This window comes from Lelliottia sp. CFBP8978 (genome assembly GCF_034046055.2).
In the GTDB taxonomy this organism is placed as follows: domain Bacteria; phylum Pseudomonadota; class Gammaproteobacteria; order Enterobacterales; family Enterobacteriaceae; genus Enterobacter.
In genome coordinates this window covers 1,150,110-1,207,780 of record NZ_CM188253.1, presented here as the reverse complement: position 1 = coordinate 1,207,780, position 57,671 = coordinate 1,150,110, and the positions used below count along the sequence as shown (strand labels likewise).

Here is a 57,671-nt window from a genome sequence, read left to right as displayed (position 1 = left end):
GCATCACGCTGGCGGGTAGCGTCCAGCTTTCGTACTGCGCGACGAGGAATAACCACGCCATCACCACCGCCGCCAGGACAATCCACATCGCCTGATTGCCGGTCTGCTGCTCCTGATAGGACATCCCACTCCACGCGTAGTCATAGCCTGCGGGCAGATGGTCACTCAACAGTTGCCCCATCACCGCCATCGCCGTGCTGCTGCTGACTCCCGGAGCCGCAGAGCCGCTGACTGAAACCGACGGGAACTGGTTGTACTGCTGTAAAAACGGCGCACCGACGCCAGGCGTTATCGTCACCAGATTGCTCAAGCGCACGCGCTCGCCGTTATTGCTGCGCACGTACAGCTCACCGATCTGCTCCGCGCGCTCGCGCCACTGCATCTCGTTTTGCATCACCACGTGGTAGACGCGGTTGTTGACGCTAAAATCGCCCGCGCGCGTGCCGCCGAACGCCGTTTGCAGGCCGCTGAAAATGCGCGAAACCGGCACATCCAACCGCGCCGCCCGCTCGCGGTCGACGTTGAGCGTCAGCTGTGGGACGTTGCTGCTCCAGGTGGTAAACACGCGGTCGAGCTGCGGGTGCTGGTTGGCTTTTGCCAGGATTTCACGGGTGACACGCTCAAGATCTGCCGCGCTTTGCCCCGCCTGGGCCTGAATACGCAGGTCGAACCCCGAGGCGTTCCCCAGCCCCCTTAGCGTCGGCGGCGCAAAGGTCATAATGGTCGCCTCTGGCAGCGCGAATAACTGCCTCTGCAATTCCCCCATCACCTCATCCAGCGGCGGACGCTCGCTCCAGTCTTTCAGCATCACCGAGATAAACCCGCCATTGGAGGCACTGGTTCCGCTGAGAATATTAAATCCGGACACCTGGATCACATCTTCTACCGCCGGGTTCGCCGCAATCAGCGCCCGGGCGGTGTTCAGCACCGCTTCGGTTCGCTCCAGGGAGGCCGCTTCCGGTAACTGCACGCTGGCGAAGAAATAGCCCTGGTCCTCCTGAGGCAGAAAACCTTTCGGCATAGCGGTAAAGCTGAACGCCACCACCGCAGCCGCGCACACCGTCGCCAGCAGCGCCAGCAAAGGACGCTGGTTGAACAGAGTAACCAGGCGGGTATAGCCGTGACGCGTGGCATCCAGCCCACGGTTGAAACCACGGAACAGCGCCGCCGGACGCCCCACGCGCGGGCGCAACAGCATGGCACACAGCGCTGGCGTTAACGTCAGGGCGACCAGGCTTGAGAGCGTGACCGCGGTAGAGAGTGTCACCGCAAACTGGCGATACAGCTCGCCGACAATCCCCGGCAGCAGCGCCACGGGCACAAACACCGCCAGCAGCACCAGCGTGGTGGCGATGACCGGTCCGGCGATCTGGCGCAGCGCATTGGCGGTCGCCTGGGTGCGGCTTTGCCCTTCCGCCATCAGCGTTTCGACGTTCTCAACCACCACAATGGCGTCATCCACCACCATGGTGAGCGCGAGGATAATGGCAAACAGGCTCAGCGTGTTGGCCGAATACCCCAGCGTGTAGAGCACCGCGAATGTGCCAATCAGAGAGACCGGGATCGCCAGCGCCACAATCAGCGTCGCCCGCCAGCTTTGCAAAAACAGCGAGACCACCACCACGACAGCGAGCATCGTCAGGGCCAGCGATACACCAATTTCTTTGATGGTCGCCGCCACAAACTCGGTGGTGTCGAATTTCACTTCCCAGGTCAGATCCGCCGGGAAACGGGCGGAGAGACGTTCCAGCTCGCCGCGCACCGCGTCTGCCACGCGCAGGGCGTTGGCGGACGGCGTCGGATAAATGCCGAGATAGGCGGAGTCATGGCCGTTGAGCTGTGCGCCCGAGCTGTAGCTGCGCGACCCCAGTTCGATGGTGGCAACGTCTTTCAAATGTACCAACTGCCCCTGCTCTCCGGCGCGGATAATGATATCGGCAAACGCGGCAGCCTCATTAAGCCGCCCCAGTCCGTTGATGGTCAGCGTCTGCTGCTGGCCGTTAAATACCGGCGGCGTCCCCACCTGTCCCGCCGCGCCCTGCACGTTTTGCTCACGTAACGCCTGGGCGATATCGTCTGTCGTCACATTCAGGGCGTTCATGCGATCCGGACGCAGCCAGATGCGCATGCTGTAGTCGCGCGCACCAAACATTTGTACCTGGCCCACGCCGGGCAGGCGGGCCAGAGCTTCAAGCACCTGGGTGCTGGCGTAGTTGCTCACAAACAGCATCGAATGGGTTTTATTCGGTGAGTAAAGACTTACCCCCATCATCAGATTGGTGGCGCGTTTGCGCACCTGCACACCATTTTGCTGCGCCTCGGCGGGCAACTGAGCCACCGCCTGCGCCACACGGTTTTGCACGTCGATGGCGGCTAAATCAGCATCCGTGCCTGCGGCAAAGGTGATATTCAGGCTGTACGCCCCCTCATCGGAACTGGTTGATTCCATATACAGCATATGGTCCACGCCGTTGATCTGGGTTTCCAGCGGCGTGGCGATCGCTTCCGCGACATCCGCCGAGCTGGCTCCCGGCCAGCTGGCACTCACGTTCACTACCGGCGGGGTAATCTGTGGATACTGCTCCACGGGGATCAGCTTCAGGGCGATCGCGCCCAGCAGAGCGATCACCAGCGCAATCACCATGGCGAAACGCGGGCGTTTGATAAAAAACGTCAGCATAGCGACTCCTTAGTTGAGAACCTGAACGGCTACGCCTGGCTGCACGCGTTGCGCGCCGTCAGTAATCACTCGCTCACTTTGCTTCACACCCGATGTCACCTGGAATTGCTGGCCCATCTGTCCGGCCAGCGTCAGGGTCCGCTTTTCGGCTTTGCCTTCGGCACTGACGACCCAGGCATAAAAACCGTCACCGTTTTGCTGAACTGCCGCTGCGGGTAAAACCAACACCTCTTGTTCGCTCTGCGGGCGCAGCCAGACATTCACATTGCCGCCGGGCAGCAGGCGGTGCTGCGGATTAGCAAACTCGGCGCGCAGCATCACGCTGGCTGTGCGCGGATCAATACGGTTATCCACCGAGGTCAGCGTGCCGTTTTCACGTTTGTCGCCGCTGATAATCTGCGCCAGCCACGCCTTTTTCATGGCGGTGATATCGGTGTGCTGTCCGGCTTTTGCAGCGAATGCGCCCTCTTCCAGCGCAAAGGCGATACGAATGGGGTCGAGCTGGACCACTTCAACCAACACACCGCTTGCCGGATTAACCAGGCTGCCTTCGTGGAAGCGGCTGTGCCCCATCCGGCCACTTATCGGAGAGGTGATTCGGGTAAAACCGAGCGTGACGTTGCGCGCTTCGAGGCGGGCGTTCGCCTGCTCCAGCGCGGCACGGGCAACATCGCGCTGCATCAGCGCGTTATCCACGTCGTTGCGGCTGATCGCGTTGCCGGTCTTCAGGCTTTGAAAACGCGTCAACTGCTGTTGCGCCTGACGCAGCGTGGCTTCAGCGCTTTTGACTTCCGCCTGTGCCAGACGTAGCGCAGCACGCGGTTCGGCGTCGTCGAGTTCGAACAGAATGTCGCCCTGTTTGACATACTGACCGTCACGGAAATGGATTTTTGCAATCGTCCCTTCCGTGCGTGCGCGTAGCTCAACCGTGTGGATGGCCTCGATACGGCCCGGGATCTGGCGTTCAGCGGCATGCGGTGTTTTTTCTACACTGGCGACACGGACCGGGATCGCGGCGGCCAACGCAGAGGGCAGAGTGCAGGAAAAGAGCGCGACGACCAGTGCGGCGCGCAGGAAGGTGGAATTCATGGGTAAGTCCTCAGATAGTTGTGCCCCTCACCCCGCCCCTCTCCCCAGAGGGGAGAGGGAGAAACCCGTCCTCTCGCCCTCTGGAAGAGTGAGAAACCCCGTTCCTCTTCTCCCTAAGGAGAAGCAGAAAATCCGTCTCCTCGCCCTCTGGAAGAGTGAGAAAACCCGTTCCTCTTCTTCCTAAAGACGGGCAGAAAACCAGTCTTCTCGCCTTCTGGCAAAGAGAGAAAACCCGTTCCTCTTCTTCCTAAAGACGGGCAGAAAACCAGTCCCCTCTCCCTTTGGGAGAGGGTTAGGGTGAGGGCAAAAGTTATGCAGTCTTACGGAACCTGCGGGTCAGTCGCTTCTCGATTTCGACCACGAAGAACATCACGGCGGCAATCACGAGAGTAACCCCCCAGTAGCGCAGTGGCAGCGCTTCCGTTCCGAACAGCATCTGCATAAACGGCAGGTAGATAATCGCCAGCTGCAGCAGCAACAGCACGCCCGTCACCAGCCAGATACCTTTGTTGGCCAGCAGCCCGCGGTTCAGGGAGAACCCTTCGGTGTTGCGGCAGTTGATCATATAGACCCACTGGGCGCTCACCAGCATCTGCAGCAGCACGGTGCGGATAAACTCGGCGCTGTGGCCGCGCGGCGCAAGCCAGGCTTCCAGCGCAAAGGCTGCAATCGCAATCATGGTGCCGACGAAGGCGACGCGCCAGACGGCGAAGGCATCCATCACATGCTGACCGGTCTGACGCGGCGGACGCTTCATGATATTGCGCTCGGCGGCTTCAAAGGCCAGGCCGAAGGAGAGCGTCGCGGAGGTCGCCATGTTCATCCACAAAATCAGGACTGGCGTCAGCGGAATGATGTTCCCCGCCAGCAGCGCAATCACAATTAACAGACCCTGCGCCAGGTTAGTGGGCATGATGAACAGAATCGTTTTCTTCAGGTTATCGTAGACCCGACGCCCCTCTTTCACCGAGCTGGCGATGGTGGCGAAGTTGTCATCCGTCAGCACCATATCCGCGGCCTCTTTGGTCACTTCCGTACCCTTAATGCCCATGGCGATCCCGACGTCAGCCTGACGCAGCGCGGGAGCATCGTTCACTCCGTCACCGGTCATCCCGACGATCTCGCCCTTGTCCTGCAACGCTTTCACCAGGCGCAGCTTATGCTCCGGGCTGGTCCGCGCAAAGATGTCGTACTCGACGGCGGCGTTGGCCAGCTCCGCATCGTCCATATGCTCAAGCTGATATCCGGTCACCGCCTGCGCGCTGTTGGTGATACCCAGCATCTGCCCGATACTCATCGCCGTCTGCGGGTGATCGCCGGTGATCATTTTCACGCGGATCCCGGCCTGCTGACAGGCGTGGATGGCGTCAATGGCCTCCGGGCGTGGCGGATCCATCATCCCGGCAATCCCGAGGAAGATCAGCCCTTGCTGTAAATCGTCGTGGCTCAGGCTCTGCTGTTCAGCTCCTGCTGGTTTGAACGCCGCGGCGACCATACGCAGACCCTGACGCGCATAGCGCTCCATCTCGGCTTCCCAGTACGAGTGGTTGAACGCCTCCACTCCCTGACGGGTTTGCTGCTGCTCGCACAGCGCGAAAATCACATCCGGCGCACCGGTAATGAGGATTTGCTCCCCGGTCCCCACCTGATAGTGGGTACTCATGTACTTGTACTGCGAATCAAACGGGATTTTATTCAGCAGCGTGGTGGGCAACGGTGCGAGGTTGGCTTTCGCCGCCAGCACTTTCAGCGCCCCTTCGGTTGGCCCACCGGTGATCCCCCACAGGCCGCGCTCATCCTGAATCATCTGGCTGTCGTTGCACAGGTCGATGGTGCGCAGATACTGCTCCAGTACCGTCCCCTGCTGAATGTGTACCGGCTCGTCGCTGCCTTCGAGGAAGATATCCCCCACTGGCTCGTAGCTGTTGCCTTCCACGCGGTAGCAGCAGTCGGCGGTGATGATCGCCTTGACGGTCATCTCGTTCATGGTCAGGGTGCCGGTTTTATCCGAGCACACCACGGTCATCGCCCCCAGGGTTTCGACGGTCGGCAGCTTACGAATAATCGCCTGCTTGCGCGCCATCGCCTGAACACCGAGCGACAGGATAATCGAGATAATCGCCGGCAGACCTTCCGGAACAGAGGCCACCGCCAGGCTAATCAGCGAGAGCAGCAGCTCCCCCAGCGGAATATCGCGGAACACCAGACTGAAGATAAACAGCGCGGCCATCATCGCCAGAATAATGGCGAAAATCGCTTTCCCGAGCTTATCCATCTGCACCAGCAGTGGGGTGCGGTGTTTTTCAATGCCCGCCATCATCTGATTGATGTGGCCCAGTTCGGTATCCTTGCCGGTGGCGATGACAACACCCACGCCGCCTCCCGCGCTCACCGTCGTGCCGGAGAACACCATATTGGTGCGATCGCCCAGCGATAATTCGCCCTGCAAGGGTTGGGTATGTTTATCCACAACCGTCGATTCACCTGTCAGAATCGCTTCTTCTACACGTAAATTATGCGCTTCAATCAGACGCATATCGGCTGGAATACGATCCCCGGCGCGCAAAACAATAATATCGCCAGGCACGATTTCAGTGGTTGAAATCGTTTCATGGCTACCATTACGAATAACGCGCGCATCGCTGGAGAGCATATTGCGAATACTTTGCAGTGATTTTTCCGCATTGCTTTCCTGAATATGGCCAATTAATGCGTTAATCACTGCCACGCCCAGAATCACCAGCGTATCGACCCAATGGCCCATAACGGCAGTCAGCACGGCGGCGGCTAAAAGAACATAAATCAGCACATCATTAAAATGGGCAAGAAAACGTAACCAGGCCGGTTTGCCTTTTTTCTGCGGCAGGGCATTCGGGCCAAACTGCTGCAAACGAGCCTGCGCTTCAGCGCGATCTAAGCCATTGGGCTGACTTTTGTTTTTCGCCAGAACCTGCTCTGTCGTCTGCTGATACGCCAGATTTCCAGTGTTTACTTTTTTGGTCATTGAGGCAATTCCTTCAATATCCGGTGGACGGAAGCCTGAGGTCCTTTCTGGCTTTAATAAATAAATTTTTACTGCTTTAATTCTTGCGATGTGAATTATTCTACCGCAATATAATTACTACCAGGTTATTTAAAAATAACGTTAACAGTTTCGATGAGATGATTTTTACAAAATATTTCTAAACGTAATCTAAACGAGGGGGTAGCATGTTTGGGATTTATCGCGGACGCCGTCTGGCTTTGTACATAGTTGTTGCCATTGTTATTGCAACGTTAATTGGATATAGCACATATTCATTTGTAAAATTATTCACCTGACCTGACGTTAATTTACGTAACGAGGGAGTAATTTATATTCCGCACGCAAAATTAAATTATTCCAGGATATAATCATCGCAATATTTATTGTTTTTTATCAGAGGGTGCTATTTTCGGTGGATATTGCTTTACGTAGTCAGATGCCGGACAATAACTTTTTTAACTGACAATTAACATTAATATGAAACACCCGTTAGAGTCGCTGTTAACGGCAGGAGGCATTTTACTGATGGCACTGCTCTCCTGCCTGCTCCTTCCTGCACCTTCGCTTGGACTGGTCGTGGCGCAAAAGCTGGTTACCGTATTTCATCTGATGGATCTGAACCAGCTCTATACCATCGTATTTTGTCTGTGGTTCTTACTGCTCGGCGCCATTGAATTCTTTCTCCTGCGATTCATCTGGCGCCGCTGGTTTTCACTGGCTGCGTAAGCCGGTGAAATCCCGCATGCCGTGGATAAGCGCTTCACACCACGCGGCATAATCATGACCGCTGGACCAGGGATGGAAGCTCACGCGGTAGCCCTTCTCCCGCAATACCTGTTCGAACGTTTCGGTATTGCGATAGATGCCGCCGCCAGGCCCGGTCGTTTCAAATCGTCCGGCCTGTAGCCAGAAGCGGATTGGATACTGCGGCGACTGTTGATACTGCCGCGTCAGCCAGCCGGGCGCTTCATCTTTGGGCGCCCACCAGTACGATCCCGACAGACTTAGCACGTTGCCAAACAGGCGCGGATAGCGCAACGCAACCCACGACGAGGCAATCCCACCGTAGCTTGATCCCGCCAGCACCGTTTTTTGCCGCTGCAGAGCAATGCCCTGTCCGCGCAGCCAGGGCAGCAATTCGTGCGCCATAAAGTCAGCGTAGTCCGGGTTCGGCGGAAGCTCTTTGCCGCGACGGGCATGATCGAGACTGTCGATAAACACCACGTTCACAGGCGGGAGATGGTGGCGCGCGATCAGGCCGTCAAGCACGTTGGCAAAGTGGTATTCATCCTGGTAAATCTGTCCGTCGAACAGCACCAGCGTCCAGCGAGCCGGCTGCGCGCCGCGCGGTTTGTAGATCATGACTTCCCGCGAATTCCCGAGGATCGTGCTGGCAAAATCATGGCGCGTAAGCGTGCCGTGGTTCAGCGGTCGCGCGGCAGCCTGAACAGAACAGTAGCGCGCAGGGCTGAGATCGAGCAGCGAATAACGGTTCCAGCGATCGGCCCCCGGATCGCCAAAAATGTGGGCGTTCAGCGGATCGGCCTGCGCGCTGATCAGAATGGCGCGCCGCTGATCGCGCGAGCTGCCTTCCACGCGTGGAACATCCGGCGCCAGTTTGTATTGCATTATCGTATCCGCGGGCACGACGTAACTGCGGAACCAGACATCCGTTTGCCCCAGACGGAACAGCGGGTCGTGATCGCCAGCGGGCGAGCCGAGAATAAAGACATTATCGCGCGCGCCGCGCCATAAAAAAGTCACCCGTTTGTGGCTGGCATCCACCGGCTCCACCATCGGCGTTCCCTGCCGAATCTGCGTCTGCCAGAACGCATCAGTATCTCCACCGGCAGCAACTTTTTTAGCCAGTTTTTGTAGCGTTGGGCTTTCGGGTTCAATGATTTGCGTGCGGGCTAAGGGCGCGGTTTCTCTCATCTGCCATGCAAAACGCCACGGCTTGCCCTCCTCGCCGTGCAGCACCAGCGAAGTGCTTTGCTGTACCGGCAGCGCGAACAGCAGCGAGTGTTCGCCATCGACGGGACCCTTTTCAATCAGCGTGCGAATGCGGCGGTTTTGGCCGTCGAGCAATCGGGCATCGGTAACCCCGTTTAGCGTGGCGGAAACGTAGTTTTCGCCGAGCGCAGGCAGAACAAAACAGACCTCGCCGCTGGCATCAAATTTCCCGTGTTGCTCGCCCTGAATGGAGGGATGTTCACATGTCGCCGCCAGCGCTGGCAGCGTACTTATCCCTAATAACAAACCACTCCACGCCCTTTTCATGCCCGTTTAGTTCCCCTGCAAAATTTGTTAACAACGCTAATGCAAATGGTAATAATTTGCAATATCATCTACGCCGTTACAGGTGTTTTGTCTGCTTTTTAGCCACTAAAAATCAGGTATTTTATGGCGATAGCAACCAAGGATGTTAAATAAAAATGTTTAAAAAGAATAAGATAATGCAGGTCTGGCTCCTGAGTCTCGCAGCCGTCAGCGCGGCTGCGCAGGCAGAATCAAAAGAAGAAACGCTTCTGGTGACCCAGGGCGTCAGCGAAGAACCCACCGCCCCGGTGAAAGGGATTGTGGCGACAAAAACGCTGTCTGCGACCAAAACCAGCGCGGATATCGTGAAAACGCCGCAGTCCGTTTCCGTGATCACTCGCGATCAAATGCAGCAGCTGGATGTCACTTCGGTATCACAAGCGCTGCGCTATTCCGCCGGGGTGTTTACCGAATACCGTGGCTCGTCCAACCGTAATGACGAAGTGTTCGTGCGGGGGTTTAGCTATGTACCAAAATTCCTCGACGGACTGAGCTACGGCGCGACGGCCTCTTCGCAAACCGGCACTGTCGATCCGTGGCTGCTTGAGCGCGTGGAACTGGTGCGCGGACCGGCGTCCGTCCTGTTCGGCCAGGTAAACCCTGGCGGGCTTATCAGCATGACCAGCAAACGCCCGACCAGTGAACCGATCCGCAACGTGCAGTTCCGCACCGGAAATCACAATCTGGCTGAAGGTGCGTTTGATTTTGGCGGCGCGCTGAGTGATGACGGCCGCGTGCTGTATCGCGTGAATGGGATCGCCCGCACGCAGCACAACCAGGTGGAAGATTATAAAGAGACGCGTATGGCGATCGCCCCGGCGATCACCTGGTATCCTAACGATCAAACGCGCTTTACATTGCTGACCAGCTATCAGAAAGATCCCGACGCGGGCTATCGTAACTTCCTGCCGGCTTACGGCACTGTGACCAGCGCGAACGAAAAATACATTCCGCGCGACTTTAACGTCAGCGATCCAGATTACAACCAGTCATGGCGCGAACAGACGATGATCGGCTATGAGCTGGAACATCAGTTTGCCGATAACCTCACCTTCCGCCAGAACGCCCGCTACGCCTCCATCAAGCAGAAATATCGCTATCTGGTGTACGCCAACAGCGCCGCAGACAGTACGGTGCTGACCCGTCGCGCCCAGCACGAGGAGCGCACCACCAACGAGTTTGGTCTCGATAACCAGCTTGAATCGCTGTTTAACACCGGTGAAGTGGGCCATACGCTGCTCGGCGGTCTGGATTATAAGACCAGTAAAGATAAGCAACTGCTGGAAAGAGGGATGGGATCGCAGTACGACCTGGACTGGACGAAGCCGGTGTACGGCATCAACGTGGATGAAAGCACTTTCAGCACGGCTACCGACGAGCAGCAAAATCTCGACCAGATGGGCGTTTATCTGCAGGATCAGATGAGCTGGAACAACTGGGAGTGGCTGGTTTCAGGACGCTATGACTGGACCGAAGTGCGTACTACCGATTTCACCGGCGGCGCACCGACCCAGCAGAATGACAACAAATTCACCTGGCGTACCGGCCTGCTGTATGCGTTCGACTTTGGTTTATCCCCGTATATCAGCTACAGCACCTCCTTCGAGCCGAGTCTGCAAACCAACCGCGCGCCGGGTGTGGCACCGTTTAAACCGACAACCGGTAAGCAGACGGAAATCGGTCTGAAGTATCAGCCAGTTGACTCTACGCTGATGACGCTGGCGCTGTATGACCTGACGCAAAGCAACGTCGCGACCTATAACAGTGCGCAGGGCTGGTTTGAAAACGCGGGCGAAGTTCGCTCCAAAGGCGTCGAGGCGGAGATCCACTCAACGCTGCTGGATAGCATCAACCTGATCGGGTCGTATACCTATACCGATGCCGAAACCCAGAGCACCACAGTCGCGGGCACCGAAGGCAAGACACCGGCGCGTATTCCGGCGCACATGGCTTCTGCCTTTGCCAGCTACACCGTCCCGGGCGGCGCGCTGAAAAGCCTGACAGCAGGCGTGGGGATGCGCTACATCGGCACCAGCTACGGCGATGCGAAAAACACCTTCAAGGTGGCATCAGTCGATCTGTATGACGCCATGGTGAGCTACGAGCTGGGCGAACTGAACAGCAGCCTGAAAGGAGCCAGCGTACAGTTCAACGTCAACAACGTGGCGGATACCAAATATGTGGCGTCCTGCGCCAGCGATACGGCGTGTTTCTACGGGATTGGTCGTACCCTGACTGCCACGGTGAATTACCGCTGGTAACACGGGGATTGGGGTTTTGGCCCCTCACCCTAACCCTCTCCCCAAAGGGGAGAGGGGACTGTTTAGTGCGGTTTTTTTCTCCCTCACCTGTTTGGCAGAGGGAACGGTTTAGTGCGGTTTTTTTCTCCCTCACCTGTTTGGCAGAGGGAACGGTTTAGTGCGGTTTTTTTCTCCCTCACCTGTTTGGCAGAAAGAACTGTTCTGTGCGGATTTTCCCCTCGCATGTTTGGCAGAGGGTCAGGGTTTTTAATGCGTCCGACTATGATTTTCCTTGCGGTACGCACCCGGCGGCTGATGGAACGTGCGGGTAAAGATGCGGGTAAACGTCTGTTGAGAATCAAACCCGTAGCGCAAGCAGATGTCATACACCCTCTCATCGGACTCGCGCAGATCCCGCGCTGCCAGCAACAGTTTGCGCTCGCGGATATAGCGCCCCAGGCTCTCCCCTTTGTACTGCATAAATAACCGCTGTAAATGCCATTTCGAATACCCCGCGTGACGGGCAATGTCGTCAATGCGCAGCGGCTGGTGAAGATTGTCGTCGATCCATTCGACGATCGTGTCAATGACCTGAGCGGAAATCGTCATACTGCTCTCCCCCTCTGCTGCTTGTCGATTCATCATTATTTCCACCACTCGCGAAAGGGTTGCGTAGCGTCATTCACGCGCACCGGCTCGCCCAGTTCAGGCGTCAGCAAGCGATACGGTTTATCCTGGCTGGCGCGCGTCAGCTGGATCAGCGGATCGTTCCAGCTGTGTTTGGCCAGCACAAAGCGTCCGTTATGCCCGGGAACCACCGCTTTGGCATTGAGATCCACCGAGGCCTGTGCCGTCTCTTCAGGCAGCATATGAATGTATTTCCAGTCCTGGTCGTACTGACCGTTTTCCATAATCGCGAAATCAATTTCGCCAAACTGTTCGCCAATGGCTTTGAAATGCGGCCCATAGCCGGAATCGCCGCTGTAGTAGACCTTCTGCCCTGGCGTAACGAACATAAAACTGCCCCAGAGCGTTTGATTACGTTTTAGCCCGCGGCCAGAGAAATGACGCGCCGGAAGCACATGCACCGTCAGCTCTTCGCTGATGCGCACGGTCTGATTCCAGTCACGCTCCTCGATAATCGACGGATCCATTCCCCAGTAGCGCAGATGCGAACCCACGCCAAGCGGCGTCACCACGCGCTTCACCTTTGGCATCAGCGCTTTGATGGTGGCGTAATCAAGATGGTCGTAATGATCGTGAGAGATGATCAGCAGATCGATCTCCGGCAGAGTTTCCGCGCGCCACGGATATTCCCCGGCAAAGGCTTTATTGAGGAACGAAAACGGTGCCGCGTAGTTGCTGAACACCGGATCGATCAGAATGCGTTTGCCCGCCAGCTGCAGATACCAGGACGAATGCCCGAGCCAGACCAGCGTCTCTTGCTCCAGCGGCATCGCCGCCAGATCGGTTTTCACCATCGGCAAGGGCTGAGCGGGACGGGCGTTTTCCGTTTTGCTGACCAGAAATTCCCACATCGCCACCAGCATATTTTTGTCGCCGTTATAACCCGGCGTCGGAAGCGTATTGTGGAACTGCCCGTCCCGGTAATGGGGCGAGGCTTCGACTTCGCTGAGCTGCTCACCCTGCGGCGGCTGGCCAAATCCGGCATTGAGTACAAAAGGTAAACTCGCCGCTGACGCTATAATCATGACAAACACCACGCTGAGAAAAAGAGGCTTCTTCATATCCTGACCCGAATACGCGCCCCCTTCCGATGGTTTGCGCGGGTTAAACTTGATTATGAGTGAGTAAGCACTCATTATAGATATGATGATAAAGTCGTCAAGACGTTTTAGATCTTTGACATTCCGCGTTGCAGCGTGGCAAAGAGCATGTTTCAATCAGGGTTTTACACATTGACAGGAGGGGAATTTTAGTGGCACGTCCGAAGAGTGAAGATAAAAAACAGGCATTACTGGAAGCCGCAACGGTGGCATTTGCGCAGTCGGGCATTGCCGCATCGACGGCGCTGATCGCCCGTAACGCGGGCGTCGCTGAAGGGACCCTGTTTCGCTATTTCGCTACCAAAGACGATCTGCTGAACGCCCTGTATCTGCATCTGAAACAAGATCTTTGCCAGACCATGCTGGCCAATCTGGATCGCGCGCTGAACACACCCAAAGAACATACCCGCAATATCTGGAACAGCTACGTTGACTGGGGTATCCGCAATCCGGTCGCCCACGGAGCTATTCGCCAGCTGGGCGTGAGCGAGAAAATCAACGCCGAAACCGAGCAAGCGGTGCATGAGATGTTCCCGGAACTTCACGAACTGTGCCGCCGCTCGGTGCGCCAGGTGTTTATGTCGGATGAGTTCCGCACCTTTGGCGATGCCATTTTCTTATCGCTGGCGGAGACAACCATGGAATTCGCCACTCGCGATCCTTCCCGGGCGGGCGATTTTAAATCCCTCGGTTTTGAATCCATGTGGCGCGCGCTCGCCATCGAGGATGCCAATGGACAGTAACGCGCTGCAAACCTGCGCGCATCGCGTGGCGCTGGAATTGCCTTTCACCGAACACTGCTGGCCGTTTGGCCCGGAATTCGATGTCTTCAAAGTCGGCGGCAAGATTTTTATGATTACCGCCGTCGCGCGCGGGCGTCGTCATGTCAGTCTGAAATCCGATCCCGAAAAATCGCTTTTAAATCAGCAGATCTATCGCGGCATTGAGCCCGGTTATCACCTGAATAAAAAACACTGGATCTCCCTGTATGCCGCCGAAGATATGACCCCCGAGCTGGTGGCCGATCTGGTGATCGATTCCTGGAATCTGGTGGTGGATAAACTGCCGAAAAAAGATCAGAAACGGATCCGCCCCGCCTGATTGTTCGTTTCAGATGAAGGTTATAAGCGCATTTATAGCACTTATCTTTTCCGGTTCGTCCTTGTAATCTGCTTTCTTTTCTCGCCCGCAGACGGCGAATTTATTGACCAGGAGTAGTTATGGATATCATTTCTGTGGCCCTGAAGCGTCACTCGACCAAGGCATTCGATCCCACTCAAAAGCTGACCGCCGAACAGGCAGAGAAAATCAAAACCCTGCTGCAGTTCAGCCCGTCCAGCACCAACTCACAGCCGTGGCATTTCATCGTCGCCAGCACCGAAGAGGGCAAAGCGCGGGTGGCAAAATCGGCGGCAGGCACTTACGTGTTCAACGAGCGTAAAATGCTGGATGCGTCCCACGTCATCGTGTTCTGTGCGAAAACCGCGATGGACGATGCGTGGCTGGAACGCGTGGTGGATCAGGAAGAAGCCGACGGCCGTTTTGCGACGCCAGAAGCAAAAGCCGCCAACCACAAAGGCCGCTGCTACTTTGCTGACATGCATCGCGTCGATTTAAAAGATGACGATCAGTGGATGGCAAAGCAGGTTTATCTCAACGTCGGTAACTTCCTGCTGGGCGTAGGCGCACTGGGTCTGGATGCCGTACCGATTGAGGGTTTCAACGCCGAAATCCTCGACGAAGAATTTGGCCTGAAAGAATCAGGCTATACCAGTCTGGTGGTCGTTCCGGTGGGTCATCACAGCGTAGAAGATTTCAACGCAACTCTGCCGAAATCCCGTCTGCCGCAAAGCACGATTATGACTGAGTGCTAATCGGGAGCGAGCCGCAGACTAAAGGCGGCTCGCTAATTACAACGGGGGGCGGTTTTCTTTTGAGGCAATATTTATCTTACTGATAATTAACCGACGATGCGGGTGGATATCCCGATCATAACCCCATGCAAATGCGATCCATTGCTCTTCAAGATCCGAATAAGAATCAACGGGCGTCAGTTCCCAGTCTTCACCAAGAGTGCCATCTGCAACACTAATCTGATATTGCATGGTGTAAGCCCAGTCAATCATGCGTAGCCAAAAACGCTGCCCATCACCGGTTTGCTCGCTGTCAGAAACGATAATGTCGTACTTGCTTAAGATCCACTGGAAAAAGTACTGCGGAAAGCCGGAAACCACTCGCTGGTGGATTGTTCTTGGGGTCCGCCAGACCATAACCTGCGTAGCTGCGCCATGCGGATAGGTGATTTCATGGTGGAATTGCAGCTTAACGGCATAGGCAGTATAGAGCTTACCATCATCTGTCGTCACAATTCGGTATTCATTTCCCTGAAGGGACTTCAGCAAACGATATCCTGTCGGCAATACAAAACCCGGCAGTTGAAAATCAGCCGTGCCGCGAGCAAGAAAGGTTTCAGTATGCTCTGCGTTGCGGGACATAAGACCCAATTTCTGGCTGAAGTCTGCGGAGTCAATCATCAAAGGTGACATCGGTACGTTTCTCATCACTTAACTGTAGTTCACTTTATCACCCTTCGAAAGGTCGAGCAATTTGGCCACAGACTGTGAAAATTATTGTTTTTTAACATTATATTCATTTCCACTTCCAGCTTGCCAAATCTTCTCCGCATAACGCCCAATCACGGCCAGCGACGCTGCCAGAATCAAAAAAATCACCTTATTCATCCCGTCCCGGACGTATTCGACATCACGGGTATGGGACTTTTTTCCTGATTGAGTGAACGTTAATTGAGTATAACCGCCTGTTCCGCCAGCCATGTGAGGGCGTGCTCCCCCGCCTCATCAACGGGCAAATAGACCAGTAGCCGCGAGCCGTTGCGCGGGGCGGCATAACGTCCCGGGTTGCATAATAAAAGCGCAGCCTTCATGATAAAAAGGACGATATTCAGGAGATGTTATGCAGGAATTAATTGCTCAGGTTGAAGAGCTTGGTATTGAAATGAATCACACCACGTCGCTGGTGTTAATCTTTGGCATTATTTTACTTACCGCCGTTATTGTTCACCTTATTTTGCACAAAGTGGTTCTGCGCCTGTTTGAAAAACGGGCGCGGGCCAGTTCGCATTTATGGCTGCAAATCATTACGCAGAACAAATTATTCCACCGGCTGGCCTTTACGCTGCAGGGGATAATTGTCAACGTTCAGGCCGCACTGTGGTTACAAAAAGGCAGCCAGGCCGCTGAAATACTCACGACCTGTGCCACGCTGTGGGTGATGGTGTATGCCCTGCTGTCTTTCTTTTCGCTGCTGGACGTCATTTTCAATTTGACGCAAAAACTGGCGACCGCCGCTCATCTTCCGCTGAAGGGTATTTTCCAGGGCGTGAAGCTGGTGAGCGCGATTATCATCGGCATTCTGATGATTTCGCTGCTGATTGGCCAGTCACCGGCCATTCTGATTAGCGGTCTTGGCGCGATGGCCGCCGTGCTGATGTTAGTCTTTAAAGATCCCATTCTCGGGCTGGTCGCCGGGATCCAGCTTTCGGCAAACGATATGCTGAAGCTGGGCGACTGGCTGGAGATGCCGAAATACGGTGCCGATGGCGCAGTGACGGATATCGGGCTGACGACCGTGAAAGTGCGCAACTGGGACAACACGATCAGCACGATCCCCACCTGGGCGCTGGTGTCGGACTCGTTCAAAAACTGGAGCGGCATGTCGGCCTCCGGCGGCCGACGAATTAAGCGCAGCCTGAGTATTGATACCACCAGTATTCATTTTCTCGACGAGAATGAGCAGCAGCGCTTAATCCAGGCCAGGCTGCTCAAGCCTTATATGGCTGCGCGTCATGAGGAAATTCATCTGTGGAATCAGGAAAACGGTGAAGGCGATTCGGTATTAAACCTGCGTAAGATGACCAATATTGGGACTTTCCGCGCGTATCTGAACGAATATTTGCGTAATCATCCGCGGATTCGTAAAGATATGACGCTGATGGTGCGCCAGTTAGCGCCGGATGCCAACGGTTTACCGATCGAGATTTACGCGTTTACCAATACGGTGATTTGGGCAGAATATGAAACCATCCAGGCTGATATTTTCGACCATATTTATGCGGTGGTCGAAGAGTTTGGCCTGCGCATTCATCAGTCGCCCACCGGCAACGATATTCGCTCGCTGGCAGACGCCTTCGCGAAATAGATCTCAGGTGCTGGCGCGCGCCACATAGCGCCAGCCCATCATCACGCGCTCGGTTGCCGCATCCGGATTTTCAATTTTATTCAGCAGTAATCCCACCGCTTTGCGGCCAATATCTCTGGACGGCTGTTCAATGGTGCTGAGCGGCGGCGACACCATCTCCGAGAGTTCAGTGCCATCAAATCCCACCACGGCGATATCCTGTGGCACGCGCAGACCCGCCTGGGCGATAGCGCGCAACGCGCCTGCCGCCAGCGTATCCGACACCGCAAAAACCGCATCCGGCCGATCATTTTCCAGCAGTTTTTTCATCGCCGCCATCCCGGCGGACGAGCTGAGATCGCTGGCGTATTCGACCACCTGATAATCCAGACCGCGCAGATGCACCACGCTCTTGTAGCCACGCTCGCGCAGCCGGGCATATTTATAGCTTAAATCATGGTTAATTAATGCAATGCGTCGGCGTCCGCTGTCTGCCAGCTGGCTGACAACATGCTGGGATGCGTCAACATCGTTGATGCCGACACAAGAAACCGTACCGGCATCGGCGTACTCCGCGCACTGCACCCACGGTGCGTGACCAATCAGCGCCGAGAGTTCCGGGAGTTTCGAGAATGCGTCCATAGTGATAATGCCATCGACGATTTTGCCGGAGAGCAGGCTTAAGCCCGAGCGCGAACGCTCCAGATCGGAGCCGGAATTGCAGAGTAAAATGCGATAGCCGTTTTTCTCCGCCTCTTCTTCGATCCCTTTGACCACTTCGGCGCAGAACGGGTTCGCAATATTGGAGACCATCACGAGGATCATGTAGCTGCGCGCGGTACGTAGCTGGCGCGCCAGCAGATTGGGCTGGTAGTTGCTCTCTTTAATCGCCTGCAAAACGCGCTCGCGGTTCTTCGCTTTAACCGAATCGCTGTTATTGAGCACGCGCGAAACGGTGGCTACCGAGACGCCGGCCAGCTGAGCGATTTTCTGAATTGACATAACGACGACACATCCTGCGGTTAGCGTTTTCATCAGGCTAACATAAATTTGTTGCCCGGCGAACCGGGCAACGCCTCATCGCTCAACACTTACCCAGCGCTGCTGCTGATGGCTTTTTACTATTGCATCAATGATATACATCACATTTGCGCCGTCATGGAAGGTGGCAAAGAGCGGCTGTTCAGGCAGTGCACCTGCCTGCACGGCGCGATAGAACTGCGCCATCATATTTTTAAACGCGTCGGGCCAGCCTTCAATATGCCCGCCGGGGAAGTGGGCGCTGTCTGTGACGTCGGCGTTCAGAAGGCCCGGATCGTCAGTCAGCGTCTGATTGGCCTGCGCACGGTGGCCGATCCACAGCTGTTGCGGCATCTCCTGATCCCACGCCACGGAACGCTCGCTGCCGTTGATCTCAAAGCTGAGGCGGTTTTTACGCCCGGCGCTCACCTGCGAGACGCTGAAGCTGCCTTTGCTGCCGTCGTCAAAGCGGAACAACACCGAGCCAAAATCTTCGGTGGTGACCGCCTTGTCCTCATAATCTGCCGGGACTTCCTGGGTAAATGTCTGGCTGCCCGCGACGTTCGCTTTACGCGTTGGCCAGACGATGGAGAGATCGGCCATCACTTCCACGATCCGCCGCCCGGTAACAAACTGCACCGTATCACACCAGTGAGAACCGATATCGGCCACCGCCCGCGAAGCCCCGCCCATTGCGGCATCAACCCGCCAGTTGTAGTCGGTTTCCAGCAGCATCCAGTCCTGTAAATAGCTGCCGTGCGAGGCAAACAGGCGCCCGATACTGCCCGCGCGCATCATGCTCGCCGCCTGGCGGACCATCGCAAACTGGCGATAAACAAAGCTCACGCCGTGAATAACGCCCGCCGTATCGGCCAGCGCCACCAGCTCACGCGCTTCGTCCGGGGTCATGCACAGCGGTTTCTCGGAAAAAACGTGTTTACCGGCGCGTAAAATCTGGCGGTTGATCTGCGCATGCAAATGGTTGGGCGTGCAGTTATGCACGACGTGGAGATCCGGGTGCGCGAGCAGTTCGTCGACGCTGCCATACGCGTGCGGCACATTCAGCGCCTGCGCTTTTTGCCGGGCCTGAACGAGCGAGCTATCGCACAACGCCACGACCTGAACGTAGCCCAGACGCCGCAGCGCCTCGATGTGCGCCGGGCCGATAAAGCCGCTGCCAATGATGCCGACGTTAATCATTCGCACCTCCGGCGGCAAAGTCGTCAAACGCACGCCCCGAAACCGGAATAATATGGCGGCGAATAAATTCGCTGCCTTCGCTCGCCCCCACGTCACCATCTTTCATGCAGCACTCCCACTCCAGCACTGCCCAGCCGTCATAATCGTACTGCGTGAGCTTGCTGAAAATGCCGTTGAAATCGATCTGTCCATCGCCCAGCGAGCGAAAGCGCCCGGCACGGTTAATCCAGGGCTGATATCCCCCGTACACGCCGCTGCGCCCGTTGGCACGGTACTCGGCGTCTTTGACGTGGAAAGCCTTAATCCGCGCGTGATAGATATCAATGAAAGCCAGATAGTCCATTTGCTGCAACAGCATATGGCTCGGATCGTACAGAATGTTGCAACGCGGGTGATTATCGACCAGCCCGAGGAAGCGCTCGAACGTTACACCGTCGTGCAGATCTTCGCCCGGATGCAGCTCAAAGCAGAGATCGACGCCGTGCTCATCAAAACAATCGAGGATCGGACGCCAGCGGCGAGCCAGCTCGCTAAACGCATCGCGAAAACGCTGCTCGTTGTGCGGCGGCCACGGATAAAAATAGGGCCATGCCAGTGAGCCGGAAAAAGTGGCGTGGGCGCTTAATCCCAGTTTTGCCGAGGCCGCGGCGGCCTGTTTGACCTGGGCCGTCGCCCACGCCTGACGCGCCGCCTCGTTGCCGCGCACCGCAGATGGCGCGAAATGATCGAAAGCGTCGCGATAAACGGGGTTTACCGCCACCAGCTGGCCTTCAAGATGGGTGGATAATTCACTGATTACCAGCCCGTGTTCAGCCAGTTTCCCCGTGACATCGTCGCAATAGGTCTGGCTGACTGCGGCCTGTTCCAGATCGAAAATCGTCGGATGGTTGCAGGGAATTTGCAGCGCCTTGTAACCCTTGCTGGCCGCCCATCCCGCCAGCCCGTCGAGCGAGTTAAATGGCGGTTGCCCGCCGATAAATTGCGACAGGAAAATGCCCGGTCCCTTAATTGTCCTCATAACACCTCCAAAGAATTACGCCTTGTCATCGTCATATTTGAACGAGAAAAGGAAAATCAGCGCGATCGCCGCGGCAGCTACCGCCGGGATCCACCAGAATGTGACCCACGCCTGCGGCACGGTCTGCCCTGCGACCAGGCTGTTATACAGCGCGCCTGAAATCTGCGAACCCAGCAACATACCGATGCCGTAAGTGAACATCACAATCATGCTCTGCGCCTGACCTTTCACCTTGTCTCCCGCCACGCGGTCGGTATAGATAAAGCCGACGACAAAGAAGAAGTCATAGCACACGCCGTGCAGCAGGATGCCGAGGTACAGCAGGAAACGCCCCTCTTCGCTGACGCCGAGTGCAAAGAAGGCGTAACGGACAAACCACGCCAGCATGCCGATCAGCAGCATGTATTTAACGCCGAGGCGGCGGAACAGCAGCGGAATGACCAGCATGAAGACAATTTCAGACATCTGTCCGAACGACATTGCGGTGCTGACGTCGGCGATCCCCGCATCCGCCAGATACGACGCGGTGTAGGCGTAGTAAGTGCCCAGCGGGACCGAAATCAACATCGCGCACAGCGAGAAGATAAAGAAATGACGAGTCTTGAGCAGCGCAAACGCGTCGGCGCAGAACAGATCGCGCACCGCCACTGGCAGGCCTTTGGCTGGAGCGGGCGTGTGCGGCAAGGTCAGACTATAGAACGCCAGCAGTACGGAACTCGCCGCTGCGACCTGGAAAATGGTCACGCTGGACGCCACGCCGGTGACGCCGATGAAGATCCCAGCAACAATCCAGCCGATAGTGCCGAACACCCGCACCACCGGGAAGGTTTTATCCACATTGGCAAGGCTATGAAAAGCAATGTTATTGGTGAGTGCCAGCGTAGGCATGTAGCAGAGCGTGTAGCCAAACAATAACCCGATCAGCAGCGCGCCGTTTTCAGCGATCAACGCGCCCGGCACAAACCACAGAATGGCCGCTCCGGCGAGATGCATAACCGCCATCACCTTTTGCGAGGCAAAGAAGCGGTCTACCAGCATGCCGAGAACAAACGGAGAGAGAATAGAAGCAATCGGTCCGGCAGAAAATGCATCGCCAATCAGCAGCGACATGTTGTGCTGGGTCATCACCAGACCAAGCGTGACCGACCAGCTACCCCAGATAAAAAACTGCAGAAACATCATCAGCGACAGACGCGGAACCAGCAGCCGGTGCTGGACTATCGCCTTTCCACTACTTTCAGTTGTTGACATCATTGTGAGCCCCGCCTTTAAAAAGTAATCGATTACAAAACGCATCAATTAAAAAGTAAACGATTACAAAATAAAGATCCGGTGGTTCAAAACAGAAGTGCGAGCGAGGTCACGATAAAGATGGGGATCGCTGAGTGGTGTTACAGACAAGCGTATGTTTTGGCCCGATAGTAGGTGCAGACTGATACCCTCTCCCACAGGGAGAGGAATCAAATGCTAAAAATGGCAACGGTGTCGCTGATTTGCATTTATTTTGACGGCATTCAGGACCTCTCCCACGGATATAGGGAATCCTGCGGGTTATTTCTTGCGCGAAAGCCTAAAAGCAACAAACAGGAAGATAACCCAAACCGGCAGCAACATCGCGGAAAGACGCATATCGTCGAGGGTACACATCAGGACCAGAATCATCGCCAGGAAGGCGATACACAGATAGTTGCCTACCGGATACAGCAGTGCTTTGAACTGGGTTTCACGCCCTTTTCGACGCATCGCAGCGCGAAAACGCAGGTGCGCCAGGCAGATCATGATCCAGTTCAGCAGCAGTGTTGCCACGACCAGCGCCATCAGCAGACCAAAGGCCTCTTTCGGCAGAAGATAGTTGATCAGCACCACCAGCGAGGTGATACCACCGGATAACAGTAACGAGTTTACCGGCACGCCGCGACGGCTGACGCGAGTGAGAAACTTAGGCGCATTGCCCTGGACGGAGAGGCCAAACAGCATACGGCTGTTAGAGTAAACGCCGCTGTTGTAGACCGAGAGTGACGCCACCAGAATCACAAAATTCAGCGCAGAAGCCACCAGGTTGCTGTTCATATCGTGGAAAATCATGACGAACGGACTGCTGTCGGATTTGACCTGTACCCACGGATAGAGCGCCAGCAGGACCACCAGCGAGCCGATATAAAACAGCAGGATACGGTAGACCACCTGATTGACCGCTTTCGGAATGCTTTTATGCGGATCGCGGGCTTCTGCCGCAGTGATGCCGATAAGCTCCAGGCCGCCAAACGAGAACATAATCACCGCCAGCGACATGATAAGCCCGTTCCAGCCCGTGGCCAGGAAACCGCCGTGCTTCCACAGGTTATCAATACTGGCGCGCTCGCCGCCCTGACCGGAGAACAGCAGCCACAGGCCGAAGCCAATCATACCAATAATCGCCAGCACTTTAATGAGCGCAAACCAGAACTCGGTTTCGCCATACAGGCGCACATTCACCAGGTTGACGGCGTTAATAATGATGAAGAAAGCCGCGGCCCAAATCCAGGTAGGAACATGCGGAAGCCAGTACTGCATGTAAATGCCGGCGGCGGTGAGCTCTGCCATGCCGACCAGCACGAACATCACCCAGTAGTTCCAGCCGGAGAGGAAGCCAGCAAACGGTCCCCAGTATTTATAAGCAAAGTGGGCAAACGATCCGGAAACGGGCTCTTCTACCACCATTTCGCCCAGCTGGCGCATGATCAGAAAAGCAATCACCCCCGCGATGCCGTAACCCAACAGCACTGCCGGTCCGGCCATCTGAATGGCGGGCCCGATGCCAAGAAACAGCCCGGTGCCTATCGCGCCGCCGAGGGCGATTAATTGAATATGTCGATTTTGCAAACCACGTTGCAGCGTCGGTGTCTGTTCCGACGAGGCTTCAGAAATACCGTTGTCTGAAGCGGATGACGCGTTTTTCACGTCCTACCCCTGTCTGTTTTTAGAGAAGGGGCATCTTTTAACACTTCGGTTTAGCGGGAGCAAGTAAAGGACGGCTGAAGGATTGGGGCATCCCTGCCCCTGATAACGAGGGTAAAACTTAGAACTCGTAGCCGACAGAAACTTTAAAGGTACGGGGTTCGCCCTGGAACAGGTAGGTTCCGGAATCGTCCACGCTTGACCAGTAATTTTCGTCAGTCACGTTGTCGATGCCCGCGCGAACGGTCATCTGATTCTGATTATGGTTGACCGCAAAGCGATAGCGCACGCCGAGATCCAGCGTGGTGTAGCTGTCCAGCTTTTTGCTGTTTGCCAGATCCGCATACTGTGAACCGGAGTGATTCACGCGCGCGGTTGCCGTCAGCCCGTCAACCGGTTTGATGTCATATTCCGCGCCCAGCACCGCATAGAAGTTCGGTACGCCGATGACGTTATTCCCCTGGTTGACGCCGTTATTGGTTTTGGTCATTTCAGCCTGCAGCCAGGTGGCGCTGGCGTTCAGACGCATCCCCAGCATCGGCTCGCCGAACACATTCAGCTCAACGCCACGGTTACGCTGCTCGGCGTCCAGACCATAATGTTTGGTCACGTCGTCGAGAATGGCCGATGGCATTTTGATTTCGAACAGAGCCAGCGAGCCGCCCACGCGTCCGAAGTCGGTTTTCACGCCCACTTCGTTCTGCTTAGAGTGAACAATGCCGGTGCTCTGACCGTAGTTGGTCGCGGTATCCGGCGCCGTTTTACCCGGCTGCAGCGCTTCGGTGTGGTTGGCATAGAACGAGAGTTGTTCCCACGGTTTATAGACCACGCCGTAAGTTGGCATCCAGCGGCTGCCGTCAAAACCATCGGCGTCATTTTCACCACCGGTGACTTTGTCATACCCGCGAATCACCACTTTTTGATGACGCGCGCCAGCGGTAAACAAGAGTTTGTCGTCGAGTACGCCAAGGGTATCGCTGAGCAGCCAGCCCTGCGTGCGGGTACGACCGCTGGTGAGCGGATCGCTATAGTTACCGCCAAGACCATTGAAGTTGCTGCTGTCAGGTTTTTCAACGCCGGTATTGTGATAGATGTTGGTGATCGGGTTATTCGCCGCCGACGACATCTTCCACGCGATTTTTTCGTTTTTGGTCATCGCCGAGTAGCCCACGTTAACTTTGTGCGAGACGAAACCGGTGTTGAAGTTACCGCGAATACCTGCCATCCCGCTCACGGAGTCGCTGATGCGGTTGGTATCCAGACGCGTCGCCGTGGCTTTGCCGCTCTTATCCATCAGCTTCGCGCCGCTGTACAGCCCCTCTTCGTGGGCGTGCTGTGCGCCCAGTCCGGTGTACGCCGTCCAGTTATCGGTGATGTCATACTCGCTGCGCCACATCCCGAATTCATTTTCGATATTGCTGTAGGCCCATTTCTGCGAGTAGTTACGATCGTTTTTCGGCGGAGTCGGAACGAAATCGACCCCGGAAACGTTGACGCCCGTTTCGCTGCCATGGAACGTTTTCTTCTGATATCCCATGTCCAGGGAAGTCCGGAAGTTGTCGCCTTTGTAATCCAGGCCGGTGGAGAGCAGCGTGGTGCGGCGGCGATCGTTGGCGACCGGCGCTTCGCCTTCGCGATGGACAAGGTTCACGCGCGCGCCGAACTGGTCGCTGTCACCGAAGCGACGGCCTGCATCGAGGGTGGTGCCGATCTGGGCATCCGAGGTGTAATCCACGCCAATTTTTGCCTGTGGCGTGTCGCCCGCGTGTTTTGGCTCAAGGTTGATCATCCCGCCGACGCCAGAACTGGCCGCGCCGTTCATCAGCGAGTTGGCCCCTTTGAAGATTTCGATGCGCTCGACCATCTGCGTATCCACCACCTGACGCGGCAGAACACCCGATAATCCGCCAAAGGTCATGTCGTCACCGTCGAATTTCAGGCCGCGAATGCGATAGCTTTCTGCGCTATTGCCGTAACCCTGCACAGACTGTACGCCCGCGTCGTTTGCCACGACATCTGCAATGGTCCGGGCCTGCTGATCTTCGACCAGTTTTGAGGTATAGCTGATGATGTTAAACGGGACGTCCATCGCGTTCTGCTGACCCAGCATGCCCATCCGGCCGCCGTTGGCGACCTGCCCGTCGAGAAAGGCCGGAACCAGTTGGTCGCCGCCCGCTTTAAAATCGCTGGCCGGGGCGGATTGCACCACGATGGTCTCTTCTTTCGAAGTGCCCGCCGCGAGAGAAGAATGCGATATCGCACCGATGGCCAGCGCCAGCAGCGTTTTATTCATTTTGGTGTTGTTCATGATTAACTCGTTCAAAATACGCGCAATATGGCCCGTTGCCGGGCCTGATTAGTTATAAGAGGTTTATTTCAGCGAGATTCGGACAACGCTGTCCGGTCCGTTCGTGGAGTGGTCTTTGTTGAACGCCTGTTTAACGGTGACGTACAACGTCTGACCATCGTCGGACAGCAGCAGGCTGTTCGGATTCGGTGGCAGATCCCAGCTGTGTTTGACCGCATAGGTCGTCGCATCCAGGCTCAGCAGTTTTCCGCTTTCGCGCTGGGTGATGTACAGCTCATTGCGTTTAGCGTTGAATTTCACCGCCAGCGAATCGCCCACATCAAGCTGTTTGATCACTTCGCCGGTGTGAATATCCAGTACCAGCGTGGTTTTAGCTTTGGAGTTGTCGGTCACGAACAGACGCCCCGTGGCTTTATCTTCCGCCAGATTGAGCAGCAGAGCCGGTTTTTCACCCAGTGGCTTCCAGCGTTTTTCAATGCGGTTGCTGCGCGGGTTGATGGTCAGGATTTCACCGCCGCCGTTAGCCACGTAAATGCGTTGAGTTTGCTCAGACCACAACAGCCCGGTCACCCACTGCCCTGCATTTTTGATGGTTTTTTTCAGCTTCAGGGTTTTCGCATCCACGACCCAGATAACCGCCGGATCGGCGACACCGCCGATATACAGCGTGTCGTTATGGAGCAACACCTGACGAGCACCGTACGGATACCCTTCTTTGTTACGCTCGGTAAACAGCAGACGATTTTTCACTTTGCCATCGGTGGTATCAATGGCGCTGATGCCACCGTCCAGCGAGTTGGTGGCATAAATGGTTTTGCCGTCAGGCGAGATCGCCAGTGCGAAGTTTTTCAGATCGGTGTGGCTACGCCCGATGGTTTTCAGCGTGGTCGGATCGAGCTTATAAATCACCCCACCCTGCACATCCTTAAAGCCTTCAGAACTGGCGACAAACAGAGCATCCCCTTTCGGATTGAGCACCATTTCGTATAAACCATCGGCCAGTTCACGTTTCACCACCCCGGTTTCTGCCGGCGCGGTCACCGTGGTTTGTGCTTCAGGCGCGGGAGCGGGTTTAGCAGCCTGCTGCGCAGTACAACCGGAAAGAGAGGCAGCAACGAGCAATGCCAGCGCGGACAATTTTTTGGTCATCAGGAAAATCCTTTACCGTTCAAAAAGATAATTCAGGCGGGAAACTGCGTCGCATGCTGCTGTGCGATTAGGGTTGTATGACGGGCTGTGAGGCCAGTGCAGAATCCACCGTTAACACTCAGTGTTCCGTGTGAGGTCTGCGCTCACTGTTTATGCGGGAATTGTCCGTCTGCGCCCACAAACACTAAAGAGAATGAGAACTATACTCATTATCTTTGTATGATCAAGTGTAAATATCGGCAACAGCTTAAAACGGTTCAGTGACAGAAAAAAATGTGGCCTGCACTTATCCTTTTGAACAATAAAATACAGGCGCGCCTCCATAACTGAAGATATAACTGGAGGGATTGGCGGGCGTTATCTTGACCCTTAGTCCGCGGCTACGTAAGTGATAAAAATCCGGGATCGTGCTTCTGAATGCCTCGTATTTTTTAGGTAATTCGTTTGTTTCATTTGCGACCATAATAACGCCTTTGGCATCTCTCCAGTAATCAAAGGCAATTTTATTACTCATCGAGACTGGCGGTTTTCCCGTCGGAATATATTCCCCTGTCGTCTCATAACTGCCGCTTCCGCCGTTAAATTGATAACTCAACATCACATCCAGCACATAATTATCATCGACAATCCGGGTATGCGCTTCACAGGAGAAGTGGTTACGCTGGTAATGAATATACCAGGCGTAAAGCAAGGGGATCATTATCGCTACGACAATTAGCGTCCAGCGCAGTAAAATTTTATTCTTCGTCATGATATTGCTGCCTGTAAACAATGGAATCACACTGCGCACCAGCGTCCTCGGGTTTTTGATCGCAAATAATGGCGGAACTCACCTGCTGCGCAAGATTGACCGTGATCCAGACCATTTCATCTGCTTTACACTGAATGGCGTAACGCCTTGAGAGATCCGCGAACATTTCGATGCTTTTATCTTTGTCATGCCATGAAGAATAGAGATCGCAGTTATTCACTTTACCAATATGCTGATAATCCGCCAGTGGAGAAGCTTCCTCTTTCTGTACGAAATAAAGCACCGCGCATGAAAGAATAAAGAGAATCCCGGCCAGTCCGTAAGCCAGCGGGGAGTGAAAAAATGAAGGTTTGTTTTCATCTTCAACGACAACAGTGGCAGCGGTTTCTGGCGCAGCAGATTCCTCCGGCAAAACAGAAACCGGGGAAGTCATCTGCGGCGCAAGGAACTCATCCAGCTCACCAACGTGAAGCCGAGCGACAGATTTAAACCCCTCCTTGGGAATGGTTTTGATGATATTTTCATCCAGCCCTGCGGATTTTAACGTTTTGCGAATAGTAGCAATCGTTTGATACAGCGCATTCGTGGAGACAACCACCCCGTTTTTTTCCCATACCGAAGCAAACAAAAACCGCTGAGAGAGTACCTGATTATTGTGCTCAAGTAGCTGAGAAAGGCATTCACTGACGGGTCCATGAAGCTTAACGGCTCTGCGCGGATAATCTACCCGCGGTCCGATCTGGCGCAGCTCTGGTTCAAAAAGCAACGTATCGTTGATGAGGAAGACTTTCTTTAAGGTGGTATCGCGAGTTGTCATAGAAAACCTGATTCAGATTTTAATTATTATATTTTAGTGAGTTAGTCGCATTCACAGTGGAAAAAAATGCCTTTTTCCTCCTGATGTCACCGCATCTTATTGAGTATAAATCATATAACTTCACTCCTCTTTTTGTCAGGAGATTCTTAAGCTTATTGTTACCGAGGTCATAGCAAGGATGATTTTTAGCCACACTCCATGACAATCAGCGGTTGATGCTGGATACAAAATAAAATTCGCCATTTTATGTTGAGCAACTGCTCGGTTATCAGTTACTGGCATACGTCTCCATAAAATGAAAGATTAGTAGATTTTAATACTAACAATACCGCTTATGTGATTTGAAACACTATACCCGCTGGCTGGCGTGATGGTTTTTCATAGTGCATAGGGATGCGTATTGGAAAGCGTTCATGGCAGCCATATAATCCACCTTACAAAAAGTACGGGTTATTAAATAATATTATTGTCGTGATGCATATCGGGGTTACTCCAGAGTAGGTATATAAGAGATGGGCTATCGTCTGTATGGATTTATGATCGGTGATGAAATTCACTTCGATATTTCTAATCGCAGGCTGTATCGGCTAACCGGCAGCCATACCGATAAAAGCGTGGCATTTGCATCAATATATTTTAATGAAACTATGTTAAGGCTTTTTCTGTATCTGCTGGAACATGGCCGTCAAAAAGTGATTACCAAAGAAGAGTTGTTTGAGAAAATTTGGGAAGATAATGATTTAAGTCCTTCCACACAGCGGCTGTGGCAAGTCCTGCATAATCTCACTAATAAACTTAATCTACTCGGTTTGCCCAGTGATTTTATCAGAAATATCAGAGGTCATGGTTACATCGTCAATTATCAAGATGTCATCCCGGTTTATTACAGAATGAGCGAGCTCCCGACTTATTCTGTTAAAAAAAAGGAGAGTTCAGATACCCTGAGTGAGTGATGTCAATTCAGCGGTTTTTGCCCTGCGCATTTAATGCAAAGGGCTTTTTTTTATGCTTCTTAATACTAAATCTTATCATTCAATTAATGTCAGAAAAAACAGCGAAACAGACTATTTATCGGCATTAGGCGACTCTGGGAAAAAATATGAGTGTAATGAACCGTTTTGCAAATTTAAAAGTCAGCAAGAAATTATTCTTCGCCTTTACCACTATTCTTATCATTACCCTGGCAATCCTGACATCAGGGCTGCTGGGGCTGATGAACATTCAGGAGCGCGTCGAAAAGAATGAGCGCACGACTGAACTTTTTAACGCTCTTTCAGCGGTACGTCTGGCTCGTTTGAACTACCAATCGTCCCTCGACCCTAAGTATCTGGATCAGACCAATACCGCCGCGCAAAACATGCAGGCCATCATTGCTCATCTGGAATCCTATTCATGGACGGCGGAAGGTAAAGCCACGGTTGATAACACCGATGCCGCGATCAAAAACTATCTGGTCTCCCTGACACCGTTTACCAAAGCCCTCGCCGAAAAGCAGGAGAGTGAGCGCAGACTCAGTACGCAGAATTTATGCGATAACTCAGAGATTGCCTCCAGACTCAGCCAAAGCAGCGCACTTCCTCCGCAGATGGCGCTGGTTGCGGCGCAATTGGCTTTTACCCTGAGCGATATTGATTCACAGGTTTCACTCTACAAACAGCACCCCTCTGCCGAATTAAAACACAGCATTCTGACACGCCTGGCATCGGGCAAAGTCGATTCAGAGCAGCTGTTACAGGTAGTCCCTGAAGAACACAAAAACTGGCTGAATATAGGCCTCAGGGATATGCAGGCGATTGCTGCGGAGCTGGATAATTACCGTGCCGTCTGGACGGCGCAAACCACACTGTCAGACACCTTGACCCGTCAGGCGGTGACATTGACCCAGACCATCCAGATCATGTTTGCCCGTCAGCAGCAAAAAGTTGTTGAGACCGTTGATGATGTTCGACTGCAGATGAGCATTGTGGCAGCGATGGGGATCGCCCTGGGGATTTTACTGGCGATGGGGATCACCGTGTCGATCACCCGCCCGCTAAATGAAACTTTGCGTGTCGCTGAACGCATTGCCAAAGGCGATCTGACCAGCACATTGCACAGCACCCGTACCGATGAGCCCGGTTTATTGATGCAGGCGGTTTCAACCATGAATGAAAACCTGAAAAACATCATCAATGACGTGCGTGATGGCGTGGAAAGTGTCGCCCGCTCCTCCACGGAAATTGCCGCGGGCAATCTGGATTTATCCTCGCGCACCGAGCAACAGTCTGCCGCGGTGGTCGAAACCGCCGCCAGCATGGAAGAGCTGACATCAACCGTGGCGCTGAATGCAGAAAATGCAAACCAGGCGCGTGATCTGGCGCAAGAGGCTTCGCAAAACGCGACTGAAGGGAGCCTGATCTCAAAGAAAGTGATCGAAACGATGAAAAATGTGCGCAGCAGTTCGCACCGCATCTCTGAGATCACGACCGTGATTAACAGCATTGCTTTCCAGACCAATATTCTGGCGCTCAATGCAGCGGTAGAGGCCGCTCGTGCAGGCGAACAGGGTAAAGGTTTTGCCGTAGTCGCGGCGGAAGTTCGCACGCTCGCCCAGCGTAGTGCGCAGTCGGCTAAAGAGATTGAAAACCTGATCAATGAATCAGCGATATACGTTGATAGCGGATTTAACCTGGTGGAAGGGGCTGGCGAAGCGATGTCTAAAATTGAGGCCTCGGTTACCCAGGTTCGCGACATCATGAGCGAAATCGCCGCTGCGACGGACGAACAAAGCCGTGGGATCGCGCAAATTGCTCAGGCGATGACCGAAATGGACACCACCACACAGCAGAATGCCGCACTGGTGGAAGAGTCTTCTGCCGCAGCCAGTTCGCTGGAAAATCAGGCGATACAGCTGGAAAAAGTCGTCTCAATCTTCCGTGTCCCGACGACGCCGCGACAGCGCCCTGAAAGCCGCCCGGCGATGAAAGCCAGCGTAGTGACGCTGACTTCCGCCAAAAAAGATCCCGCTCACGATCAGGATGACTGGGTTAAATTTTAACCCTGGCCCTCTGATTTAGCCCATCCTCGCCGGGTGATTCGTTTCAGGATGACCTGGCGAGAACGATAAAAGTATTTATGGCAAACATCCTTAACAAAAATCATGCTTCGGTCGCTGGCATGGGTTCGTTTTTAACCCGTTCTCTTTCACGGCTTAAAAAAACATATTCAAATACGCCAGTAAAAACCCTGCAAGCGGCCATAGAAAAGCGGCAGATTCGCCCCTTTTACCAGCCTTTTATTGATGGTGAAACGGGGAAAATTGCCGGTGTCGAGGTCCTCGCCAGATGGCGGCATCCGGCGTATGGCTACGTTTCACCTGACGTGTTCATTCCGCTGGCAGAAAAACACGATCTGATTATTCCGCTGACGCGTTCGCTTATCCGCCAGGTCATTACCGATCTGGAACATCAGATTCACCGTTTCCCGGTTGGGACCTATATTTGTATTAATATCAGTGCGCAAAACTGTCTCGATCCTCATTTTGAAATCGACACCTGCGAGCTGTTACAAAAATTCAATGCCAACCAAAGCCAGGTGGTGGTGGAGATCACCGAACGACACCCGCTGCATTTCACGCCACAGATAAGCGACTGGTTTGCGGCGCTCAGGCGCGCCAGCATTTCCGTGGCGCTGGATGACTTTGGCACGGGTTATTCCAATCTGTCCTACATTTCTGCGCTGAATCCGGAGTTTATTAAGATCGATAAAATGTTCGTTAGCCAGATTGGCGTCAGCGCCGATACGCGACTGGTTGACAGCGTGATTGCTCTGGCAAAAAACATGCGCATGAAAATCATCGCCGAAGGGGTGGAAACCCTGGCGCAGTGTGACTATCTGCGGGCAAAACAGATCGACTTTATGCAGGGCTTTTATTTTTGCAAACCCCTGCCGGTAGACGAGTTGATAAGCGTGGTGATGGCGCAGAGCATTGCCCCGCATGGTCTGCGAGGCAATCTGATTTAGAAGGTGTAGCGCATGCTAACCGAGACATTGCGCGGCTCGCCATACACCGCAGAATCGTCCAGATACGAATAGTATTCGCGATCGAACAGATTGCTAATGTTAGCCTGAACCGCCAGCTGTTTGGTCAGCTGATACTGCGCAAAGAGATCAACCAGCGGATAACTGCCCTGATAAAGTCGCTGGGTTTCGCCTTCTGGCCCTGTCACATCCTTGTAAACCCGGTTCTGCCAGTTTACGCCGCCCCCCACTGTCAGCTCCGGCATCACCGGCAAACGATAGCGGCTAAAGAGTTTCAGCTGGGTTTGCGGCGCGTAGCTATTGAAGCGTCCGTCCGTATCGCGGGCAACATAGCGTGTGGCGCTAAAGGTCAGCTGCAGATTATCGGTGACCGCCCCATTGACCTCGAACTCGGCGCCTTTACTCACCGCGCCTTTGGTCGCGCGATAGGCCTGCTCGCTGGAGCCGTTCACAAATTCTCCGCCGATCGCTTCTGCTGCGTTTTCCTGTTCAATACGGAACACGGCGACATTTGTCGTCAGGCGGCCATCCATCCAGTCGGCTTTCAGACCCGTTTCGTAGTTTTTGCCAGTGACAGGAGAGAGCCAGGCCCCGTCTTTGCTGCGCTTGGTTTGCGGCGCGAAAATCGACGTGTGGCTGGCGTAGCCAGACAGGCTTTCCGTAATGTCATACACCACACCGCCGTAAGGGGTGGTGTTGTATTTACGCATCTCCCCGCTGCTGCCGTTGGTGCTGTACTGGGTGTAGCGCGCCCCCAGGATCAGAGACAGCGGATCGGCAAGCGAGAGGCGCGCGGCGGTGTATGCCGATTTCTGGCGCACAATATCATCCGCATTTTGATACCAGTCGCTCCACACCGGTTCAGCCACGCTGCCATCCCAGTGATTGTTGAATATACCGACGCTGTCCATTGGACCATCTTTACTGAACGTGGCGTTATGCTGACGGCTGTAGCTTGCCCCAGCCATAAGCTGATGCTGCCGTCCGAGCAGTGCAAAAGGTCCGCTGGCGTAGGAGTCGAATGAATCCAGAGTACGTTTACCCCGATCCTGACTTCCCCACCCGCTTGCCCCTTCGCCGGTAGTGGCATCAGGATTGCCCATCACATAAAGCAAAGTGTCGTTAAACGTCTGCTCACCGTGAGTGCCATTGAGGCGAAACGACCAGCCGTTATCCCAGCTATGGGTCAGACTGGCGAAGACTTTTCTCGACTCGATGGTATAGCCCGTCCAGTCTGCCGACGTGTTGACGTGACGATCGTAATGCGTGCGGGACCCGTTACTGTACAGGGCAGGCAAGCCCCCCCAGGTTGGATTTGCGGTATTGGTTTGCTGGTAATCCCAGCCCAGAGAGAGAGTGGTGCTAGCCGTAAGATCGGCATCCATCACGCCATAGAGGAATTTTTTACGTTTACCATAGCGATCGAGCCAGCTGCCCTGATCCTGATACCCTGCAATGACACGCCCGCGCAGGCTGCCATCGCTATTAAGAGGGGCGGCCAGATCGGCAACATACCGTTGTTTATTCCAGCTGCCGTAGCTCGCACTGACGTTGCCGATAAATCCTTTGCTGTCGGCCCGTTTCCGCACCATGTTCACCGATGCTCCCGGATCGCCTGCGCCGGTCATCAAACCCGCCGCACCGCGAACCACTTCGATACGATCGTAGATAGCTGTGTCTGACGTCGCATCGCCAAAGTTCCAGGCATCGCCCATGGAGGTCGGAATATCGTCGTACGAGAAATTGGTTATCTCGAAGCCACGGGAAAAATAGTTCGACCGCTCGCTGTCAATTTGCTGCGATGAGACGCCGGTTGCGTTTGTCAGCACCTCATCAATATTTTGCAGATCCTGATCTTTCATCCGCTGCTGCGTGACAACGCTGACGGATTGCGGGACGTCACGCGGGGCCAGCAACATTTTTGTCCCTGCTCGCGTGGTTTTGACCGCATAGTCTTGTTGTTCATCGGCGGCGAGACTGTCTCCGCCGTAAACCACCATATCCTGTTCACTACTGCTTTCAGCCGCCAGCGCCGGGTGGATCACGGTACTGATACTGATTGCCAGAAGTGAAAAACGGAACGGTGTATTAAGTGCTAACGCGAGCCATTTCCCGCGTTTTCCCCTGCCATTGAAAGACATAGTGTTTCCCATCAGGAAGTGTTGTTATGCGTCTGTAGCGCTTTAAATGAGAATCGAAATCATAATTATTTAAACTAACATGCATAGATCAATTTGTCAGTTAAATGTAAGTAAATGTATATGAGTTTAAAAATTTGCTCGAATCCGTGCTGATTGGTTGCTGTCTCCCGGCCCCGTGGACTCAAGCGGCGTCAGCGAATTTCTGCAGGCAAAAAAACCCGCACGGATGGCGGGTTCATTGGGCACAACTGATGTTAAAACCATTGCGGCTACACTTTCTGCTCCAGCAGAAACTGATGCGCATAGGTAGCCTTTTAGTATCCCCTTCTCTTAGACTGCATCATGATGAAAAACACCGCACAGGACAAAATCACCCAACAGACAGCAATCGCTTCACAACTTGTAATTAATATATTTTTTGTTGCAGCAATATTTTATCTTTCCCTTTTGTATTTTTCGTTACTGTTAGTATCCATGCTTGAGACTCATTTGAATATGAATCCGGGTCCGGTGTTAATGTATAAAAATAATCTTTATTGCGAAAAATATACCCCTGAAATTTTGCAACTCACCTTCATTGAGCGTGCTACCGTTCATGATAGTCAGTACAGATCCGTTTTTCTTATTCAAGGAATGATATGTTATGCCATCGCAGGCAAAATCATTACCGACACAATTACCCTGGCTAAGTTCTATTTTATATGTCTCATTTTCAAACGTACTGGCGATATCATCCGTTGATGAAAAAAAAAGATTGGATAAAAACACAGAATCGATATAAACCATTTCATAACTTAGCATATCCATTATTATTAAAAACCTTCCATTCAGATTGCCGACGATTTACCAGACCTTGCATTATATGGCCTTGTAAAATCCCACTGATGATTTTATTAATCCACTCATTTCTGTCTCCCTCATCATTCCATTGTTTAACGTCGACACAGGTAACATTGCCCAGACTCATTACTTAAAAACAAATTACGCTCACATTATTTTTCTGAGTATGATTTAAAGTAAATTACCATTAACCACCATTCATGTTATGAATACAGTTTGTTGATTGAATTCATCTAAGGATAAAAATCACTCGCAGGAATTTCTGCATCTGTAATAACGGGAAATAATGAGAATACGACTGCGTCAAAATAAACGTTCACACGCAAAAGCACCGGGCCTTTTCAGGCTCCGGTGCTTAGATTACGACGTATGAATGACGATATTCATGGCCGTTTCATTTCAGGCAAACAACCTTAAAATGCGTAACGGACTTTAAGGCTGACGCTCTGGCTGGTGAATCGGGTTCGCTGTCCGGCATCGTATTGTACTGTGCCATCCAGTACGTCGCTGAATTTCGCCGTGACTCCGACTCCAGTCATCGCAATCCATGGGCTTTCGCTCATTCCCTGATAAGTGAATGGCGTGTCCGCGCTGCCGATGAAAGCGACTTTCGATTCTGAGCGATCGTTCATCGTGTCATAGCCTGCCCCCAGGTATCCGTGCACACTGACAATATCGGAGAGCTTCACGCCTGCCTTCACTTTGCTGGACACCACAAAGGCTTCCGTTGTCGAGCCATCCACTTTCAGACCTAAATCCTCTGCGCCACTTTCCTGATATCCCTTATCTTTGACGCGGTAGTAGTCCGTGCGCAGTTCCGGCGTGAGGGTTATGTCGTCCGACGGATGGAATTGACTCTGCAAACCCAGTCCTGCCTGCAGGGTGTGGCTATCATAGTCAGAGCGGGCCACACCGCGGTAGGCGCTGCTTCCGTCGGCGGGATTCTCAATGTTGAGGTATCTGTTACCCTTGGTGGTGTTGCGACCAAAGCCAGTCTGCCATGTCATTCCGGTATCCGGAGTGAAGTCATAACCCCCATAGGCCAGCACGTTCCAGCTTTCGAGCTGCGCATCATGGCGGATATCAGAGGAGGTATCGTTGACATCCGTCCGGCTCATTCCCAGCGCCAGGCCAAGACGAGCCTGGTCATAGACAAGGGCATCAGCACCGATGGCTATCCCGCGCGTATCGGCGTTATACCCGGTGTAATCCCCACGGCTTGACTGATTATCCCAACGACCGACCGGACGGATCCAAAGATATTTTTCAGGATTAAACTCATCGGTGAATCCCTGCCCGCGCATCGACTCCTGACGATTGCCCACGATATCGCCAAACGCACGAAGGTTGTTCATCTCGATATAGGTCATGCTTCCATCCATCAATGGCGCCAGCTGAACAACGTTTTTGTGCACCTGGGCTGCATTAAAGGATGACGTAATTGCGCATACGGTACCTGCCAGCGCGCCCGAACAGTCAGTACTCTGGGTCGGTGTGGTATTTCCGCCGGGTGGATTGGTTGCGGTATTTTTATCAATGATGGAATCGAGTGCCTTACCGACCCCCGCCAGCGAGTTATTTTTGGATATCTCTTTAACGGCATTGGTGACGGTGGTTAATTTCGTCTCGACAATTTTCAACGAATAACGGGAATCCGTCTGCTCCTGAACGAACTGATAGCGCAGTGAATCATCGAGAACAGCTGAAGGTGTACCCGTGATGCTGCCCGCAGTGACGACATCCGTCAGTTTATCCCCGTCAGCAAAACTGGTGCTGCCCCGGGTAATAACCAGCGTTCGTCCATTGAGCGCAGCGTTTCCGGCAACCTGAAGTTGCCCGTAACTGCTGGTACTGTCGGCCTGGAGTGCCAGTACACCTGCATTGCTCTGACTGTAGTTTTTGACTGTGGATGGCTGGCTGGTGCTGAGTAACTCAACTATACCGCTGTTGCTCATGTTGCTGCCCGGAGCATTCACCCGGCCAATAATAATGCCTTCATTGTTGATGCCGTTGGTGATGTCGATATTATTCTCTGCCCGAATCGCATCCCCTTCGACGGAGCCGATAATCCCCCGGTTTAAAAACAGGTTGGTGTTACCGTTGTCGGCAAAAAGAACACCCGCGCCCGTACCGCCACCAATAATAAATCCGGTGTTGATAATGCTGTCCGCCTGCGCATCGCCCGTGAGCGCTATACCAGCAATACCACCGTCAATAATTCCGGCGTTAGTCAGACTGGTGCCCGTCGAATTACTGGTCAGCTGAACACCGTAGCCATTTTCAGCATAAATCACGCCGCCAGACTGGTTTGCAATGCTGTAGCCAGAAGCGTAATTGCCGACTCTGATCCCACTTCCCCCCGTGCCGGAAGCAGTAATCTGGGACTGGTTGATCAAACTGTTGTTACGGCTGTTAGACGCCTCAATGCCGTTGGAGTCCGCGCCGCTGACATTAATCGTGCCTGCATTCGTTATCGTGTGGCCGCGGCTACCAGCAAGGATATTAATGCCATGGCTTCCAGCTCCAGAGGTCACAAGCTGCCCGTTATTGATGACGGTGCTGTCGAATAATTCATTCAGCTCGATGGCATTTGAGCCATTGCCTGACGTGGCTATCACACCATTGTTGGTCAGGATCTGTTTGTCCGCGCCCCTGGCGCGAATACCGTCACCGCCATCGCCTGTGGTTGAGATAGTGCCGCTGTTGGTCAACAAACCGCTTCTGACCAGAAAATCAATGGCCGGGCTGTTATTCGCCGCATTGGTAAACTGGCTGTTCTTCTCTATTTGAAGTTTTAGCCCTTCGGGACCATCAAAAGACTGCGGCGTTGATATCGCGTTATCACAACTCACCGTTGTCGGGCCTGTTGCGGTACAAACGGCTAATGCTGCTGGGCTGAGCAGTAAACTGACGCTCCCCGCCACCCCGCCCAGCAACACTTGTTTCATCTTATTCATTGGAACGCTCCGGTATCTATCATCATCAAAAGCAAAGCTAACTATAGTTAGATTTAAAAATAATCAAGATTGCTAACAAAATGTTACTAACACAAACCATCGGCAGGAATGATTAAATTTACAAAACTTTCCTGTTGGCGGGTGCAGGGCTATTGATGGGTAAATGTGATGGGGGAGAAGGTTTGCCCGCAAAATTTATGGTGTTGCGGTATTGCGATTTTCAGAAATGAGAGGGATGTTTATGACCAAAATGATGGCAAAGCCCAACAGTACGTCCACTGTTATTTCAAAATGCATCGTAAAACATCCACTGATGAGCCGACCTAAACTGGACAGTCTGACGCGGAAGCGCTTAATCCTTCTGGCGTTTATTGCGAGCCATAAATAGTTTGTAATCAGGATGAGCCTTAATATGTCCATGCTCAGGTTGTTTTGCATGACAAGCAATACAAAGCACTGCCAGATTTACGCTTCTATTGTCATTTTTCAGGCCATTACGATGATGGACATGAAGGAATCGGGATTCGTCCTTTGTGAAGGACTCTTCGCAGGATTCACATCGGTGTCCGCGTTGTTGCCTAATATCCTTCGATAATTTTGCCCAGTTTTGTGAGTAGTCATTGAGCGGCGCTGTACCCGATGTATATTTGGGTTTCATCCCGATGAGGTCTCGGGGGTATTCTCTAAAAAATTCAGGTAGTGAAAAATTGTCAACTCGATTTTGTCGTTCCGACCTTGACATCCCAAAGATGCTAAAACCCTTCCAGTGGATCCTGTCGAGACAGTTTTGGCACACATTCAATCTTACATTTCGGGATGTTATATCTCGGTCAACTAAATTAACTTTAAATTCACCGGTGTTTGTTTGTGCAACAACGTACCGGTCAAATCGTGAATTTTTCTTCATCTTCTCAAGCGTCTGACAATACGCCAGATGATATCTGGGCATCCTCATTTCTCCAGCAATTGAAGTGATATCCCGAATATGGAGCAGTCCTCGATAACCACGGTACAGTAATGTTCCATCGTCATGAACGCTAATTTCATCGAGATCAATTTCGACACCACCAGTATTCAATTGTTCAACAATGGATATTTCAGAATATACCGGAACCAGTACAAAGTTATCCGTCAGCGGGGCGCCCATCTTCTGTCGCAAAGTATCCAGTGACGACCAGCGTAAAAAATTAGGTAACTTAAAACTCATTTTTTGGTTAATTTCCCTGCAATAAGATCCATCTTCTCGCTGGCGTTAGTGACGATACGAAACTCTACACGCTGGTTTGCCGCCTGCGATACTTCATGCGAAAGGGGATGGGAAGAAGAAAGCCCATTTGCAGTAACGTGCTGCACAAGCCATTTGTCGTCATCCTGTACCTTTGGTAACGACATCAGGTATTCGAGAGTGCTACGAGTCCGGGCCTGTGAGAGTTCCATATTTCTGAAATAAGCCACCTTTTCATTTTCAGCCCCGCTCCAGAAAGCGCTGGTGTGTCCTTCAATTCGGATTTCTTTTACAGCGGTACGATATTTATCTGAAGTCAGCAGAGCTATATAGCGGGGGAAAAACTCTCCAAGCACCTGCCTGAAACGGGGGCGCAATTCTGATGAGCCCGTTGCAAAAAGTACTGAAGGATCATTAAAACGGATCGTCATGTCGCCCAGAATCTCTGCATTCCATTGTTTTAGATCTTTCGCAAATTCCTTTTGCAATGCCAGTTGCATATCACGTTTTGTTACCTCGTATTCTTTTACAACCAGCGTTGTCGTCTGCTCAACACGCAGCATAAATGCGGCAGTGAGTAACATAAAAACCATCATTAAGCCCGTCATGAGATCGGCAAGCGGTATCCAATAAGATTGATTGCTCTGTTCTAAATTCATATTCTTCTCACATCGCGGAAGCGATTCGCACAACTTCTCTCAGGCGTTCAGTCAAAGGGGTGTAGTCAGCAACAAATTTTTCGGAAAGTGATGCAAGCTGTCGTCCCAGGGTTTCGAGGCTCTTTGTCAGTTCCTCCTGCAGCCCCGTATCCAGAGCGACAACACTCTGATGGATCTTGTCCATCGACTGTGTCAAACCTGCACTGACTTCCGATTGTGACTTGCTGAGTGCCTCGGTCAGAGACTGCTTCATTTCTGAGGAGAAAGATTGTGCCTGTGAACCAAAATCTCTAACAATATCAATCACATTATCCTGAAGTTTTGCGACGCCGTGCGTCATAGATGCAGTCATTTCGTCAATTTTGCGCGAGAACTGAGGTGTGACCTCTTTCATTTGCGACAACACTTCGCTCATGGATCGCTGAGAGTGATCTATTTCCCGATGCTGCTGCGCCAACCCCTTTAGAGTATCTTCCAGCGCTTCGGCTGTCTGGGCAAAACTGGATGCTTGACCGATAAACGACGCGAGTCCCAGGGAAGCGTCTCTGAGATCGTCAGCAGAAGATTTTTGCAGAATCTGCAATGTATCGAGTTCATCCTTGTACTGTTGCTGCCAGATGACTAGTTTTTCAACACTTGCATTCAGTTGCTTAAAATTATCGCCAAACTGCTCATTAATCTGCGTATTAAAATCGTTGATAACTTCTTTCAGGGCTTCAATGAGAGCTTTGGAGCCGTCCTCGGCCATTTTTTGAGAGAACGTATCAAAGGCGCTGCGCAAGGTACGCAATTCATCGACTTGCTCCTGACGCATTAACTTGAGCTGTGTCAGAAGGCTACTATCTTCGCTACCTGCGAGACTCTGCTGAAGCGCCTGCGTGGCAGCAACAACGTCATCCAACGTCGCAGCCTTGGGTGTACCGACACTCTGAGGAATGGGTTTTTTCTGGAAATAGTGCCTTACTCTAATAATCAGGGAACCGAAAACACCACTCAACGAAGCGAGGAACGCTGTCTTCACTCCTTCGAGCAAGTGAGGTACGCTTTCTGCAACGTTGGTAGAATCAAAATGTAGTAGCGAAGTAGCAATCCCTGTGAAGCATCCAAGTATACCAACTGTTGTGAGTATTTCCGGGCCATGAACAGTAGCGAACCTGTCGAAACGAATGAATGTGAAAAATATCGTCAGAGCCAGATTAACTAATACAAAACCGTTAGTGACAGGATCAGATGTTATGGTACTCAGCGTATTAGCCACGGCGGCATATGACACGCAGGGCATGAATAGCAGTGGAAGCAAAAGTTTTGTTTTCATGGTTATCAAAAGCTGCGGGTTATTAGATCGTTAACTTGAGTGTAAGTGCCTGACTTTACGTACAGGCGGTAAAATGCAGCTCATGATACTCCATGTTTTTCGTAGGGTTTATGTTATCGTGTAATTTAACAGGATAATAAGTAGAGTCTGAGAGAGTCTAGACGCACTAAAATCAGCCAACCTGCTGAATTTCAGGCATAAAAAAAGACGTCGATGACGTCTGTTTACTTCAAAATGGTACGCCCTGTAGGATTCGAACCTACGACCTACGGCTTAGAAGGCCGTTGCTCTATCCAACTGAGCTAAGGGCGCACTGAGAAGAGTGCACTTGCGGTGTGAAACGCCTGGAATTATACGGTCAATGGCAAGTGAGTCAATGCCTTTTAGTGTAATCGCCTGGGTTCTGGTCTTAGCCCCCTTCTTCTCCGGCTAATACGCTTGTTTTTTCAACATTTCCGCAGTTTCTTTCCCTGGCAGTCACTACGAAAAGGCTTAGTTCACTTTACGTAACGCCTGATAGTTTCTCCTTCATTTCACTATCACACTAGCCTGTAGCATCCCGGCGCCAGGAGCCCGGAAGACACAGGATTGTGCAGTGAAGAACACTTCAGCTTCGCCTTTTACTTCTGAGTTAACAGAAAGCGACATAGCCCGTTTACAAAACGTATCGCGTGAAATCGTCGGCGTTAAACTCGAACCCATTGTTGCGCTCTCTTCATCCTCCATCATCGGCATGGAGTTACTGAGCCTGCTCGACTGCCCTGCTCAAAGTGAGGCTTTTTTTCACCATCAGCCAGCAAACCAGTCCGTTAGATTACTGGAGGCGCAGTTCGCGGCCTTAAAAAATACGCCCTGGCGTAAAAACCTTTTCATCAATCTGTCGATAAATATGTTAAGTGAAACTGAACCCTTTACCCGATTTCTGCCGTTGATAACCCCGGGGCAGAATATCGAGATAGTCGACCCCGGTTCTTTCTTTTTGTTACCTGCGCGCTTACGCGAACGCGTAACCCAGCACCTGTGGGAATTATCAGATCGCGGATGTTGTCTCTGGCTGGATGACGTAGATAAAACGTTGATCAACCAGTTTTTACCCTGCCGTTTACCTTTGAGCGGCGTCAAAATCGATAAAATGGCGTTCTGGCGGAAAAGAGCGACGCCCGCACTGGCGCAGTTAGTCAGCCAGTGCGAACAGGTGGCTGACAATGTTCTGATAGAGGGTATTGAGTCACACAGAGATCGAGAATACGCGCTGCAGGCAGGAGCGGGATTCGGTCAGGGATTTTACTGGCCGTCCATAGGCTGGGCTAAAGGCAGAAGGATTAGCGCCTGAGAGAGATGCTATGCGCATGACAGTACGCCGTTATCGGCGTCGTCGAAAAGGAAGCGATTCCCTGGGATTCTCATTTTCACATTGCGGTGCCCCTTTTTTTGATCGCCTTGTCTACCTGAGTCAGTCCATTAACCAGCCACGTAAAACCGACACTCCTTTCATTATTCTCGTCACCCGAGACAAATTTCTGCACGCCGGGATTCAGCACAGCCCGGCACCAGTGAGTCATTGCTGTGTATTCGATACCCTTGAGTCAGCATTCAGCGCGCTGGAAAATTGGCCTTCGGCCAGGCTGGTTGTCGATATTGAAAGCAGAGCCACTCCGCTGACGGACCTGCTCAACGCGCTACGACGGTGGGTGCTCTACCCCCCTTTTTTGGCGGTGAGCCTGTTGATTCGCGCCGATGACTACGACACGCGGCTGTTTTGTAAGACGACCGGTCCCTTCGAGGTCGTTGAACGCCAGATTAGCGCAGACACTCTGCATAAGGCGTTAATCCGCCCGGATACGGCTGGCGTGACTCAGCATGATTATTTTTCCCGGGATGAGTGGACCGTTCTGCAATATTTATCGCAGGGAGAGTCATTGCGCAGCATAGCGGCGTTATGCCAGCGCCCTTATAGCCGCATTATCTACCGCCTTGGACGGATCCTGAGTAAACTCGGATTAAGTCATCGCCAGGAATTACTTCATTTGCTCAATCGCCTGTCGGATCCCCACGCTATAACTTATTAATTCCTAAAGAACTTTAGGAAATTACTTAAGGATATTATTAAAATTCTGTTTCAATTTAACATTTCATTAAAGATTAAAACTATTCCCAATCTGCCCATTCTCACCACGTTAATCTCTGGATATGTTCCTGTAACCAGAATTTTCCTCCAGACGTTAAGTTTTTCTGCGTTCTATTAACGAGATGCTAATGATGTAAAAATGAGTGTATTCAGTGGTTCACTTAAAATTGTCGCGCTCGCGGACAGGAGATCCTGCTACTGCTGTGAGAGTCGTTGCTAAAGGGTGAGCAGCGCTTTCAAATGAAGATATAATGCGGAATACGGCAGAAAATCTGTTCCAGAAATCATCAACAGGACGTGGCAAAACCCCCAGAGAAAAATAACATTATATTAACATTGAGCGATTTCTATTATTTTTTGCAATTACATGAATATGTTAAACCATGCTAAACGGAATAGATGGTTCATTAACCTAAATTTAAAATAAACGCTTTCCGTCTCCAGAAGATTATACACAGGAATGTCAGATAAATAATTTACAGGCTTTTCGGAGAATCCTTACAAGGTATAATAAGCATGTTCCAAACGAGAATAAGAAATACTTGAATTCACCTAAGAAATTTAAACTCAACCATCGCAATGAGGTCATTATTCTGTACAACGTAAACAAGGATGCTTTCGCTCTTTCCAGGGAAATTCCCCGCACAAGGATCTAAAGAATTATCCTTCCGGCTAACCAGGCGCTACGGCACAGCATTCATTAGCGCTTTAACAACCTGAGGCATAAAAATGAAACCAGCATCCGTTATCATTATGGACGAACACCCTATCGTCAGAATGTCGATAGAGGTTTTGCTGCAGAAAAATAAAAACGTTGAGGTTAAACTGAAATCCAGGGACAGCCACGAGGTCCTCGACTACATACGTAATTACTCTATCGATCTGGTCATCCTCGACATCGAACTACCGGGGACCGATGGATTTTCAATACTCAAAAGAATCAAGAACTTAAATGAATCAATAAAAGTTCTGTTTTTATCGTCAAAATCAGAGTCCTTCTATGCAGGACGTGCGATGCGTGCCGGAGCAAATGGTTTTGTCAGTAAAAGAAAAGACCTGAGTGATATCTATAACGCCGTGGAGATGTTACTCGCAGGATATTCGTTCTTCCCTTATGAAACGTTGAGCTTTATTAATCACCAGGGTTCACACAGGGGCTCAATGGACGATATGCCATTATCTAATCGAGAGGTAACCGTATTACGGTTCCTTGCCAATGGATTATCCAACAAAGAAATCGCCCAGCAATTACTGCTTAGCAACAAAACAATTAGCGCGCATAAGTCTAATATCTATTCAAAATTAGGCGTGCAGAGTATCGTTGAACTTATTGATTATGCTAAAGCACACGAATTGCTTTAATCTGAAAGCACTCCCTGCCGCTCCGGCGAGTTTCAGGGAGTGCAGTTAGCGTCAATAATAATTAATCATAAAGGTAGCGTCCGCATCTGCACTTCCCGGCTGTGGATTATTCTTCGTCGCAATGTAATTCGCATAAAATGTCAGTTCTGCATTCCCTTGCTCGTCTACTTCCACATTTTGACTCGCCTGCTGTAAAGGCAGACGCGTTTTGTCCCGATCGCGTATTTCTATCGCCACATTGCTTGCCTGACTGGTGCTGTTTAATGCGAGCAGCTCAGGATCAACGGTATCAAGCGTTCCTGAAAAGGTTAACGATGCCGAGCCCGGCGGGCATCCTGTCAGTTTTAAGGTAAAAGGAACCGCCTGCGTTCTGCTGCCCGTCGTGCTGAGTTGTTTGGTCGGCCAGGTGCCTAATGGCACCGTTTTGTTGCTGTCGCTTCCTTCCGCCACGCAGGTGAAATCGACAATATTACCGTACAGCTCAATGTTGATTTCCCCCAGCGCGTTAGACGCCTGCACGCTTTGCACCGGCATCATGCTGATGGCCATTGCAGCAAGTAAAATACGTTTTCGCATCACTCCCCCTTAGTCGTAATCCACGCGCAGATAACCGCGTGAGGTGAAATGCCCTTCACTCGGTTTTTTTCCGGTGATGCTCACCGGCCAGGCGCTAATGCCGACCACCGCCGAGGCGTTATCATCCAGACGGAAGGGGATCTTACTGGCGAGATTGTTCGGCGTTAGCGGCGATCCGTTTGCATTGGCCACGACAAATCCCAAATCAGGGTTATCGGAAACCAGTGCGTTCCCGGACACCTTTTCGGCTTCGACACGCATCGTGAGGTACGCATTGGCCTCCACGTTGGTGCACTTAATGGCTATCGTCTGCGTTTTGGGCGAGATGGTTTGCGGGCGATTTCCGGCTCCGGCCTGGCTGAAAAGCGAAGCGCCGATATCGCCAAAATCGAATTCCACCACTTTACCGGCGTTAATCGCACAGCTTTGCGGCACCTGGACGGTTCCGCTATAGCTGATGGTATACACGGGAGTCGAGAGAGGATCCGATGAAGTGGTGGTGACATAGACGCGAAACATGGTCTGGCGCGGGATCTCAACCATATTAATAAACCGCCGCGTGACCTTCAGGCGAAACACCAGATTCGAGTCATTGACCGGGAAAGGCTGATTTTTGGCAACGTTAGGATGGCTCCCCATCTGGATATAATTCTGCGGTGGATAAAATACACCGGCGTAGCTGTCCGTTATCTTCATTGCCCCATCGAGATAATCGTTCAGCTTCAGATACTTATAGTTATCCTGTGTACTGGTTATCGGGAACTCGGTGACGTAACTGCGTTTCGTCGTCGTGCCTGATGTGCCTCTGGGGCACACCGCATAGACCCCCACCCACTGTGACTTTTCAGCCAGGGTGACAATCTGTCCAATCTGGTTATTGGAACTGTTAAATGTATCCGATAAATCGTAGAACACGTCGGTGGGGACGCCGTTTTCATTCGCACAAACCGTTGCCAGCGCTTGCGACGCAGGCAGCATCAGCAGTGCCGTGGCCAGGTATCGAAACTTAATCACAACGAATCTCCTTAAGCGTGATCGCCTGTTGCAGGCTCTCTTCAGGCAGACGGTAGGATGCCCGGCACTGGGCGCTCGAATTATTTCCCCATTGAATCAACAACTCCCCTTTCAGCGGTAACCCGCTCAGGTAGATTTGACCGTCATCGCCAACCATGCTGGTGACACCGCTCTGCGTTTCACGTACGACGGCACCAAACGGCACAGGTTTACCTGCGCGCATTACCGTCAGCAGCGCGCGAACGCCAATCCGCGTGTCAAAGCTCGCACGCACCAGCGCACCGTGGGTTGGTACCACACTGCTGACGTTGTTTTCGATGTCGGTATTGTTATTCATGGTGTTGGTATCCAGCGCCACGCGGTTGTAACGGTAAACCGTGGCATAAGGCATCACGGCATAGCCGCGCCAGTCAGTTTTGACGCCGGTCTGGTTCTCCACGCTCACGCCGGAAGCGCCCGGCGCTTTAATCAGTACGTTAGTGTCGCCAAGAGGCTGACTGAAGGTCACGCCATCCGCATGGCCCACGACACCGCCTGACATTTGCCAGTTCAGGTCATGCTGATCGCGGGAGTAGTTGTATCCGCCACCAAATGTGCCATAGGTCGCCTGCCAGTTAGCGCTGGCGCTACCGCTCCCGCCGTTACTGCTGTTATGTCCCTGAGTCACGCTGTAGGTCAGATTGCGATCCTCCAGCAGCGTGCCGCTAATCCCGGTCTGCCAGCTATTTTGACCATCGCTGTTGCGACTGGCCGACGCCGTGGCATAGGCGCGATCCAGTGCGCTGTCGCGGCGATAACCGTGGCGGGTAAACAGGCTGAACGGAATGGAGACGTTAAACGAGGCAATTTTATCGGTGCCGCTAATTCCCACCGCCTGGTTCCACGACCAGGAGACGGAATAACTCACGCCCTGCACACCTCCGGCGTAACCCAGCTGATACCAGACGCTGGAATCACTGGTTCCCCAGTACGTTTGTTCGCTGCCAGAAAGATAAAGCGAACCGTAATCCCCCAGAGACTGGGAAATGTTCACCTGAAAACGCCCTTTCTTATTCCACGTCAGGTTGTGATAGCTCTGCACATCCGGCACACCGTTCTCGTCCTGCTCATCGCTGTACTCGTAGCCTTCCATTGATTTCCATGCCACGTCATCGAGGGTATAGAACCCTTTTGTCGAGTAGCGATAGCCCAGCAGCTGGAAATTGGTGCCGAAGCCGTTCAGTGACTTAGCATAAAGAAAACGCAGGGATTGCCCTTCGTGACGGCTGTCATCAGCAAGCTGGCTGCGCGCATGAGTTAAATCAAGAGACACGGCTCCCCAGTCACCCAGATTTTTACCCGTCCCGATAGCAAGCGCGGCATAGCGCGAAGCCAGCTGAGTACCACCGTACAGCGTGTAACCATTGGCCAGCCCCGCAATCAGCGTGCCCTGCGAGAAGAACGGCGTCTCCTGGTCGCGGTTGCCGCTGCGGTAATCCCCTGCGACGAGGTCATACTTCAGGCGCCCTTCACGCTGTAAAAGAGGAACGGTAGAATACGGTACGGTATAGCGCTGCGTACTCCCGTCTTTCTCTTCAACTGTGACCTCAAGGTCACCGCTCGACGAGGTGGGGTTCAGATCGCTGATGGCAAATGCGCCCGCCTGGACGTAGCTCTGATAAATGACGTATCCGTTCTGGCGGATCACCACTTTCGCAGGCGTTCGGGCGATACCGCGCACCGTTGGTGCATAGCCCTGCATGCTATCCGGGTACATGTTGTCTGACGAGTACAGCCGTGCCCCGCGAAACCCGAGGCTGTCGAACACGTCATTACCGGTATTGCTGTCACCCAGGACCAGCTCACTTTTCAGGGGAATCACCGTGCGCTGCGCCCAGGTGCCGATATTCTGCCATTCACGATGACTTTTTTGCCCCTGACTCTGCGTGTAGCGCCATGCGCCGTTGTTACGCAAACGCCAGGCGCCATAGTTCAGACCCGACTGCAGATTGAGATAGTAGCTATTGTCATCGTCATTACCGTGGTTACCGGTGAAGCTGTAGTTCAACAGCATGGCGGAAATGCCTTCATCCCACTGATCCGGTGGGATATAGCCGCGCGCACTGTTTTGCATCGCTACCTGCGGCAGGCTGATGTTCAGACGGAGTGCGGCAAAACTAAACCCGACTTCACTGCCGGGGATCGCCTTCTCAAGAGAAATGCAGGTTTCTTCTGTGACTTTTGTCAGTTCCGGGAATGCGGCAATATTGACGCCAAAACGATCCAGCATCGCGCGGGTGATACAGGGAGAAAGCCCACCCGCAGCCGGAGGCGTCGTCTCTTCTGCCGCCTCAAAGCGAACATCCTGCGTACCGATAAACTCTTCGTTACGCCAGATATCCACGCGATAACTGCCGGGGGCCTGCTGATGCCCTTGCTCAAAGCGCGACAGATCCGCCACGCCCTCGGTGTCCTCAGACAAAAAACCGGGGTTGAAATAGCTTTCACTCCATGCGGTATCCGAGCACAGCATCACTAATACCGCCAGTGCACACGGGCGGTAACGCCACCGTGGATTGTTCATTACACTGACTCTGCTCAAAGGCTGGCGCGACGCGCCGGAGTGATTGCACCGTAGTCATTTACACTCTGCCAGGACAGTGTGCCGTTGGCGCCAGCCGGAAGGGCCTGCTGCGCCGAACTTTTCGGTGCCACCATCAGGTTTTCCAGCTTCTTACCGCCCAGGTAGAGGTTGACTAAAGAGATGTAATACGGGGACGCATTGCTCACTTTCAGATGGTTTCCGGCACGCTCAAAGCGCAGATGCGAGATAGCATCTTCCGGCTGCATCGACAAATTCTTAGGCCGAACAAAGAGTTTGATGCGCGAGAGGATCGCCAACTGAAGGACATTGTTGCCCTCATGATCCTCTTTATTGATTGACGGAATCGCCTTCACATTCATGAAAAAGAGCGATTCGCGATCGCTCGCCAGAGCGGGCCCCGCGTAAATAATACGCAAGGTGTTTTCGCTGTCCGGTTCACTGACAAAAAGTGGCGGCGTGACAGCAAAGGTTTTTTCTTTTTGGCCACGATCGTTTTCGATCCACGCATTTATTAAATATCGTTCTTTTTTATTGGTGTTGGTAATGGCGAGTGAAGTCTGTTTGGCATCTGCCGGATAAATAACACGCGTAGCGCCTAATGCTATCCCGCCGGAGGCTTTCACGGGCAAGGAGAACAGCATTAAAATAAGCGAAATAATCAGTCCTGGTTTAATTAGGGAGTTCATCACAACAATACCTTTAATAATATGTTTGCAGGCGAGTACACCGTTATGGATAAATCAGCGTAAACCAGACATCCGACTGAATATTGCCTGGTACAAGGTGTTCAGAAATAGCGCGATAGCGGGCGCTATAATGGAAGGTCAGCTCACTGACATCTATCTGCTGCACGTTACTGGTCGTTGCGTTGGGAATTATCTGCCGCTGCCGATCGTCAAATAATGCCAGTCCGATACCGCTGCTCACTCGGCTTTCGCCCGGCCGGGATGTCGCCAGAAAAACCTGCGGATCTTCTGCGGGCGTCACCCCCTGAAACATGATGCCCACTGAGTTCGAGACATCGGCGCTGCAATCCACCAGCCGCAAGGTAAAGGGCACATCGACCGTCGAAAAACTGCCCACGCCAGCAAACGAGTTTGTCCGATATTGCCCCATATCGACGCGCAGATTTTGGCTTTCAGGCGCTACTGCACACCCACCGTTAACCAGCTCGCCTCTGATACGGACTTGTCCGCCATCCACGACCACCGTGTGCGCCGCCACGGGCAGCGTGATGGCCAATATCAGCAGAGAAAAGAGCCCTTTGCTGGTCATCCTTAGCCCTCAATTTGCGTAAAACAGGCCTCCTCCGTGAGGCCGGATCTTCCCTGAAAAGACGGTTTATTCGTATTTCATTACGAAGGTTGCATCCGCATTTGCCTGACCAGGCTCGGTGGTCGCCGCAGTGGCTTTGTAGCGCGCGGTGAAGTTCAGGGTGTTGGTGCCTTCGATCAGCGCTTTAGCCGCGGAGAATGTCGCTCCGTCTGGTGTCAGGGTGGCGGACGTGCTGTCGAGGATCTCGATACCAACGCCTTTTGCTGCGTTATCGTTGCTGCCTGAAGTGACCGCCAACAGGGTTTTGTCCGTCGGATCGATCTGACCGGTGAAAGCAACAGAAGCGGTTGCTGCCACTTCCGGATCGCAATCATTCAGTTCGATATTGAATGGAATATTCGCGGTGGTATCGCCAACTTTGGTAAATTTAGCCGTACGATATTGGCCGAGATTAACGATCTGGTCGGCGGACTCAGTATTCACCGCGCACGCAGCGTTAACTAATTCACCTTTAAAATGCACATTACCGCCATTAACGGAAACGGGTGTGGCTGGATCTTCTGCATGTGCCGCGCCTGCAACCAATACCAGCGAAGCAATAACGGTGGAAGCAATATTGCTAAGTTTCATATCTGTTCCTTTAGATGTAAAAAGCCCTTCCCGTGTTGAGCGGGAATAAAAATACATTCAATTGCATAATTGAAAGTTTATTCTGGAGGAAACAAAGTAGCGTACCGACAGCGATCGCAACAGGTCAAAACACTGCGATTCATCCTGGCTTCATCCTAATTCCCTTTAGGAAAACCCCACTCTACACCCGGGGTCTATGGCCGCGAGCGAAGCGTGATCATGGAAATCTCGCAATGGATGACTGACAGCAGCGCCCGCTTCTGACAAAATACAGGCAATCCCCCTTTCAAACGTTACAGACGGAATCCTCTCTCTGATGGCAGCACAAATTATTGACGGTAAAACGATTGCGCAGCAGGTACGCTCTGAGGTCGCGGAAAAAGTGAAGGCGCGTACAGCCGCCGGAAAACGCGCTCCAGGATTGGCTGTTGTGCTGGTTGGCAGCAACCCGGCATCGCAAATTTATGTCGGCAGTAAACGCAAAGCGTGTGAAGAGGTGGGATTCGTCTCGCGTTCTTACGATCTGCCGGAAACCACCAGCGAAGCCGAACTGCTGGAGCTTATCGACACACTTAATGCCGATAAGACCATTGACGGTATTCTGGTCCAGCTCCCGCTGCCTGCGGGCATCGACAATGTGAAAGTACTGGAACGTATTGCCCCTGATAAAGACGTGGACGGCTTCCATCCGTATAACGTCGGACGCCTGTGCCAGCGCGCGCCGCGTTTGCGTCCGTGCACCCCACGCGGCATTGTCACGCTGCTTGAGCGCTATAATATTGATACCTATGGTCTGAATGCCGTGGTGATTGGCGCGTCCAATATTGTGGGGCGTCCAATGAGCATGGAGTTGCTGTTGGCCGGTTGCACAACGACTGTGACCCACCGTTTCACCAAAAATCTGCGCCATCATGTCGAAAATGCCGATCTGCTGATCGTTGCCGTCGGCAAACCTGGCTTTATTCCGGGCGAGTGGATTAAAGAAGGCGCAATTGTGGTGGATGTCGGGATTAACCGTCTGGAAAGCGGCAAAGTGGTGGGCGATGTGGTTTACGAGGATGCCGCCGCCCGCGCGTCCTATATCACCCCAGTACCGGGTGGCGTGGGTCCGATGACCGTCGCCACCCTGATTCAGAATACTTTGCAGGCATGCGAAGAGTATCACGACGTAGAGGAAGCGTAAGATGGCAACATTTTCATTAGGTAAACACCCGCACGTAGAGCTGTGCGATCTGCTGAAGCTGGAAGGCTGGAGCGAAAGCGGCGCTCAGGCCAAAATCGTGATTGCCGATGGTCTGGTGAAAGTTGATGGCGTGGTTGAAACCCGTAAGCGATGCAAGATTGTTGCAGGCCAGACGGTCAGTTTTGAAGGTCAGAGCGTGACGGTTACAGCCTGAGTCGCCTGATGCCCGGCGGTGCTTAACTGCCGGGCACAAACAATAGATCGGCATAAATCCAGCCCCCTCCCCGCAAATCCCCCAAATCCATAACGGTTAATTCTCGATCAACTTCAAAGAATCACTATTTCGTTTGTTGAAATGTGAAAATTAAGTTGCACAGATTTCTGGCTTCTCTCACGATAAGTAGAACGTTCTACTAAAACGTTCTACTTACAATAACAGCGCCAATAAAAGCGCTTCTCGGGGGAAATCAGCATGAGTCTGATATCAGGGTTTGTTAAATCGTTGTCAAAGTTGTCAATGATTGGCCGCGCGTTAATGTTGCCAATTTCACTGCTTCCTGCTGCAGGCCTGCTTTTGGCCTTCGGTGATAAATTCCATATGCCACTGATGATGAATGCGGGCGGGGTTATCTTTGATAACCTGCCGATGCTCTTCGCCATCGGTTCTGCCGTAGGACTGGCATCGGAATCCGGGATCGCAGCGCTGTCTGCGGCGGTGTCGGTTTTTGTCACCAACATCACGATAGGAACCGTGCTGAGCATTACGCCGGAAATGGCCTCACAGGGCGGTAAATACGCAATGGTCGTCGGTATCCCGACGCTGCAAATGGGCGTTTTTGGCGGCCTGATCTGCGGTATTCTTGCCGCGTGGTGCTATAACCGCTTTCACACCCTGCAGTTACCAGAATTCCTTGGTTTCTTCTCGGGCAAGCGTTTCGTGGCGATTGCGACTGCGTTTCTGTCATTTATTCTCGGCCTGCTGTTGCCCTATATCTGGCAACATATTCAGTCCGGTATTGATGCGTTGTCGGTCATCGTCAATGGTGACAATCAGGCAGCCTCGACCTTTATCTTCGGACTGGTCGAGCGTGCGCTAATCCCACTCGGACTGCACCATATCTGGTATCCCTCGTTCTGGTATTCGTTCGGGGATTACACCACTCAGGCGGGCCAGGTCATCCACGGCGACCAGACTATCTGGTTTAAAATGCTGGAAGAAGGGACGAAATCCTTCAGCAGCGATACCTACCAGAATGCCGGCAAATTCATGCAGGGCGAGTTCCCGCTGATGCTGTTTGCACTGCCCGCTGCCTGTCTGGCGATGTACCACGAAGCACATACCAAAAACAAAAAAATCGCCTCCGGTATTCTGTTCTCAGCGGCATTAACCTGCTTCCTGACGGGCATTACTGAGCCAGTAGAGTTCACCTTTATTTTTGTCGCGCCAATCCTGTATGTCTTTAACGCCATTATGGCTGGCCTGGCGTATATGACGATGTATCTGCTTCATGCGCACATCGCCAAGTCCTTCTCTGCCGGTTTTATCGACTACCTTTCGTTCGGTATTCTGCCTTCGTTCAATGGCTATCAGACGAACTTCCTCAATGCCGTTATCATTGGCATTCCGATGGCGCTGATTTACTACTTCACCTTCCGCTATGTGATCCGTCGTTTTGATGTCAAAACCCCGGGCCGTACAGAAGTGACCGCTACGACGGATGATAAAACCGACACCGAAATTGCGACCGAAATTATCGGCCTGCTGGGTGGCGCAAAAAATATCGACTCGGTGGGTTCCTGCATTACTCGTTTGCGTCTGGAAGTGGCCAGTAGTGATGCGGTTGATAAGGATGGGCTGAATGGTCTGGGCGCACGCGGCGTGGTGTTTGTCGGCGATAACGGCATTCAGGTGATTTTTGGTGCCAGAGCACAATTTATTGCCCAAACCATGTCCACGATGATCGGTAAATAATAAGATGCCTGACCAACACGTCTCCTGTAGTCTGGGAGACGTTGTTTTATCAGGCTGATATTCGAAAATTTCAGGGAGCGGTTTTGAAGAAAGTCAGCATCATTGATGTGGCAAAACACGCTGGTGTATCGGTTTCGACCGTCTCGCTGGTTCTGCGCCAGAAAGGGAAAATCTCAGAGGCAACGATTGAGAAGGTCCACGCTGCCATCACGACGCTTGGCTATATTCATAACATCGCCGCTGCCAACCTTCGCGCCAACACCTCCAATCTTATCGGTCTGATCCTGCGCGATTTCAGCGACAGCTTTTCGATCAAAGTGATGGCAAGCATCGTTCAGGAGCTGGAAAAGCAAGGCTATATGGTTTTTCTCGGGCAGCCGCTTAACGATCACGAACATCTTGAGCGCTGCCTGCTTTCGTTTAAACAACAGGGCGTGGCCGGTGTGATTTATCTGGCGTCGGATACGCGGGCATCCACTCTGCCAAAACAGATTCGTGAGTGCCCCCTGCCCCTGGTGGTTGTTTCACAGTCCTTAGTGAATGATCCCTGCAACCTGGTGATGCGCGATAATCGCCAGGCGGCCAATCTCGCTACCCGTTATCTTATTGAGCGGGGCCATCGTAACATTGCCTATATCGGTGGACGGGACGGATGCCTCATCCGGGAACAACGTCTGCTGGGATTTCGCAGCGCGATGACACAATACGGGCTGGTGAATCGTGAGGAATCGGCCCCCGTATGCAGTGACGATACTCAGGCCGCGGGCGTCATCACTCGCCAGTTGCTGGAAAAAAACAACACCATTACCGCACTTCTATGCCATTCACCCGACGCGATGATTGGTTCAATTTCCGGCATTCATCAGGTTGGGCGTACCGTCGGCAAAGATGTGTTTCTGACGCAACAGGTCGCACTGGTGGGATTTGAAGATATGCTGCATGTGAATCTCACCTCCCCGTCGTTCACCTACGTTTCATCAGCCAGTGAAGAGACGGGCCGCCAGGCCGCAGGGTTGATGATCCGCAAACTGAAAGAGCCAGAGTTGCAAACGCAACGCATCACACTTTCCGGGCAGTTGATTGGACGAGAGTCGGCCTGAATCATAAAAAAACGCCCGAACATGTCGGGCGCTTTGTTTATTTACTTTGGATTAATACTCACGACTTTCACATCATAAATCATCGTGGAATTCGGTGGAATTTTAGGTGGACTCCCCTGCTCACCGTAGGCAAGTTCTGGCGGAACAACCATTTGCATTTTGCCCTGGTCATTCATCTTGCTGATTGCCGTTTTAAACAGCGGCGGGAATCTCTCCAGTGGCAAGACCAGCACGCGGCCAGATTTGCTCATATCTTTGATTACCGTGCCGTTTGTCAGCTTTTCGGTCACTTCAATCCCCACGACATCGCTGGCTTTAATCGCTCCACGACCTTTTTCCGTGATGCGATAGTAGTAACCCATTTCAGCTTTTTTGACGCCAGGTTTTTTACTGTATTTAGCGATATAGTCATCACTGGAATTAACTGACGGCGCTGCTGGCTGACTGGTTTTACCCGAAACGCTGGCATCCATTTCCTGCAGTTCTGCCAGCATTTTCTCTTTAGGAATTTTGAATTTCCCGCTCATCATATCCGTGACACCGCTGATGACCTGAGGCTGAGAAATTTTGAAACCATCGCTCTCCACCTTTTTCATCGCATTCAGCACATCATGGCCCCAAAATGCGCCAAGTGCATATGCCCGGATATCTTCTTTACTTGCCGGAGCAGGTGTTTCTGGCGCGCTATGAAGCGAAGCCATTTGCTTCGTTTGTGCATCCAGCTTAGCGGTGGTTTCCTGCCATTTTGTCTCCAGATCGCTATTTTTCTCATTACTGGCATCAAGCGCTTTCTTCGCTACTGCAAGCTCTTTCGCTTTTGCATCTTGTTCAGCTGTCATGGCTGCCATTTTTTTCGTCAGAGCGGCGGTCTCGTTCTGACTGTCAGACAACGACTGCTTCAGCTGTACCGTTTCTTGACCATCATCCAGACGAGCGGCCGACAGTTCGGCGATCTGTTTGTTCGCTTTTTCAAGCTGCTGCGCCGTAACCTGCGATTTCGTTTGCAGTTCAGCCAGTTGTTTCTGACTGTCGGTCAGCTTTTGCTGTTGCGCTTTATTAAACTCGGTATTTTTCTTCGTCAGCGCATCAATCTCACCCTGACTGTCCGACAACGACTGCTTCAACTGCAGAGCTTCCTGGCCGTCATCCAGACGGGCTGCGGACAGTTCGGCGATCTGTTTATTTGCTTTTTCAAGCTGCTGCGCCGTGACCTGCGATTTCGTTTGCAGCTCCACCAGCTGTTTCTGGCTGTCGTTAAGCTTTTGCTGCTGTGCCGTCAGTGCGACATTTTTCTTCGTTAGCGCATCAACCTGGCTCTGGCTTTCAGACAATGACTGCTTCAATCTGGTCGCTTCCTCGCCCTCATCCAGACGGGTGGCGGACAGGTCGGCAATTTGCCTGTTTGCTTTTTCTAACTGCTGCGCCGTGACCTGCGATTTCGTTTGCAGCTCCACCAGTTGCTTCTGGCTGTCATTAAGCTTTTGCTGTTGCGCCGTCAGCGCGATATTTTTCTTCGTCAGCGCATCAACCTGACTCTGGCTTTCAGACAGCGACTGCTTCAGTTTGATCGCGTCTTCACTCTCATCCTGACGAGTAGCGGACAGATCGGCGATCTGCTTATTCGCTTTTTCAAGCTGCTGCGTGGTGCTTTGCCATTTGGTTTGCAATTCAGCGAGTTGTTTCTGACTGTCGGTCAGCTTTTGCTGCTGCGCGGTGAGCAGGGCAATTTTTTTGGTGAGCGTATCAATTTGGCTCTGACCGTCAGACAGCGATTTCTTAAGCTTGATCGTTTGCTCGCCCTCATCCTGACGAGTGGTAGACAGATCGGCGATCTGCTTGTTTGCTTTTTCAAGCTGCTGCACCGTTGCCTGCCATTTTGTCTGCAGCTCTACCAGCTGCTTCTGGCTGTCATTAAGCTTTTGCTGTTGCGCCGTCAGCGCGATATTTTTCTTGGTCAATGCATCAACCTGAGTCTGACTTTCAGACAGAGACTGCTTCAGCTCGACCGTTTCGTCGCTCTCATCCTGACGGGTGGCGGACAGATCGGCAATCTGCTTATTCGCTTTTTCAAGCTGCTGCTGCGTGGCCTGCCATTTGGTTTGAAGTTCAGCGAGTTGTTTCTGACTGTCGGTCAGTTTTTGCTGCTGCGCGGT

General features: G+C 52.6%; 46 protein-coding genes, 1 tRNA gene and 1 pseudogene (2 of these 48 cut by a window edge). 17 read left to right on the top strand and 31 right to left on the bottom strand.

Annotation, left to right across the window (positions count from 1 at the left end; translation table 11 throughout):
• The 3 genes from SOM82_RS05570 to SOM82_RS05560 all read right to left on the bottom strand — a co-directional run.
• Positions 1-2,680 carry the 5' portion of an efflux RND transporter permease subunit gene (locus tag SOM82_RS05570; RefSeq protein ID WP_320460096.1) on the bottom strand. Its footprint begins 419 nt before the window's first position, so 2,680 of the gene's 3,099 nt are visible here — the first part of the coding sequence; it begins with the start codon at positions 2,678-2,680; the stop codon falls past the left edge of the window.
• A gap of 9 nt (positions 2,681-2,689) precedes the next feature.
• Entirely contained in the window at positions 2,690-3,769 is a 1,080-nt protein-coding gene (locus SOM82_RS05565; protein ID WP_414672113.1) for an efflux RND transporter periplasmic adaptor subunit, read from the bottom strand.
• Between the two features lie 310 nt (positions 3,770-4,079).
• Positions 4,080-6,773: a cation-transporting P-type ATPase gene (locus tag SOM82_RS05560; RefSeq protein WP_154126585.1), complete on the bottom strand. Its 2,694-nt coding sequence runs from the start codon at positions 6,771-6,773 to the stop codon at positions 4,080-4,082.
• A 498-nt stretch (positions 6,774-7,271) separates the two neighbouring features.
• Between SOM82_RS05560 and SOM82_RS05555 the strand changes: the two genes are divergently transcribed.
• The gene (locus tag SOM82_RS05555; protein ID WP_154126584.1) at positions 7,272-7,520 is read left to right on the top strand and encodes a DUF1158 domain-containing protein; all 249 of its coding nucleotides are present in this window, start codon (positions 7,272-7,274) and stop codon (positions 7,518-7,520) included.
• Here the strand turns inward: SOM82_RS05555 and SOM82_RS05550 are convergent.
• Positions 7,506-9,074 (bottom strand): alpha/beta hydrolase-fold protein, encoded by a 1,569-nt coding sequence (locus tag SOM82_RS05550; protein WP_320460097.1) that lies wholly within the window; start codon positions 9,072-9,074, stop codon positions 7,506-7,508. The two genes, SOM82_RS05555 and SOM82_RS05550, sit on opposite strands and share 15 nt — an antisense overlap.
• A gap of 155 nt (positions 9,075-9,229) precedes the next feature.
• Here SOM82_RS05550 and SOM82_RS05545 point away from each other — a divergent pair, with 155 nt between their 5' ends.
• A complete protein-coding gene (locus tag SOM82_RS05545; protein WP_320460098.1) occupies positions 9,230-11,374 on the top strand; it encodes a TonB-dependent siderophore receptor in 2,145 nt (714 codons plus the stop codon).
• A 246-nt stretch (positions 11,375-11,620) separates the two neighbouring features.
• Here the strand turns inward: SOM82_RS05545 and SOM82_RS05540 are convergent, their stop codons facing one another.
• Both SOM82_RS05540 and SOM82_RS05535 read right to left on the bottom strand, forming a co-directional pair.
• Positions 11,621-11,962: a RamA family antibiotic efflux transcriptional regulator gene (locus SOM82_RS05540; RefSeq protein WP_154126786.1), complete on the bottom strand. Its 342-nt coding sequence runs from the start codon at positions 11,960-11,962 to the stop codon at positions 11,621-11,623.
• Positions 11,963-11,997: 35 nt separating this feature from the next.
• The gene (locus SOM82_RS05535) at positions 11,998-13,101 is read right to left on the bottom strand and encodes an MBL fold metallo-hydrolase (protein ID WP_320460099.1); all 1,104 of its coding nucleotides are present in this window, start codon (positions 13,099-13,101) and stop codon (positions 11,998-12,000) included.
• A gap of 191 nt (positions 13,102-13,292) precedes the next feature.
• On the opposite strand from SOM82_RS05535, the gene SOM82_RS05530 reads away from it, so the two are divergent.
• The 3 genes from SOM82_RS05530 to nfsB all read left to right on the top strand — a co-directional run bounded on the left by SOM82_RS05530 (position 13,293) and on the right by nfsB (position 15,014).
• Positions 13,293-13,883, top strand: coding sequence for a TetR/AcrR family transcriptional regulator (locus SOM82_RS05530; RefSeq protein WP_320460100.1), 591 nt, complete (start codon positions 13,293-13,295; stop codon positions 13,881-13,883).
• Entirely contained in the window at positions 13,873-14,241 is a 369-nt protein-coding gene (locus SOM82_RS05525) for an MmcQ/YjbR family DNA-binding protein (RefSeq protein ID WP_154126580.1), read from the top strand. Before SOM82_RS05530 ends, SOM82_RS05525 begins: the two co-directional genes overlap by 11 nt.
• Positions 14,242-14,360: 119 nt before the next feature.
• Entirely contained in the window at positions 14,361-15,014 is a 654-nt protein-coding gene (nfsB, locus tag SOM82_RS05520; RefSeq protein ID WP_320460101.1) for an oxygen-insensitive NAD(P)H nitroreductase, read from the top strand.
• Between the two features lie 36 nt (positions 15,015-15,050).
• On the opposite strand, the gene SOM82_RS05515 is transcribed toward nfsB, so the two are convergent.
• From SOM82_RS05515 to SOM82_RS05505, 3 genes and pseudogenes are all read right to left on the bottom strand, one after another.
• A complete protein-coding gene (locus tag SOM82_RS05515; protein WP_320460102.1) occupies positions 15,051-15,686 on the bottom strand; it encodes a hypothetical protein in 636 nt (211 codons plus the stop codon).
• Positions 15,687-15,767: 81 nt separating this feature from the next.
• Positions 15,768-15,974 carry a hypothetical protein gene (locus SOM82_RS05510; protein ID WP_414672115.1) on the bottom strand — a complete coding sequence of 69 codons (207 nt, stop codon included), beginning with the start codon at positions 15,972-15,974 and terminating at the stop codon, positions 15,768-15,770.
• Positions 15,941-16,048, bottom strand: a pseudogene (locus SOM82_RS05505) (transcriptional regulator); the annotation flags it as partial. The gene SOM82_RS05510 and the pseudogene SOM82_RS05505, both read right to left, overlap by 34 nt.
• A 65-nt stretch (positions 16,049-16,113) precedes the next feature.
• Here SOM82_RS05505 and SOM82_RS05500 point away from each other — a divergent pair.
• Positions 16,114-17,358 (top strand): mechanosensitive ion channel family protein, encoded by a 1,245-nt coding sequence (locus tag SOM82_RS05500; RefSeq protein ID WP_320460103.1) that lies wholly within the window; start codon positions 16,114-16,116, stop codon positions 17,356-17,358.
• A gap of 3 nt (positions 17,359-17,361) precedes the next feature.
• Here SOM82_RS05500 and SOM82_RS05495 read toward each other — a convergent pair whose 3' ends face one another.
• The 9 genes from SOM82_RS05495 to SOM82_RS05455 all read right to left on the bottom strand — a co-directional run bounded on the left by SOM82_RS05495 (position 17,362) and on the right by SOM82_RS05455 (position 28,537).
• On the bottom strand, positions 17,362-18,339 hold the full coding sequence (locus SOM82_RS05495) for a LacI family DNA-binding transcriptional regulator (RefSeq protein WP_320460104.1): 978 nt from the start codon (positions 18,337-18,339) through the stop codon (positions 17,362-17,364).
• Positions 18,340-18,414: 75 nt separating this feature from the next.
• Entirely contained in the window at positions 18,415-19,557 is a 1,143-nt protein-coding gene (locus SOM82_RS05490) for a Gfo/Idh/MocA family protein (RefSeq protein ID WP_320460105.1), read from the bottom strand.
• The gene (locus SOM82_RS05485) at positions 19,550-20,575 is read right to left on the bottom strand and encodes a sugar phosphate isomerase/epimerase family protein (protein ID WP_320460106.1); all 1,026 of its coding nucleotides are present in this window, start codon (positions 20,573-20,575) and stop codon (positions 19,550-19,552) included. Before SOM82_RS05485 ends, SOM82_RS05490 begins: the two co-directional genes overlap by 8 nt.
• Positions 20,576-20,590: 15 nt before the next feature.
• Positions 20,591-21,829, bottom strand: coding sequence for an MFS transporter (locus tag SOM82_RS05480; RefSeq protein WP_154126574.1), 1,239 nt, complete (start codon positions 21,827-21,829; stop codon positions 20,591-20,593).
• 297 nt (positions 21,830-22,126) lie between these two features.
• A complete protein-coding gene (pheP, locus tag SOM82_RS05475) occupies positions 22,127-23,515 on the bottom strand; it encodes a phenylalanine transporter (RefSeq protein WP_320460107.1) in 1,389 nt (462 codons plus the stop codon).
• Positions 23,516-23,633: 118 nt separating this feature from the next.
• Entirely contained in the window at positions 23,634-25,820 is a 2,187-nt protein-coding gene (locus tag SOM82_RS05470; RefSeq protein WP_320460108.1) for a TonB-dependent receptor, read from the bottom strand.
• A gap of 63 nt (positions 25,821-25,883) precedes the next feature.
• Entirely contained in the window at positions 25,884-26,969 is a 1,086-nt protein-coding gene (locus SOM82_RS05465; RefSeq protein ID WP_320460109.1) for a YncE family protein, read from the bottom strand.
• A gap of 286 nt (positions 26,970-27,255) precedes the next feature.
• Positions 27,256-27,720, bottom strand: coding sequence for a YqeJ family protein (locus SOM82_RS05460; protein ID WP_154126571.1), 465 nt, complete (start codon positions 27,718-27,720; stop codon positions 27,256-27,258).
• Entirely contained in the window at positions 27,707-28,537 is an 831-nt protein-coding gene (locus SOM82_RS05455; RefSeq protein WP_320460110.1) for a winged helix-turn-helix domain-containing protein, read from the bottom strand. The genes SOM82_RS05460 and SOM82_RS05455 overlap by 14 nt, the downstream gene beginning before the upstream one ends.
• Positions 28,538-29,049: 512 nt before the next feature.
• Here SOM82_RS05455 and SOM82_RS05450 point away from each other — a divergent pair.
• From SOM82_RS05450 to SOM82_RS05440, 3 genes are all read left to right on the top strand, one after another.
• Positions 29,050-29,490, top strand: a complete 441-nt coding sequence (locus SOM82_RS05450) for a winged helix-turn-helix domain-containing protein (RefSeq protein WP_154126569.1) — start codon at positions 29,050-29,052, stop codon at positions 29,488-29,490.
• 146 nt (positions 29,491-29,636) lie between these two features.
• Positions 29,637-31,574, top strand: a complete 1,938-nt coding sequence (locus SOM82_RS05445; protein ID WP_320460111.1) for a methyl-accepting chemotaxis protein — start codon at positions 29,637-29,639, stop codon at positions 31,572-31,574.
• A 77-nt stretch (positions 31,575-31,651) separates the two neighbouring features.
• Positions 31,652-32,539: an EAL domain-containing protein gene (locus SOM82_RS05440; RefSeq protein ID WP_320460112.1), complete on the top strand. Its 888-nt coding sequence runs from the start codon at positions 31,652-31,654 to the stop codon at positions 32,537-32,539.
• Here the strand turns inward: SOM82_RS05440 and fhuE are convergent.
• The gene (fhuE, locus tag SOM82_RS05435) at positions 32,536-34,698 is read right to left on the bottom strand and encodes a ferric-rhodotorulic acid/ferric-coprogen receptor FhuE (protein ID WP_320460113.1); all 2,163 of its coding nucleotides are present in this window, start codon (positions 34,696-34,698) and stop codon (positions 32,536-32,538) included. The genes SOM82_RS05440 and fhuE overlap by 4 nt on opposite strands.
• Before the next feature lie 342 nt (positions 34,699-35,040).
• Here fhuE and SOM82_RS05430 point away from each other — a divergent pair, with 342 nt between their 5' ends.
• On the top strand, positions 35,041-35,439 hold the full coding sequence (locus SOM82_RS05430; RefSeq protein ID WP_320460114.1) for a hypothetical protein: 399 nt from the start codon (positions 35,041-35,043) through the stop codon (positions 35,437-35,439).
• A 512-nt stretch (positions 35,440-35,951) separates the two neighbouring features.
• On the opposite strand, the gene SOM82_RS05425 is transcribed toward SOM82_RS05430, so the two are convergent.
• The 5 genes from SOM82_RS05425 to SOM82_RS05405 all read right to left on the bottom strand — a co-directional run bounded on the left by SOM82_RS05425 (position 35,952) and on the right by SOM82_RS05405 (position 42,006).
• On the bottom strand, positions 35,952-38,495 hold the full coding sequence (locus tag SOM82_RS05425) for an autotransporter outer membrane beta-barrel domain-containing protein (protein ID WP_320460115.1): 2,544 nt from the start codon (positions 38,493-38,495) through the stop codon (positions 35,952-35,954).
• A 352-nt stretch (positions 38,496-38,847) separates the two neighbouring features.
• Complete coding sequence (locus SOM82_RS05420) at positions 38,848-39,702, bottom strand: HNH endonuclease (RefSeq protein WP_320460116.1); 855 nt, start codon at positions 39,700-39,702, stop codon at positions 38,848-38,850.
• Positions 39,699-40,379 (bottom strand): OmpA/MotB family protein, encoded by a 681-nt coding sequence (locus SOM82_RS05415; protein WP_320460117.1) that lies wholly within the window; start codon positions 40,377-40,379, stop codon positions 39,699-39,701. Before SOM82_RS05415 ends, SOM82_RS05420 begins: the two co-directional genes overlap by 4 nt.
• A 7-nt stretch (positions 40,380-40,386) precedes the next feature.
• Positions 40,387-41,694 carry an Mce/MlaD family protein gene (locus tag SOM82_RS05410; RefSeq protein WP_320460118.1) on the bottom strand — a complete coding sequence of 436 codons (1,308 nt, stop codon included), beginning with the start codon at positions 41,692-41,694 and terminating at the stop codon, positions 40,387-40,389.
• Positions 41,695-41,929: 235 nt separating this feature from the next.
• Positions 41,930-42,006 (bottom strand) — tRNA-Arg (locus SOM82_RS05405).
• Between the two features lie 283 nt (positions 42,007-42,289).
• On the opposite strand from SOM82_RS05405, the gene SOM82_RS05400 reads away from it, so the two are divergent.
• The 3 genes from SOM82_RS05400 to fimZ all read left to right on the top strand — a co-directional run bounded on the left by SOM82_RS05400 (position 42,290) and on the right by fimZ (position 45,184).
• Positions 42,290-43,027, top strand: coding sequence for an EAL domain-containing protein (locus SOM82_RS05400; RefSeq protein ID WP_320460119.1), 738 nt, complete (start codon positions 42,290-42,292; stop codon positions 43,025-43,027).
• A 10-nt stretch (positions 43,028-43,037) separates the two neighbouring features.
• Entirely contained in the window at positions 43,038-43,763 is a 726-nt protein-coding gene (locus SOM82_RS05395) for a helix-turn-helix transcriptional regulator (RefSeq protein ID WP_320460120.1), read from the top strand.
• A 788-nt stretch (positions 43,764-44,551) separates the two neighbouring features.
• A complete protein-coding gene (fimZ, locus tag SOM82_RS05390) occupies positions 44,552-45,184 on the top strand; it encodes a fimbria biosynthesis transcriptional regulator FimZ (RefSeq protein ID WP_320460121.1) in 633 nt (210 codons plus the stop codon).
• A 51-nt stretch (positions 45,185-45,235) separates the two neighbouring features.
• Here the strand turns inward: fimZ and sfmF are convergent, their stop codons facing one another.
• The 6 genes from sfmF to fimA form a co-directional block, all read right to left on the bottom strand.
• Positions 45,236-45,733 carry a fimbria assembly protein gene (sfmF, locus tag SOM82_RS05385; RefSeq protein ID WP_501083565.1) on the bottom strand — a complete coding sequence of 166 codons (498 nt, stop codon included), beginning with the start codon at positions 45,731-45,733 and terminating at the stop codon, positions 45,236-45,238.
• Positions 45,734-45,769: 36 nt separating this feature from the next.
• Positions 45,770-46,738, bottom strand: a complete 969-nt coding sequence (gene fimH, locus SOM82_RS05380) for a type 1 fimbria D-mannose specific adhesin FimH (RefSeq protein WP_501083564.1) — start codon at positions 46,736-46,738, stop codon at positions 45,770-45,772.
• A gap of 28 nt (positions 46,739-46,766) precedes the next feature.
• Positions 46,767-49,337 carry a fimbrial biogenesis usher protein gene (locus tag SOM82_RS05375; RefSeq protein ID WP_320460124.1) on the bottom strand — a complete coding sequence of 857 codons (2,571 nt, stop codon included), beginning with the start codon at positions 49,335-49,337 and terminating at the stop codon, positions 46,767-46,769.
• A 14-nt stretch (positions 49,338-49,351) separates the two neighbouring features.
• The gene (gene fimC / locus SOM82_RS05370) at positions 49,352-50,044 is read right to left on the bottom strand and encodes a type 1 fimbria chaperone FimC (protein WP_320460125.1); all 693 of its coding nucleotides are present in this window, start codon (positions 50,042-50,044) and stop codon (positions 49,352-49,354) included.
• A gap of 43 nt (positions 50,045-50,087) precedes the next feature.
• Entirely contained in the window at positions 50,088-50,633 is a 546-nt protein-coding gene (fimI, locus tag SOM82_RS05365; protein WP_154126555.1) for a type 1 fimbrial protein subunit FimI, read from the bottom strand.
• A 66-nt stretch (positions 50,634-50,699) separates the two neighbouring features.
• Positions 50,700-51,263, bottom strand: a complete 564-nt coding sequence (fimA, locus tag SOM82_RS05360; RefSeq protein ID WP_320460126.1) for a type 1 fimbrial major subunit FimA — start codon at positions 51,261-51,263, stop codon at positions 50,700-50,702.
• A gap of 316 nt (positions 51,264-51,579) precedes the next feature.
• Between fimA and folD the strand changes: the two genes are divergently transcribed.
• From folD to malI, 4 genes are all read left to right on the top strand, one after another.
• Entirely contained in the window at positions 51,580-52,446 is an 867-nt protein-coding gene (gene folD / locus SOM82_RS05355; protein ID WP_320460127.1) for a bifunctional methylenetetrahydrofolate dehydrogenase/methenyltetrahydrofolate cyclohydrolase FolD, read from the top strand.
• Position 52,447: 1 nt separating this feature from the next.
• Positions 52,448-52,660: a ribosome-associated protein YbcJ gene (ybcJ, locus tag SOM82_RS05350; protein ID WP_023334767.1), complete on the top strand. Its 213-nt coding sequence runs from the start codon at positions 52,448-52,450 to the stop codon at positions 52,658-52,660.
• Between the two features lie 258 nt (positions 52,661-52,918).
• Positions 52,919-54,418, top strand: a complete 1,500-nt coding sequence (locus tag SOM82_RS05345; RefSeq protein WP_154126552.1) for a PTS transporter subunit EIIC — start codon at positions 52,919-52,921, stop codon at positions 54,416-54,418.
• Between the two features lie 83 nt (positions 54,419-54,501).
• Positions 54,502-55,518, top strand: a complete 1,017-nt coding sequence (gene malI, locus SOM82_RS05340) for a Mal regulon transcriptional regulator MalI (protein WP_320460128.1) — start codon at positions 54,502-54,504, stop codon at positions 55,516-55,518.
• 41 nt (positions 55,519-55,559) lie between these two features.
• On the opposite strand, the gene SOM82_RS05335 is transcribed toward malI, so the two are convergent.
• On the bottom strand, positions 55,560-57,671 hold the 3' portion of the coding sequence (locus SOM82_RS05335) for an FKBP-type peptidyl-prolyl cis-trans isomerase (protein WP_320460129.1). It continues 534 nt past the right edge of the window; the window shows 2,112 of its 2,646 coding nt (coding positions 535-2,646); the start codon falls outside the window, past its right edge; it ends in the stop codon at positions 55,560-55,562.

Excerpts from the sequence above, each read along its gene's own strand:
- SOM82_RS05565 (WP_414672113.1), bottom strand. The coding sequence starts at position 3,769 with ATGAATTCCACCTTCCTGCGCGCCGCACTGGTCGTCGCGCTCTTTTCC.
- SOM82_RS05560 (WP_154126585.1), bottom strand. The coding sequence starts at position 6,773 with ATGACCAAAAAAGTAAACACTGGAAATCTGGCGTATCAGCAGACGACA.
- SOM82_RS05555 (WP_154126584.1), top strand. The coding sequence starts at position 7,272 with ATGAAACACCCGTTAGAGTCGCTGTTAACGGCAGGAGGCATTTTACTG.
- SOM82_RS05550 (WP_320460097.1), bottom strand. The coding sequence starts at position 9,074 with ATGAAAAGGGCGTGGAGTGGTTTGTTATTAGGGATAAGTACGCTGCCA.
- SOM82_RS05545 (WP_320460098.1), top strand. The coding sequence starts at position 9,230 with ATGTTTAAAAAGAATAAGATAATGCAGGTCTGGCTCCTGAGTCTCGCA.
- SOM82_RS05540 (WP_154126786.1), bottom strand. The coding sequence starts at position 11,962 with ATGACGATTTCCGCTCAGGTCATTGACACGATCGTCGAATGGATCGAC.
- SOM82_RS05535 (WP_320460099.1), bottom strand. The coding sequence starts at position 13,101 with ATGAAGAAGCCTCTTTTTCTCAGCGTGGTGTTTGTCATGATTATAGCG.
- SOM82_RS05525 (WP_154126580.1), top strand. The coding sequence starts at position 13,873 with ATGGACAGTAACGCGCTGCAAACCTGCGCGCATCGCGTGGCGCTGGAA.
- nfsB (WP_320460101.1), top strand. The coding sequence starts at position 14,361 with ATGGATATCATTTCTGTGGCCCTGAAGCGTCACTCGACCAAGGCATTC.
- SOM82_RS05515 (WP_320460102.1), bottom strand. The coding sequence starts at position 15,686 with ATGTCACCTTTGATGATTGACTCCGCAGACTTCAGCCAGAAATTGGGT.
- SOM82_RS05510 (WP_414672115.1), bottom strand. The coding sequence starts at position 15,974 with ATGGCTGGCGGAACAGGCGGTTATACTCAATTAACGTTCACTCAATCA.
- SOM82_RS05500 (WP_320460103.1), top strand. The coding sequence starts at position 16,114 with ATGCAGGAATTAATTGCTCAGGTTGAAGAGCTTGGTATTGAAATGAAT.
- SOM82_RS05495 (WP_320460104.1), bottom strand. The coding sequence starts at position 18,339 with ATGTCAATTCAGAAAATCGCTCAGCTGGCCGGCGTCTCGGTAGCCACC.
- SOM82_RS05490 (WP_320460105.1), bottom strand. The coding sequence starts at position 19,557 with ATGATTAACGTCGGCATCATTGGCAGCGGCTTTATCGGCCCGGCGCAC.
- SOM82_RS05485 (WP_320460106.1), bottom strand. The coding sequence starts at position 20,575 with ATGAGGACAATTAAGGGACCGGGCATTTTCCTGTCGCAATTTATCGGC.
- SOM82_RS05480 (WP_154126574.1), bottom strand. The coding sequence starts at position 21,829 with ATGATGTCAACAACTGAAAGTAGTGGAAAGGCGATAGTCCAGCACCGG.
- SOM82_RS05470 (WP_320460108.1), bottom strand. The coding sequence starts at position 25,820 with ATGAACAACACCAAAATGAATAAAACGCTGCTGGCGCTGGCCATCGGT.
- SOM82_RS05465 (WP_320460109.1), bottom strand. The coding sequence starts at position 26,969 with ATGACCAAAAAATTGTCCGCGCTGGCATTGCTCGTTGCTGCCTCTCTT.
- SOM82_RS05460 (WP_154126571.1), bottom strand. The coding sequence starts at position 27,720 with ATGACGAAGAATAAAATTTTACTGCGCTGGACGCTAATTGTCGTAGCG.
- SOM82_RS05455 (WP_320460110.1), bottom strand. The coding sequence starts at position 28,537 with ATGACAACTCGCGATACCACCTTAAAGAAAGTCTTCCTCATCAACGAT.
- SOM82_RS05450 (WP_154126569.1), top strand. The coding sequence starts at position 29,050 with ATGGGCTATCGTCTGTATGGATTTATGATCGGTGATGAAATTCACTTC.
- SOM82_RS05445 (WP_320460111.1), top strand. The coding sequence starts at position 29,637 with ATGAGTGTAATGAACCGTTTTGCAAATTTAAAAGTCAGCAAGAAATTA.
- SOM82_RS05440 (WP_320460112.1), top strand. The coding sequence starts at position 31,652 with ATGGCAAACATCCTTAACAAAAATCATGCTTCGGTCGCTGGCATGGGT.
- fhuE (WP_320460113.1), bottom strand. The coding sequence starts at position 34,698 with ATGTCTTTCAATGGCAGGGGAAAACGCGGGAAATGGCTCGCGTTAGCA.
- SOM82_RS05430 (WP_320460114.1), top strand. The coding sequence starts at position 35,041 with ATGATGAAAAACACCGCACAGGACAAAATCACCCAACAGACAGCAATC.
- SOM82_RS05425 (WP_320460115.1), bottom strand. The coding sequence starts at position 38,495 with ATGAATAAGATGAAACAAGTGTTGCTGGGCGGGGTGGCGGGGAGCGTC.
- SOM82_RS05420 (WP_320460116.1), bottom strand. The coding sequence starts at position 39,702 with ATGAGTTTTAAGTTACCTAATTTTTTACGCTGGTCGTCACTGGATACT.
- SOM82_RS05415 (WP_320460117.1), bottom strand. The coding sequence starts at position 40,379 with ATGAATTTAGAACAGAGCAATCAATCTTATTGGATACCGCTTGCCGAT.
- SOM82_RS05410 (WP_320460118.1), bottom strand. The coding sequence starts at position 41,694 with ATGAAAACAAAACTTTTGCTTCCACTGCTATTCATGCCCTGCGTGTCA.
- SOM82_RS05395 (WP_320460120.1), top strand. The coding sequence starts at position 43,038 with ATGCGCATGACAGTACGCCGTTATCGGCGTCGTCGAAAAGGAAGCGAT.
- fimZ (WP_320460121.1), top strand. The coding sequence starts at position 44,552 with ATGAAACCAGCATCCGTTATCATTATGGACGAACACCCTATCGTCAGA.
- sfmF (WP_501083565.1), bottom strand. The coding sequence starts at position 45,733 with ATGGCCATCAGCATGATGCCGGTGCAAAGCGTGCAGGCGTCTAACGCG.
- fimH (WP_501083564.1), bottom strand. The coding sequence starts at position 46,738 with ATGCTGCCTGCGTCGCAAGCGCTGGCAACGGTTTGTGCGAATGAAAAC.
- SOM82_RS05375 (WP_320460124.1), bottom strand. The coding sequence starts at position 49,337 with ATGAACAATCCACGGTGGCGTTACCGCCCGTGTGCACTGGCGGTATTA.
- fimC (WP_320460125.1), bottom strand. The coding sequence starts at position 50,044 with ATGAACTCCCTAATTAAACCAGGACTGATTATTTCGCTTATTTTAATG.
- fimI (WP_154126555.1), bottom strand. The coding sequence starts at position 50,633 with ATGACCAGCAAAGGGCTCTTTTCTCTGCTGATATTGGCCATCACGCTG.
- fimA (WP_320460126.1), bottom strand. The coding sequence starts at position 51,263 with ATGAAACTTAGCAATATTGCTTCCACCGTTATTGCTTCGCTGGTATTG.
- folD (WP_320460127.1), top strand. The coding sequence starts at position 51,580 with ATGGCAGCACAAATTATTGACGGTAAAACGATTGCGCAGCAGGTACGC.
- ybcJ (WP_023334767.1), top strand. The coding sequence starts at position 52,448 with ATGGCAACATTTTCATTAGGTAAACACCCGCACGTAGAGCTGTGCGAT.
- SOM82_RS05345 (WP_154126552.1), top strand. The coding sequence starts at position 52,919 with ATGAGTCTGATATCAGGGTTTGTTAAATCGTTGTCAAAGTTGTCAATG.